Genomic DNA, 57671 nt, shown 5'->3' with positions numbered 1-57671 from the left:
TGAAACTCGATAAGTGTTATCCGCGACAGGCATAGAAATAGCCCTCGCTGTTAAGACAAATACTGGCAGAACGCTCACCTTGCGAGAAGGTAATAAGGCACTCTGATGACGTGCAAAGACGCGCTCCGCCGGCACTGACAGGCCGCCCAAGCAAATCAAAATGGACAGTCTGGGCGGGGTAAATACGCACCTGTGATTCAGACAAATTCACCACATCACTGCGGCTGTCACCGAAACCACAGGCAGGATCGCCACTGCCCCCCATCCGGGAGGCAGCAACGTACAGGGCATAACAGCCAGAAGACGAACTCTCCTGCTGCATGGCCCTGAGCTGGACTTGCCTTGCAACAGACAAGCCCGTATCACGCGCACTGATCACGGAAAAGGCATCAGCCCCCGACAGACGCGGGACGGCAAACACACTCAGAATACCGAGGATCACCAGCACGGTGATCAGCTCGATTAGGGTGAAGCCTTTCATCATGCTCTACTATTATGTTACTCAGAGCATGCTCCTATCGCAGTGTTTGGTTCACCGGTATCTGCAACTGTATAAATAACGCACTCATGACTGGCGTCGATAGTGCCGCCTTTTGTCGTAAATTTTGCTGTTCCTGCAGCGCTTTTGCTATATGACGCAACCCAGTCATTTGATGCTGCATCTTCTTCGCCTAAACCTGTTACCGCTGCACCAATACCATTAGCTGTTGCATCAGGATAACCATCTGATGTGGTACTCACACCATTCACAGAACCTGAAAGCTGATGCTTCGCGTAAACGATACCAGAAGCACTGTCAATGGCACCTTTGAGTCCTTGTAAAGCAGCTTTGTTTGCATCATCCTTGAAATTAAAGAATTTCGGCGCAGCTGTTACTGCCAGAATACCCAGAATTACGATCACCACGATCATTTCAATCAGCGTAAAACCGCCTTGACGTTTCATTATACTTCTCCATTTCTCTCAATATTTCTACGCGGCCTGATGCCGGGTAGTAAGCAAAAACATGACGCGCCGAATCTGGCGTGCCATTATTCCCAAAACCGGTGCGAACCGGCCTTTCAAATCGGCAATAGGGCTGGGCTTTAATACCTTTGTCCCTGACAACTATTGCGCGAATTCTTGACTGCGGGTCTGGTTCAGCCGCAGCAGGTAATCGGTTATCCAGCCAGTAAGACTGGCCGGTAAAGTGCTCCAGCAACTCGCCGCAATCTTTGGCGTGCATATCTGCCAACGTCTCTGCACCGTTTTCCAGCGCAAAAGGAAAACCGTTGTGCTTGTTATTTGTTGGGCTCAACCGGAAACCAACATGGTTAACTATTACGATATCGCTTTGTTTATTCTCGTTTTTTAATGCTGCTCGCAAATGTACATTCTGCGCTGAACCAGCAAACGCCTGCGCGAGATAGCGAAATTCCACCTCATCGGCAAACTGCACAATCCGGCTAAACACCGGGATAGCAGCGAGCAGTAATCCGCACACCATGACCACCAGCAGCGCCCACTGCACCGCGCTGCTTTCCCTGAACCTGAATAGCCAGTGCATTTAGCCGCCGCGGATAAGGTCGAGCATGTTCCACATCGGCAGGAAAATACCCAATGCGAGGATAAGCACCATGCCCGCCACAATAAACAGCAGGATAGGCTCCATGCGTGCGGACAGGGTTTTCAGGTCATAATCCACTTCACGGTCATAAAAGTCGCTCGCCTCAAGCAGCAGGTTATCAATCTGCCCTGTTTCCTCGCCCACCTGGATCATCTGGTGTACCAAGGGCGTAAACAGTTCACTCTCTTCGATTACCGCGCTGAGGTTAACGCCTGATTCAATGGCGGCTTTCATTTTGTCCACCTCCCCTGCCAGGAAGTGGTTGTCCAAGGCCTCACCGGACATATGAAGTGCGGTGTTGAGCGGTACGCCCGCGCGTAACATCAAGGCAAACGTACGGGAAAAACGTGACATCAGGGCACGGTTGACCAGATTCCCGACAAGGGGAATGCGAAGTTTGAACCTGTCCCATTTCACCCGGCCCTGCTCCGTGTTTTTCCACACCTGTAAACCGGCAAATAAGCACACCGTACCGAAAACCAGCAGCCACCAGAAATCGACAAAAAAGCCCGATGTTGCCATCAAAATCTGGGTCGGCAGCGGCAAATCGGCGCCAAACCTGGCAAACATCCCGGCAAATTGTGGGATGACATTCACGTTTAAAAAGGCCATCGCACCGATGATCACCACCATGACAAACATTGGATACCGCAGTGCCGATTTAATCCGGCGACGGGTTTCCATTTCCTGCTCGTAATACTCAGCAAGCTGATACATGGCATCGTCGAGGCGGCCGGTGTTTTCCCCAACTTGCACCAAGGACACAAACAACTCGCTGAACACGTTTGGGTGGTTGCGCATCGCCACGGACATCGGACTGCCGTTGGACAGTTCACTGGCCACATATTCCAGCGCTGTCTTCAATGGCTTATCGGTGGTGCTTTGCGCCAACCCATTGATAGCACGCAACAAAGGCACACCAGCCTTGATCAGGCTATAAGCCTGGCGGCTGAAAATGACCAGCGACGCCAACCTCACTTTAGGCTGGAACAGTGGCACATTGGTGCTTTGCCCCCGGGGTTTGGTAAGTTCAAGCGACAACAGCACGGCGCCAGACGATGACACGCTGGCGATCGCCTCACTCTCGGTAGCGGCTTCTATAATGGCCGACACACGTTTTCCATTCGGCTTACGTGCCGTATAGCGATACGTTGGCATCAGACACCTGTCAGCGACATCGCAGCGGATTCAGACAATTTCATCGCCTCTTCCAACGAGGTTTGCCCCTGTCTGGCAAAATCAAGTGCGCAGTGAACCAACGGTTTGTAGCCCGGTTGCTGCCCTGCGAGGACAGAGAACATCTGTGTGTCATTGGCACGCAGCGCATCCATCAGCTCAGGGGTAATTTCTAACAGTTCAAACACACCGATACGGCCTTTGTAACCGGTAAAGTTACAGCGTTGGCAGCCTCGACCCTGATAAAAGCCATGCCCTGCCATCTCCGGACGTATACTGGTCAGCCAGATTTTTTCCGCATCATCAGTGGCATGCGGCACTTTGCAATCTGGACAGATCTGGCGAATAAGGCGCTGTGCGAGCACGGCACGCACCGCACTTGCTACCAGATAGCCCGGCGCCTCCATGTCCAGAAGACGGAGCGCGCTGTCGATGGCGTTGTTGGTGTGCAGGGTAGACAACACCAGATGGCCGGTTAACGCGGCGCGAAGGCCGATTTCAACAGTTTCAAGATCACGCATCTCCCCCACCAGGATGATGTCCGGATCCTGGCGTAGAAAAGTACGCAGCACGGATGAAAAGGTCAGTCCTATCTTGTTTTGGATCTGCACCTGGCTGACTCGCGGCAGGCGATATTCCACCGGATCTTCGGCGGTCAGGATTTTTTTACCCGGCACATTAAGCTCATTCAGTGCACCGTAAAGGGTGGTGGTTTTTCCTGAGCCCGTCGGCCCTGTCACCAGGATCATTCCGTGTGGGCGGCGTAGCTGGTGACGGAACCGGGCCAGCATCTGGGCATCCATCCCCACCTCTTCCAGTTGCAATACGCCTGCTGACTGGTTCAACAAACGCATTACCACCGATTCGCCGTATTGCACAGGAAGCGTGGAAACACGTACGTCGATGGCATTGCCACGCACCGTCATATGAAAGCGGCCATCCTGTGGCAAACGCTTTTCAGAAATATCCATGCCGCTCATGAGTTTCAAACGCAGCACCAGCGCTGAAGCAATCGAGTGTTCTTTCAACAGGGTTTCATGCAGCACACCGTCGATACGCTGGCGGATACGCAGTGAGGCGGCATCAGGCTCGATATGAATGTCTGACGCATTAACCTGCACCGCGTCTTCGAACAACGAGTTAATCAGCTTCACCACGGTGACTTCTTCGGATTGTTCGTTTGCCATCCCGAAGCTTTGCTCAAGCTTCACACCGTGCTCTGCCTGCAAACGTTCGGCAAACGAGGCAATATCACTGGTTCGGCGATAGTAACGGTCAAACGCATCAATCAGCGGTTGTTCGGCTGTGATAAGCAGCTCAACATGATATTGATCCAGCAAATTCAGCACACTTTCCTGCGAGGCCAGATCGGCAGGATCCGACATCACCACACGCACAATATTCCCGACACGGCCAATCACCAGTGCACGGAGACGCCGGGCATGCACTTCCGGCAACAGGTTGACGGTATTCGGATCGACCGGTGTCAGACTCAGATCGATCAGCGGCACACCGAGCTGGCGCGAGAGGAAATCCAGCATCTGAGCTTCAGTCAGGATGCCCATTTCAATCAAGGTATCACCAAGCTTGCGCCCGGTTTCAGACTGGCGTGCCAACGCCGCTCTCAGGTTTTCGTCAGTAATAATCTGCTCTTCAACCAGCAGGTCGCCAAGGCGTTTTCGAAGCTTAACGGCCATCGTTTGCTTCCTGTTTCAGGTTGTGGAGGTAAGCCAGACGCTGGCGGGCAAAGCTCACCGACGCATTGCTCAAGCCGCCGGATTGCACAGCATTGGCGTAGGCTTTTTCAGCGTCTGCTGTCGCCCCGGTTTTCTCAGCCGAAACGCCAAGTCCCAGCCACCAGCGACCGTCCATCGGTTCTTGTTCTGTCAGCCATTGGTAGCTTTCTCTGGCTTCCAGGTTTTTACCCAGTTTTTGCGCCAGTGCGGCACGCATCGACACCACTCGCACCTGTTCTCGGTCGAACAAATCAACTGGCCCAGCGAGCACGTTCAGTGCCGATTCTTCACGGCCACTTTGCTGGTACATGCGCGCCAATGTCAGTTTCAGCGTCGCTGCGTTGGGGTTGGACTGAATGCCTTTTCGCAGCACATTTTCTGCATCACGCCATTGGTTGCGGCCATACAGCAGTCCTGCCAGTTGGTTGGTGGCAGCAACATGGTTCGGGTTGTATTTCACCGCATCCTGTAACAACGCAACTGCTTTCTGGGTATCACCGCGCTGTGCCTGCTTTTGCGCTTTTTCATACGCGAGCTCTGCCAATTGCGCCCCGGTCAACTCAATGGTTTCCACTGACAGTGAGGCTGCCTGTTTGGCAGTTTGCTGCTCAAATGAAACCTTCTTCTGAGTTGCTGATACATTGACTGGCACGACATTGACTGACTCGGACTCAACGGAAGCAGGCGCCGTGGTGTTCATGGCCACATAATGGATGTCACTTTCCACCACTTTCTGGGTGGGTGAGAACACAGGCGCGGGTGTAACCAACACAGGCTCAGGCTCAACAACAGTGGCAGGTAATGCCATTCTCTCACCGCCAGAAGAAACGGCCCACGCAATGCCGGATGCCCCGGCGAACGTCGCCACCAGCGCTAATGCGACACGCGCAAAGTGAAAACCCCATGCTGAAGGAATGGGCGCAACAGCCACACGTTTTTCACGGTTTTCTGGCGACGACAGGTCGCTCAGCATGCGGTTTAGTTCACTCATGGTTTTTACCCCAAAATGGCCTGCAAGGCGGAATGCTGACGGGCAAGAGGTGTATCTTTTATTGCGAGACGAACAGCATGCGCATTCACACGGCGCTCACCCCAGCCAAAACTTAATAACAGCGATTTGTGGCAAAGCTGGTGGATAAGCCGGGGGATCCCCTTACTTGCCACCCAAATACGGCGCTTTGCCCATGCCGAAAACAAGGGCTCTGCGCCTTGTTCTTTCACTCTATGGTCAATGTATGCCGAGGTTTCAGCAAAGCTCAGTGGCGCCAGTTCCGCACTGAACGTAATGCGCTGAAGCAGCTGGCGCATGTTGTACTGGGCCAGCCGTTCATCAAGCTCTGGCTGGCCGAACATAATGAGTTGGATAAGCTTTCGCTGCTCGGTTTCCAGGTTACCCAGCAAGCGGATTGCTTCCAGTACCGCATCCGGCATTGCTTGTGCCTCGTCACACAGGATCACAACCGGTTTATTTTTACGGGTTGTAAAAATGGCTGCCTGCTGGATTGCCCCTAACAATTTGTCTTCCGATACCCCGGCATCAATACCGAGTTCGTCAGCAATCAAGCGATGTAACCCCGCTACGGTATTGGCCGGATTAGGTAAAAACACCAGTGTGAAGTTATCCTCCAGGGCATTCAGCACTAACCGGCACACCATGGTTTTTCCGGTACCGACTTCCCCCGTGACTTTGACCAGCCCTTCGCCCATCTCCATAGCAGTGAGGCAGGTATTGATCGCATCCACGTGCGAACGCACGCCAAAAAAGCAGCGTGTGTCCGGGGTCAAGCCGAACGGCGCAGCCGTAAAGCCAAAGTGAGCGAGATACATCGGATTGTCTTAGTTTTCAGGGAACCAGTCGTTGAGCAGCTGACGCGAACGGTTAATCTCTTCCTGCCAGGTTTGTTCACCCACCACTGATGGTTGCAGCAAAATCACCAACTCGGTTTTCTGCTTCATACGGTTTACGTTGCGAAACAGGTGACCTAGCCCGGGGATGTCACCCAAAAGCGGGACCTTGGATACCACCTCTTCGTAGCTCGATTTCATCAGCCCGCCAATCACCACCACATCGCCTGAACGTGCGTGAATGACAGAGTCTGATTCACGGATGGCGGTTTTTGCCAGCGGCAATACATACGGCTCTGACGAAGTCCCAAGCTGGATAGTTTTCTCTTCAGTCACCACATCAACCACCGCGGGATGCACATGCAACAGCACGCCATTGTCATCATCAATTTGTGGTGTCACATCCAATAAAATCCCGGAAAAGAAAGGCGTCAGCTCAATGTTCGGACCGGAGTCCGAATTATCCCCTGAGGTGTCGCTGGAAGAGATATCTGTCACGAAGTACTCATCACCGCCGACTTTGATCACCGCTTTCTGGTTGTTGGCTGCTGTCACACGCGGGCTTGACAGCACGTTCACGTCACCCTGGGTATCAAGAAAGTTCATCACCGCCGAAAAATTGCCGTCAGTGATGGTGATATTGGTCTGTCCGCCTATCACGTTGGAGATCATGTCACCGGCAAGCTTGGTTTCAGGACGGCTGATATTGATGCCTCCGCTGCCAATGCTCGAACCAATGTTTGACCAGTTCACTCCCTGCTGGTAACCATCACTCAACGTCACTTCCAGGACTTTGGCTTCCAGGATGACCTGGCGTTTGAGTCGTTTTTGTGACGCATCAAGGAAACGTTTCACTTCGCGCAGTTCATTGGGGTAGGCCTTGACTGTGATAAGGCCAGCCTGCGGAGAAATCACGATGCTACGCCCGTCGCCGGTGCCAATCATGCCCGAAACTGCACGTTCCAACTGTGCCCAGAACTGGCTTTCGGTGAGGGTTTCAATCACGGTGCCCCCCGTTGGTACAGAGGTACGATCAGATTTTTCACCCTCACTACTGCCAGTATTGGCATCCGTCGAAATAGCCCCCGTACTGATAGACGTCAGCGAGACACCTGAACGTTGCAATTGCAGGTAATCAACCGGAAATGTCTCGGTGCGCAACACGGCAGGGAAAATCTGAATCAGACGTCCTTGTATTTCCACGTTATAGCCGTAGATGTCAGACACCACGTTCAGCGCTTCCAACACGGTCACCTCTTTCAACGAGACGGTGATGTTGCCGCTCACATCCGGATGCATCACCAGATTAAAATCGGTGCCCTGCACCAGCGAGCCAAAGAAAACTTTGGCGTCGACATTGTTGGCATTGATGCGCAGGCGTTTCTCGGAGTGCGCGCCACTGCCGGCAGGCTCAGTAATATCCCCCATCAGATCCTGGGTAACCGCCTCCGGTAACTCAGCCAAGGGCTGGGATGCGCTTTGTGCATAAGCCTCATTCAGGGTTTGCTGCACTTCATCCGGTTTTTGATGCCCCAGGCTCTGACACGCCGACAACAGTACTGTGGCGGTAAAGGCCAGTAAAAGGTTACTCAAAAGTGATCTTTTCACTGTACTACCTGCTCATTAAATACGGTCAATGCCCAACGCTTGCCATTACGGGTCAGCGTTACGCGTTCTTCATTAATCTGGGCAACGGTATAGCCATTAATACGTTGTCCTTGAGTTGTACGTTTGCCATTAAACACGGCAGAGCAACGGCCATCTGCCGAGCACAAAACAGCATCCAGTTCCGGTAACCGGTATACCTTTTTTGGGGTAGGCTGACTAGAAGGCGTAACGCCCAGCGGCGCAGTCGGATCGCTGTTTGCTAAAGCGGTTAGCGGTAGCAAAAGCGCAAACATTGCCAGTACACTATTATTGCGCAACTTCATCGATGCCCCCGATAAACACCTGGCTCTCACCCAGTGTGTAAACCCCAATGGTCACTTCCGCGATCGGATAATCCGTCACCCGGTAGTCCACATTGCGCCAGTAATATTTCACTGGCAGCGCCTCCAGCGCACTGAGGTAATCAACGATGTCGAAATAACGCCCTTGCAGCGTGATTTCGATCGGATGCACGTAGTAACCCACGTCATCAGTATCGATCAATTTCTGAGGCAACAGCGAACGCATAGATATCAGGGTCAGGCGATCGGATTGCCGGAGTACGCTTTCCATCAATGCCGACATTTGCGCAGCACTCACCAAGCCATCCACTTTGCGCGCGATTTCATTGTCAAGTGAAGACAGGGTCTGGTTGAGCTTTTCAAGCTCTGCTTCCAGTTCGGCATTTGGCGAAGATTGCAGCTTTTCCTGTTTCAGTCGGTTCAGGGTCTGCAAATCCTGGGTTGTATGTTCAGATTGCATGATCTGTGCATCCAGCTGTGCCAGCGCGTTGCCCAGCGGTTCAATAAACACCGTCACACCAACGCCAAGAATCGCAATCCAACCTGCAATCGCGATCATCCATTGCTCACGGGAACTGAGCGCTTCAAAAGCACCTTTGACACGGAATAACAACGGACTCATTGTTCACCTTCTCCCTTGCCACGTCTGGAGACCAGACTGAAGCTCAGGCGGTTGTCCTCATCGCGGTCCAATATCATCTGCTCAAACATGCGGCTTGCCAGCGGCGACTGGGTACGGAATGACGTCAACCAGGCAGGAACAGACGCAGGTGTTGATGCAATGCCTTTCAGGTCAAGTGCATCCTGGCTGACAGAAATAGCATTCAGAGAAATATCCCGGCGTGACAGTGAAGCCAGCGCCCTGAAGGTATCAGCATGGCCTTGTTGCAAAGCTGCGTCGTGTCGTTTCACCGCATCAAGCGCCCGGCGTTTGGCATTGATCACCGCTTTTTTGTCCGTGATGCCATTCACCAGGCTTAAAGACGGCACATGGCGGACAAGTTGTTCATTGAGCTCATCAGACAGGCTTTGCGCAGTCCGGCGTTCTCGGTCTGCCAGCGAAAAGTGTTGTTTTGCCCGCCCCAGCGCAAACTGTTGGTAAGCGGTCACTGACACGATCAACAATGCGGTTAGCCCCCACACCAGTAACATTTTTTCGAAAGTCAGCAGCGGGGCTTTGGGTGAAAGATCATCGCTGAACAGGTTCACATCCGGCGAGTAACCTGGGTTCAGCGCCGCAATCGCCATGTGCTGATAATATTCACCCGCATTGAAAAGCTGTTGTGGACGTACTGCCACAGACAGGCGGGACGACAATTGAAACGCCAACTCTGTGTCATCCACCCCCTGCACGCTCACCACCAGACCAGTGACCTGATCACCTTTTAGCTGAGAGCGCAGATAATCGAGTGAACGCTGAACTTCCAACGCCAAATCATCGATCACCAGAGGTTGCATTGCCTGACCATCCAGTGTCACACCACGTATTTGGCGCTGAAAACAAAGGCTTCCCCGATGAAAAGCGACCAACTGTAACACCCCCTGCCCATCCCGGGTCAGGACCATTTCGGTCTTATCCAGCGCGGTCCATTGGCGCAGCGTAACATCTTCAAGAGAGACGTGAGTGAGCTGACACTGACGCTTTTCCAGCGTATTGCTGAATTGGATAAGTGGCTGTTTGTGACAAAAAAATGCTTGGAAACGGTTGGCGACCGGCAAACAGAAACCATCTGCGACAATGTCAGACGGCGAGTCAGAAATGAAATCCTTCAACTTGAATGGCAATGCCAATCGCTTGTCTTCATCCGGTAAGCCCGGATCATCAATCAGCAGGGATTGATAAAGGCCATGTCCAAGTACCAGCTGGACGTCAGTTTTATTGACCCCATGCAAGGAGATAAGCTGTGCAGCCACCTTCCAGGGATCAGAGTGTGTAACCGGTCTTGTGTCTGACTGAGGCTTGCCATGGCTGTCATGATAGGCAATCACTACCTGTTCAGCTGATACAACCAAGCTGACAACATCGCGCTGCCTTTCTGATGAGAAGCGTGTAAAGAGGGTGGAAACTGCCATCGGTGAGCGCCCAAACAAAACCCATCAATATCAAAAACATGACTGAAGTACGCCATATTTTATCAGGTTTTTTGACAAAAAATAAGTTTACGTATCGCAGTTTTATGGCCGTGAAAGCGCGCTTTATCAACAAGATTCGAGCGGCGTCATGGTTTACGCCAGCGCTGGCGTTTCCGACTGGCAGGACTGGACGATAACTCTGCCCCAAACAGACGCCCTTGTCCCCCCATCACCCCAAGTTGTACCAGCGTGTTCCATTCATGCTGCGATTCAACACCCACAGCCAGCACCTGGGTAGGTGTTGGTTCACAGGCGCCCAGCATACTGCGCACGTAAAGCTGGTTTTCAGGACGCTGATGAATGTCACGGATCAGACTTCGGTGCAGTTTGATGTATTTCGGTTGAATGTCTTTGACGTAGTGAGTACTGACCACCGAACGGCCAGCCTGATCGACCACCACCGCACAACCGAATGCCCGTATCATACGGAGCGTTGGCCTCGCTGCGTCGAAGTGTTTCACCAGCGGCGCTTCCGAAACTTCAATCTGTAGGCGGTTGAGCACACTGCGCGGTGTCTGTAACAAGGCGTCACGCAACCAGATCTGGAATGCCCGCTGGCCCAGCGATTGGGCACAGACATTGATCGACAACACTTCACGTCCATCACCGGTACTCAGCAGGCGCAAGGCCTTACTCACCACACTCTGGTCCAGTTTACTGTTCATACCGACCAGTTCGACGCCATTGAGGAACCGTGATGCCTTAATGATCAGCCCATTTTCGTCTTTTATCCGTGCCAAAAGCTCAATGTGCAGATCATGCCCATCCACGTCTTTCATCACTTGGCGGTATAAATCCGGCCCGCCCTGTTCAAACACCCGGGTCAGCAGGGTTCGCCAACGCACACTGCCGCGGCCAGCCTCATCAGATACTGTCTCTTTTTTGAAGGCGTACCAACCATTACTGCCTTGTAATACAGCACTGCGCTTGGCCATGTCGGCTTCTTCCATCAGACGCCCCCGACGCTCGCCGGTGGTAAAGAAGGTCATCCCCATGTGCGCCCAGTTTTCCCCATCCAAAGCCTGCGGTGGCGTAAGTCTCGCCAGGGCTTTCATCAGTTGGTTGGCAAATAATCGGGCGTCCTTGGCAGATTGGTGGCTCAGCAGAATCGCAAACTCCGTATCGTAATACCGGGCCAGCACTGCATCAGGAAAACGCAGAATCGCATTGGATAACACATTCCCCACCTCTTTTACCCATTCATTTGCCCCTTCCTTCCCAAGCTCATGATTCAAGGTATCCCAGTCACCCATTTGCAGTATCAACACTGCGCCCTGTGCGCCTTTGTCTTGAAGCAAGGTTTGCAGGCGGTTATCAAACATCACGCGATTTGCCGCCCCTGTGATTTTATCGAGAAAGGTGTTTGAGCGGATGAAAGTATCGAAGCGGCTACGCTCCTGGCGGGCATCACGCAGCTCAGCGATCATTTGGTCAAGGGCCAGACTGGCGGTGCCAGGCCATTCACGCTCATCCCCGGTGTGCACATCTTCCGCACGGCCAGCCAGAATTAACCGGCCCCGGTGTTCGAGCAATTCCGCACCGATAAGCTGGGTACGGAGCCATTTGATGCCCCAATAGAGCGCCAGTACAATCACTAACACTGCCAGTGACAATGACGACATCGCACCAATGGAATAGGCAAAATCGGCATACGGCGGCACCGATTTGATAGTGATATAAAAACCGGGATTATTTGGTAGATCGAAGCGGTTTTCTATCAATTCCAGCGGTTTTGCTGTGGTGTAGATTTGTTCATAGCGATACAGCAGACCGGTTTTACTGCTAATTTCCAACTCGACAATGTCGCTGGCTTTCAACAGTTGCGGCAGCCAAAGGCTGATGTTGTCGTTTGATACCGGATTGGCAATCGCAGTATCGATTTCCGTCACCACTTTGCCCAGATAATGCGAGAGAAAGTCTGTCCCCAGCTTGCGGAAACTGATCGCACCGCCAATGAAAAGTACAAACATGGCACAGACAACGATAAGCGTTACAAAAGCAACTAACCGGTTGGTTAGTTTCATTCCAGCGACTTTTCTCATGTACTATCCAAACAAAAACATGTACGGATCACCGACCAGAAAGACTGGCGCAACTCCGACGCAAAATATTGATCCACTTTATTAAGCGGTCTATTGGGTTATTATCGTCCCTCCACAGGGGAAAGTGAACGCAAAGTCGATACGCAATTGATAAACATCAGAATGGGCCGATAAATGGACTGGATTACCTGCGCAAAAAGTTATGTCACCGTGGTGGAAATGGGGTCACTTGCCCAGGCGGCCACCAAACTCAATACCTCAAGCTCGGCGCTGTCTAAACGCCTGGCCTGGCTGGAAAACCAGCTTGGCGTACAACTTTTAAAGCGCACCACCCGCACCTTGACGATGACCGATGCCGGCCGTCTATTTTACCAGCGGGGAAAATTATTGCTGGACGACTGGACACAATTGGTGTCTGAAACCACCTCTACCTATGGTGAAGTGAGCGGGGTGTTACGGGTGGGAGCACCGCTCGCTACAGGAAGCCGCCTGCTGGTGAACAATATCGGTGAATTCCTGTCCACCTATCCCAATATACAGGTTGAACTGCACACGCTGGCACCGGGGCAATTACCCGATCCATACCTTGATGTAGTGATCACCCGTGAACTGGCGGATTTCAACTCAGCCAGTTTCATTGCCACTAAGCTGTTCGAATTCCAACCCCGTTTTTTTGCGTCCCCGGCCTATTTGGCTCAGCATCCTCCCATTGTTGAACCGGAACAGCTTTTACACCACAACTGCCTACTCTACGGTTCGTCCAGTCACCCACAGGAGCACGAATTTGAACTCGGCCGTAAACTGCGCCTGAGCGGAAACTTTGTTTCGCCAAACCCCGAAGCACTGGTGAATGCAGCCGTGGCCGGGCTTGGGATCATTTTGGTTGGGGATGTCACCGTCAGGAAAGAACTGGATCAAGGATTACTGGTCCCCGTACTTCCTGATGTACGCCAGCCGAAAAGCGCAGCATATGCCTATTACCCCAAACTGGAGTACAACCACACAAAAACCCGCCTGTTTATTGATTTTCTGAAACAGAAAGTGGGTCATTGACCTGCCATCAGGCAACGTTTCTCATGCCAGAAAAAACAAACCCCGCAGAGAGCGGGGTTGCAGAAGTTCGATAGCGCCAGCCTAGAACGGAATGTCGTCGTCAAAATCAGGCAGATCGTTGTACTGCTGCTGGGGTGGCTGCTGCTGAGGTGCAGATTGCTGTTGTTGTGGCTGGTAAGAAGGCTGCTGAGGTTGGCCCCAACCGCCCTGCTGTTGCGGTTGCATCGGTGCGCCTTGGCCCATGCTGCCACCCGCGCCACGGCTGTCTAACATTTGCATCTCGTTGGCAATGATTTCTGTCGTATAACGGTCCTGACCGTCCTGCCCCTGCCATTTGCGGGTTTGCAGACGGCCTTCCAGATACACCTTTGAACCTTTCTTCAGGTACTCACCTGCAATTTCAGCCAGACGACGGTACATCACCACACGGTGCCACTCGGTCATTTCCTTGTTTTCACCGGTGTTCTTATCGCGCCACGTTTCTGAGGTCGCAACGGTCAGATTGGCAACCGCACCGCCATTTGGCAGATAGCGAACTTCAGGATCGGTCCCCAAGTTGCCAATCAAGATAACTTTGTTTACTCCACGGCTGGCCATATTTTGCTCCCAAACCTTTCTTCATTCATCACGTGGGTGACAGGTAAGCAGCGATGATAACAGATGAGAAAAATTTCGTCACAGCCTTTAGCACTGACACTGTGACTGACATGCAACCAGTTGGAACGGGCAATGTAAGAATGAAATCTGTTAATGAGAAATCAGCGATCGAAAACAAATTGTATTAGACTAACAATGAGTTTGGGCACGCTTTACACAGCAGAGTTCAAGTGTCAGTTGTAAAAATGATACGAACCATCATGTGATTGGGCTTTAGAATGCTGCGAATGCGTTTTCATGGTTTCGCTGCTAGACAGGAAACGTGGCAGGAAAAATTAAAGGGCATTTAGGGATACACATGCAAAACATTGAGAGCACTTCAGATAAATACACGATCCTTCTTGTTTCAGAACCAAGCATGACCATCACTGCATTGATCTCTTGTCTGGAGAAAGAAATCAGAAGTGCCGTCTCTTTGGTCGAGAAGCAACAGATCAGTGAAAAGCTCTCTACTTCTTCCGGTCTCGTGTTGATCGATCTCAGTGCGTTTGAGGGGGATACTGTCGGTTTTGTGAAGCAAAGTCTGGCGCCTTTTAGCGAACAACACGTTTTTGCCCTGTTTAATGCCCATGACCTTTCTGCGAAAGAGCTGGCAAGCTGGCCTTTTATCAAAGGGGTCTTCAAAAAAGAAGACGATCTTGAGCATCTGTGCCATGGCATCGAGAAAATGCTGTCGGGTGAGTATTGGCTGCCACGCCAGAAGCTTGCTGAACTTATTCATTATTACCAGCAAAACAACAACAATATCGACTATTCCGAAATTTGCCTGACCAATCGCGAGCAGCAAATCTTGCGCAAATTAGTCACAGGTGCCTCAAACAGTGAAATCGCTGACAGCCTGTTTGTCTCTGAGCACACAGTCAAATCGCACCTCTACAACATCTTCAAAAAGATAAATGTAAAAAACCGTGTTCAGGCTGTTTTCTGGGCCAAAAACAACCTCTCTGTGATCGGGTTAGACTACCAAGTCTGACCTGAACTTCCCTCTCCCTGTTACGACTGTGTCAATATGGCTCTTATTTGAGATGCACTGTGGGAAACCTGACAGTGCATTTGCCTTCCCCGGTGTTTCACATTTCTAAGACAACATTCCTCTGACCTTTTGATGCACTGTATTTAAAGCGACGCGGGGGCTGGCGTTAAAAATAATAGACACGCACGTCCCGCTGTTTTTTCGCACCGATGCGATGACATATCTATTCACTCGTCGACGTACGCATCCCATACCTTTGACAAAGGTAGTTTCAACCAAAAGAGGGTTAGCAATTATGAGCATTATTTTTGGAACGCACGATCCGGACTTGTTGTTTGGTACTAACGAGGAAGATATTCTTTTCGGTTTTTATGAAGATGACGTCATCATAGGATTCGGCGGTAATGATGTTGTTTTCGGTGGTCGTGGTAACGACAGAATTACCGGTGGTGCCGGGGATGACCTCGTCAGGGGCGGCGAAGGCGATGATTACGTTGCCGGTGGTAGCGGAAACGATATTCTGCTGGCGGGGCCAGGGAATGACATTCTCAATGGCGGGATTGGTAATGACCTGCTGTATGCCCGTGAAGGAACAAATATCCTGTTTGGCGGCAAAGGCGATGACGCACTGGTCAGTGGAACCGGTAACGACTTCCTGTTTGGCGGTGAAGGCGAAGACGTTTTCATGTTCGATCAGATCCTTGGCAATGGTACGGGAGATGACCGTGTCGTGGATTTCGAAATCGGTACTGACCTGATTTGGATCCGTGCAACCGGTGATATAGACTTTGACTCCCTGAGCCTGACTCAGGTAGGAAACAATACCCTGATCAGCCTTGCTGATGGCTCTTCGGTCATTCTAAACAATGTGACGGCCAGCGATCTGTCTGACAGTGATTTCCACATTGTTTAATGGTTTAACGCCCTTTCTCGTCCCTTTTTTGGCGGCAGCATCAGCCTGCTGCCTTATCTTCCTCTGTTTTCTCAGTATCGGCGATGATCTCCGCCTAACGAATAATCGACATTTGTTATAAAGTTAAGACAGTAACCTCCTCATCTAACTCACTATTGAGACATTTTTCTCCGTCAATTTGCTGCAAAGTTATCTTCAGCTGACTGTCAATAACGGAGGCAAATGATACCGCTCAGTGTGATGACCATTACAGACATATTAACAGGCGGTTTCATCCTCGTTTTATTCAACCGGGCTATACTCAGAGCAACCAGTATATTTCTATGCTGGTTGCTTTTTTTGGGGTCATCCAGCGCTGTTTGGCCCGATGTTTTCGCTACGTGTTATTCATACGTGTAGCGATGGAACGTTGTCGGATATAACATGTCTTTCACTACAGAAAAACAATTAGAAACCACATTAGGACAATGTAAGAAGGCATTGGTCTTTGTGGTTGCATTCAGCTTTGTGATCAATTTGCTGGTGCTGTGTTTGCCTATCTACATGCTTCAGATCTATGACCGGGTGATCAGTGCCCGATCTGTTGACACCCTGTTACTCCTGTCAGTGATCACTGTTTTTGCCCTGTTCATCATGGCAGTACTGGAAAACGTGCGTACCCGGATAATGGTACGCATCGGCGCCTGGTTCGATGAAAGCCTCTCTCCGGAAGTCTTGAGCGGCAGCATTGCCCTGCAATTACGCCAGGGGTTATCGGCCTCAGTACAAGGCCTTCGAGACATTACAGCCATTCGTGCCTTTATTGGTGGCAATGCGATTATTCCCGTTTTGGATGCACCATGGACACCAGTCTTCCTCGGGTTTGTGTTCCTGCTCCACCCCATGCTTGGCATTATTGCCACCGTGGGTGCCCTGATCCTGTTTTCTATCGCTATCCTGAACGACATCACCACCCGTGCTGCACATAAAAAAGCCAATGAATCCTCTATTCTGGCAATGCAGCAAGCCGAGTCCGCCGCCCGCAACGCCGATGCCATTGAAGCAATGGGCATCATGCCAAACTTCATTAAGCACTGGACGACACTCAATAATGACAGCATTCAGGGGCAAGTGGCTGCCAATTCAAAAGGAGCCCTGTTGACCGCCAGTTCCAAGTTCATCCGTATGCTGTTACAAATCTCTATGCTGGGGGTCGGCGCATACCTGGTCATTCAAAACGAAATGACAGCCGGTGCCATGATTGCAGGCTCTATCCTGATGGCCCGGGCATTGGCACCGGTTGAACAGTCTATCAGCGCATGGGGTACCGCCATTTCTGCACGCCAGAGCTACCGGCGTCTAAAAGAACAAATTCCTGCCTTCCCAGAGCGGGCTAAGTCCATGCCACTGCCCAAGCCGAAAGGACATGTTTCCGTTGAGAAAGTCACCTACTTTCATCCGGGCGGCGCAGAACCGGTACTTCATGGTATTCACTTTAAACTGGAGCCGGGTGAAGCGCTGGGTATTATCGGTCCATCTGGCACAGGAAAATCCACCCTTGCCCGTTTGATCCTCGGTAACCTGACTCCCACCGCCGGTACGGTACGGCTGGATAATATGGATGTTGCCAAATGGGATCCGGACGATCTTGGCCCACATTGCGGCTACCTGCCGCAGGATGTCGAACTGTTCCCGGGGACCATTCGCCAGAATATTGCCCGCATGTCAGATGGGGAGCCGGACAAAGTGATCCATGCCGCTAAATTAGCAGGCTGCCACGAGCTTATCCTTCGTCAGCCCCAAGGTTATGACACGGTCGTTGGAGAACGCGGCCTTGGCCTGTCCGGTGGCGAACGCCAGCGTATCGCGCTCGCCCGGGCACTGTATGGTGATCCCAGCCTGATCGTGCTTGATGAAGCTAATGCCAACCTCGACGGCGTAGGTGAAGCGGCACTGCAACGCGCCATTGTTTACCTCAAATCCCGTAAAGCCACCATTATTTTGGTTGGCCACAGACCCAGTATGATGCAGTCGATGGACAAACTTCTGGTGTTACAGGATGCGCAAATCCGCGCATTCGGAGGGCGGGATGAAGTATTGAAACCGCTCCTTGAACAGAGCGCCGCCATTGCGCAGAAAGGAGGCCAGAAATGAACGAGATCCCTGCAATCCGACGACTGGTCATTATCGGTTTTAGCGCCATTGCCCTGTTTCTTGGCACCTTCGGTGTTTGGTCGGTATTCAGTCCCCTGGAAGGGGCTTCTATCGCCCCAGGTGTTGTCACGGTCGACAGTCAGCGCAAAACCGTCCAACACCTTGAAGGTGGTATCATTGACAAAATCCTGGTGGCTGAAGGGGGGGATGTCACCAAAGGTGACCCGCTTATCTATCTTGATAAAACCCAGGCAAGTACCCAACTGGAACAGCTGACCACCCGACAGCGCAATGCGCTGGCCCGCGAGGCCCGTCTTATCACAGAGCGCGACAACAAACCGGACATCACCTTCCCGGACGCCCTGCTGATGGAAAAAAACAACCCACGTGTAGAAGAACTGTTGGTAAACCAACAACGCATCTTTGAAGCCCGTCGTGACTTCTTTGACTCCCAGACCGAGATCATCAACAAACAGCTGGCACAGAACACTGCTGAGTTGGATGGGCAGAAAAAGCGCCTGGAGATAGAAAAGCGGCGTCTGTCAATCATTGGTGAAGAGATCGCCGGTAACCGGCAACTCGCAGAAAAAGGGTATGTCAGCAAAACCCAAGTGTTACGTCTTGAGCGTGAAGAAGCCCAGATCCTGAGCACCATCAGTCAACTTCAGTCCAATGCCAGCCGCCTGCAGCAGAACGTTGCAGAAAGCCTGGCACAACTCAAAGAACAGGAACTGGAACGTGTCAGGGAGATCGTAGAAGGATTGCGCGAAATCCGTCAGGAACGCTATGAACTGGATGACCAGATTGCTGCTGCCAAAGACATTCTGGATCGCACCACCATCAAAGCCCCCCTTTCCGGCACCGTACTTAATCTTCAGGTTTTCTCTGAGGAAGGGGTGATCACACCGGGCCAGCCCCTGCTTGATATCGTACCCAGTGATGAAAGCCTGGTGATCGAGGCCAAAGTGGATCCGTCCGACATCGATCAGGTCCGCGCCGGTATGAAAGCACAGATCCGCCTGACCGCCCTCAGCATGCGCAGCGTTAGGCCCCTCGAGGGTGAGCTGATGACTGTCTCGGCCGATCGCCTGGTTGACGAACAGTCTGGCCTCGCTTATTACCTGGCACGCGTCAAACTCATTGATAACATCAACGATATTTTAGGGGGTATTGAGCTGTATCCGGGGATGCAGGCAGAAGTGATGTTACTCACCGAACCACGCACGCCTATCGAATATTTGCTGAAACCGCTGACAGAAAGCCTGAACCGGGCATTTCGTGAACAGTGATCGTCATCAAGCATGCCTCATGCCTTCTTCGTACCCAGGTATGAGAATGGATGAATTACGACCATTTTTGCATTAGAAATAGGATGAAAACGTCCTGATGAAAATCTCATTTCAGACACACCATACTGCAATTTTTGTGATAGAAATCACTCATTGTCGGTGTTTTTTAACGCCCATGAGCCGTTGTCAAAACACTATCATGGTGATGTAGCCCCAGTGTCACACACCAAAATCGAACTAAGTTCATCTTCTTTCATTGGTCACATGCTGGTTAACTTACATGTCGGAAATTTAGGTATACGAAACTAGTTGAAAGTCAAATCTGTGCAGGCAAGCTTGGAATGTGTGATTCATTTTTCAACTAGAATGAGTGACATGAGTCCAAGGACTTTCAGCCCGGCCCACAAAAAATGAGCCCAAATCATGGATAGACATCATGGATAGTAGAAAAATACGCACACATGGAACGGAGTTTGCCATCCTATATCGACTGTGTGATTTGGCTGTTATCAGCGGATCCCTGGCAATCGTCAGCCATTTCTACCTTGGTGAGATCAGTAATACCTGGCTACACCTGGCGACGCTAGCCTCCATTTTCTACCTTTTGTTTGCCGAAAGCTCACACCTGTACCGTTCCTGGCGCATCAGTAACTTCCAGGGACAAATGGTTGCAACCCTGATGCCCTGGGTAGTGGCATTTTTACTGCTTGTCACCTACTTTTTCTTCAGTAAAAGCGGCATTCAATTCTCCCGCATTGTGATGACCTTATGGTTCATCGGTGCAGCCGTTGGCCTGGCACTCTGGCGATTCCTGGCAAGGGCTGCGCTCAGCCACCTGCGTAAGCATGGCTTTAATACCCGCCGCGCCGCCATTATCGGAACGACCGCCAACGGCATTGAACTTGCTCAGGAGTTTCAGCGTAACCATACATTGGGCATCACTCTGCTGGGCTTTTATGAAGACCGCAGCAGCGATCGTATTGAAGGTAGCCTGCCCGCCCCAATGCTGGGCAATGTTAATGATGCACTGGAGCTCGCCAAGCAGGGGGACTTGCAGCACATCTATATTGCCATGCCTATGCATGCTAAAGACCGCATTGCCCGCTACCTCAACCAGTTTGCTGACACCACCGCCACTACCTATCTGGTACCGGACTTTTTCACTTATAACTTACTCCATAGCCGTTGGCAGACGATCGGTCATGTTCACACCCTGAGTGTCCATGACACGCCATTCAGTGGTATCGCTGCATGGGCTAAACGGCTGGAAGACATCGTGCTGTCGCTGATGATCCTGGTGCTTATTTCTCCCATCCTGATCGCCGTTTCTATTGGAGTCAAACTCTCTTCACCGGGGCCAGTGATCTTCAAACAATACCGCTACGGACTGGATGGCAGCAAAATCAAGGTATGGAAGTTCCGCTCGATGTCAGTCATGGATAACGGCGACGTCGTCAAGCAGGCGACCAAGAATGACCCCCGCATAACGCCTTTCGGTGCGTTTATCCGCCGCACATCACTGGATGAATTGCCGCAGTTTTTCAACGTACTGCAAGGTGCTATGTCTATCGTTGGGCCACGTCCACATGCAGTAGCACACAACGAACAGTACCGCGCCATCGTGGATCGCTACATGCTGCGCCATAAAGTGAAGCCAGGCATTACCGGTTGGGCTCAGGTCAATGGCTATCGGGGCGAAACCGACACCCTGGACAAAATGGAAAAACGGATCCAGTTCGACTTGGAATATATCCAGAATTGGTCGCTGTGGATGGACATCAAAATTGTTTTTGCCACTGTGTTCAAAGGCTTTGTCGGCAAAACGGCTTACTAAAGGAGAAAGATGTGAAACGTTGTCAGTTGTGGTTTTCTGTCCTGGGTTTCATGCCTTTTACAGCCGTCGCCGTAGAACCGACACCCTACCAAACGGAAAACGGTATCGACCTCACCCCGACGCTGGGCATCACCGCTGGACACGATGACAATGTACGCCGGACAGAAAATGCCCCTGTCGACTCCCCCATGTATGTTGTCTCTCCCAAGGTAATGGCCCAGCTTGAGACGCGCCGTTCTGCCTATCAGTTTGACTATGGCTTCGATGCGGTAAGCTTCACCGACAGCCATGAGGATAACTACATCAATCATCAACTGCACGGCAATGGATTCTGGCTGTTTGATATCCGTCACCGCCTGTATGTTGACTATACCTACCGAATGGCCAATGAAGCGCGAGGGACCGGCTTGACGGAAGGCTCAAGCCTGTCCGTCGCTGAGCCGCTTCGCTATCAGTTCCACGATACCTACGCCCGTTATGTCTATGGCGCCAACGGTGCACCCGGGCGTCTGGTGGGCATTGTTGGTTATGAAAAGAAAACGTACAACGATAAAACGTTCGTGCGCACCAACGGTGCAACCGTGGATACCCGTTTTTTCAACTGGGATCAACCTTACCTCGCTGGTGAGTTTTACTATGCCGTGTCAAGTTACTTCAGCGCAGTCACCGTCCTGCGCCATGAACTACGCAGTTATAACGAAACCTTTACCGGCCCCGGAGGAACCCGGGACAACCAAAATTCTTTTCTTTACGGCGGTCTCGATTGGGATGTCACCGGAAAAACCCAAGGGCGACTGTTGCTGGGCTTTCAAAACAAAGACTTTGACAGCGCCGGACGTGACAATTTCCAGGGCTTCAGCTGGCGGCTGAACCTCGCCTGGCAGCCAACGGATTACAGCGAGCTCCGTCTTGAAGGGCGCGATGTTGCCCGTGACCCCAACCTCAACGCTGACTATGTTGAGGATCAGTCTGTCCAAATGGAATGGGAGCATAAATGGACCCCCTTGGTGAAGACCGTGGCTTCAGCACGTTACGGCACCAATGATTACCCCGGACTTCGCAAAGATGAGGATTCACAGCTTGGTCTAAGTGCCACTTACGGTATGGCGAGGTGGTGGGACATTTCTGCTGGCGTGAACTGGCTTGAGCGCGATTCGACGTTAACAGGTTACAGCTATGACCAGACCCGATTCTTTATTGGCACAGAGGTGAGTTTGTGATGAGGCAACATTGTATCTTACTTTTCGCACTGCTGATGCTTTCCATCATGCCGGTTCACGCAACCGAACAGTATGTGTTGGGTGATGGTGACCGTATCGCTATCAAGGTGTATGGCGAGGAAGATCTTTCCATGGACATCCTCCTCAGCACCCGGGGCCGCTTTGACTACCCCTACCTGGGTCGTCTTGAAGCTGCAGGGAAAAGTGTCGGGCAATTGCAGCGCATCATCGAAAGCGGCTTGCGCGGTGATTATCTGGTTGATCCGAAAGTGACGGTCAACGTGATTCAATTCCGTAAATTTTATGTCAATGGTGAAGTGCACCACCCCGGCGGATACGACTACCAGCCCGGATTGACGATCGGCAAAGCGATTGCCATTGCCGGCGGTTTTACCGACCGCGCTTCACGAAACAAAATTCAACAGACAGAAGCCCAAAACGGAAACACAGAAAAGAATGTTGGCCTGTCAAAAGCGGTTGGCCCTGGCGACATCATCGTGGTTGAACAGAGCTTCTTTTAAAGAAGCCAGCCTGGACTAACCCGCTATTTTTGCGCACGGAAGAATAAAAGGACGACTACACAATGAAACTTATCGAGCCAAATCAGGCCATTGAGCCAGCGCGCCTCGATCTTAAGCGCTACATCAGCGTCATTTGGCGTTATTGGCTCCCTATCGCCTTCTTCGTGACGACGATGACCCTGATTGCCACCGTGATAATCCTGACTATCTCGCCGGTATACCGCGCCACCGCAACCCTGCTGATTGAATCTGAGGCGAACAACGCCATTTCTATCGAAGAGGTCTATACCTTCGACACCAGCCAGAAAGAGTACTACCAGACCCAGTTTGAGATCCTGCGCTCCAACCATATCGCTGAAAAGGTGATTGAAGAGCTCGGTATCGCCAATATCCGGGAGTTTAACAACCAGGTCGGGGAACCTTCCGGTCGCGATAAATTGTTGAGTCTTCTCTACAACATTGCCCCTTTACAACAATTTCTTCCCGAACCTGTGTCCCATGCTGAACTGATGAATGAATCGGCAGCCCGCCAGGCGGTGCTGAAAAAATTCAAATCGCACCTCACCATCAGTCCTATCCGTAACACGCAACTGGTCAACATCCATTTTGGCTCGACCGATCCGGAACTTGCCGCCAGCGTTGCCAACGCATTGGGGCAGGCGTATATCGAATCCAACCTTGAAGCCCGATTGGTGGCGACGCAAACCGCGTCTTTCTGGATCACAGAGCGCCTGAGCGAGTTGAAAGAAAACCTGAATACTGCCGAACAGGCCCTGACAACTTTTCTCAAAGAAGAAGGGCTGATTGAACTCAGCGACATCGATGAGCTGGCGGGCAATGAGCTCACTAACCTGTCTATTCGTGCGGCCAACGCCCGTGAGCGTCGCGTCGCCGCGGAGAGCCTGTTCTCTCAATTGAGAAACAACGCCAATGCCAGCTTGATGGCCGTGCCCGAAATCTCTAACCACCCGCAAGTCAGGGATGTCAAAAATGCCGAAACAGACGCGGAGAGAAGAGTCTCTGAGCTCTCCAAGCGCTATGGCCCCAAACACGATAAGATGATCCAGGCTCAGGCCCAGCTCGATGCCGTGCGCCAACGCATGTATGCCGTGCTTTATAACCTGGCACAAGGCATTGAAAAAGAACTCGACAGCGCCCGCCAGCAAGAACGGGTGCTGGCTGCCGAGCTGGAAAGCAAAAAAAATGACTACCAGTTAATCAGTGCCAAACGCGCACAATATGAATCACTTAAACGCGATGTCGACGCCAATCGGCAGCTCTATGACATCTTCCTGAACCGCCAGAAAGAAACCTCAGCCACCAGTGACTTTGAAGCCGTGCAAGCGCGTTTCACCGACCGCGCCACTGTACCCCAGGAACCATTCAGCCCCCAGACATCGAAATTAATCGTGATCAGCGCCGCATTCACCTTTCTTCTGGCCATTGTGGGCGCGTTTTTGGCAGATGCTTATCGCAACACCATTGAAAAGCCTGACGACATAGAGGAGAAGCTGGGCTTGCAACATCTCGGATTCCTGCCCCGGGTAAAAGGGAAGCGTTTTAAGAATGCACCGCTTGATCACACCGTTTATCTTGATCCGGACGAAACCTTGTTCAGCGAGTCGGTCCGCACCATCCGCACCTCAATCCTGCTGACGTTAACCAACAGTAAACGTAATGTGCTTGCCGTCACCTCATCGTTACCGTCCGAAGGGAAAACCACCGTTGCCCTGAATCTTGCCCAGTCGCTGGCCAAGATGGAGCGCACACTCCTCATCGACTGCGACCTGCGTATGCCCGCGGTTGGACAGCGTTATGCCCTGCCCCGTAACCAGGCAGGGTTGAGTAATGTGTTGGTGATGGGCGCCCCGGTTGCTGACTGCATTTATCACGATGATGATACGAAGCTCGATATCCTCCCGGCAGGATTGCTGCCATCGAACCCACAGGAGTTGCTGGGTTCAACCAAGTTCTCAGCGCTGCTCACCCAACTGACACAGAGCTATGACAGGATCATTCTCGATACGCCACCGATTCAGGTGGTCAGCGACGGCCTGATCCTGGGGCGTTTGGCTGGCGGCATGATCCTGGTCGTAAAAGCAGAATCAACAACCGAAAAACAGGTCAACCGTTCTATCAGCCAACTCGTTCGCCATGACATTGCCATCGATGGCGTGGTTCTCAACCAGCTCTCTGCCAGACACGCGGAGGAAAAATACAAGCTGCACTATGGTTATTACAACAATAACAAACAACATGATGACACCTTAGAAGCGAGCTAATGGCTTCCAGAGCAAGGATCAACAAGAATAATGAAAACCAGTTTTGATATTTTTAATGGCGATGCCGACGGGATTTGCGCCCTGCTCCAGCTCCGCCTTGCCACCCCAAAAGACAGCGTGTTAATCACGGGGGTGAAGCGCGATATTGCCCTGTTAAAGCAAGTGGATCCCGCCGTGGCGCAGGATGTCACCGTGCTGGACGTGGCGATGGAGAAAAACAGGCCAGCCTTGGATAACCTGCTGTCGCAGGGTGTACGGGTGTTCTATGCCGATCACCACAACCCGGGCGATGCGCCGATGCACCCCTCGCTGACCACCCACATCAATACGGCGTCAAACACCTGCACAAGCCTTATTATCGACAAACTGCTCGATGGCCGTTACCGCGAGTGGGCCTTGGTTGGCGCCTATGGTGACAACATGATCGCCACCGCCGATGTACTGGCCAAAAAGGCGGGCCTTTGCGATCAGGACCGGACCAAACTGATGCAGTTTGGCACCTACCTCAACTACAACAGCTACGGCTCTTCTCTGTCAGACCTGCTGTTTGCACCGGCAGAGATCTATCGCCTGATGGCGCCTTATCCGTCACCGTTTAGTTTTATCGCCGAACGCCCGGATGTGTATGCCACGCTGGAAAATGGCTTTCTCAGCGACAGCGAAAAAGCTGCCGCTATCGTGCCTTACTCTGAGCATCAGGGCTCACGGGTATATATGCTGCCGGATGAAGCCTGGGCGCGCCGTATCAGCGGGGTATATTCGAACGATCTCACTAACCGCGATCCAGACGTTGCCAACGCGGTGATCACTGAGAAAGCTGACGGAAATTATCTGGTCAGCATCCGTGCGCCACTGAACAACCGTACCGGTGCCGATGAACTGGCAGCCGCCTTTCCTACCGGGGGAGGCCGTCAGGCCGCTGCAGGGATCAACGCCCTACCCGCCGAATTACTCAACGATTTTATTGATGCGTTCCACCAGCGTTACCAGCTGGCGACGTAAAAAGGACTCAACATGGTGGACATGATTTCGCTAAACCAAACCCATCTCAAACAACTTGAGAATGAATCGATACACATCATCCGTGAGGTGGCTGCCGAGTTTGACAATCCGGTGATGCTGTATTCCATCGGAAAGGACTCCGCTGTCATGCTCCACCTGGCAATGAAGGCCTTTCATCCGGGTAAACCGCCGTTTCCGCTGCTGCACGTGGACACCACATGGAAGTTCAAGGAGATGATCACCTTCCGTGATGCGTTCACTAAGCGTCATGGTCTCGACCTCCTGGTGCACATTAACCAGGAAGGCGTCGACATGGGGATGGGGCCCTTCTCTCATGGCAGTGCCAAGCACACAGATGTGATGAAAACTCAGGCGCTGAAACAGGCGCTGGACAAATATGGCTTTGATGCCGCCTTCGGCGGTGCGCGCCGTGATGAAGAGAAAAGCCGAGCCAAAGAGCGTGTCTATTCCTTCCGTGACAAGCACCACCGCTGGGATCCGAAAAACCAGCGTCCGGAGCTTTGGGACATCTACAACGGCCGCGTCAACAAAGGCGAAAGTATCCGGGTATTCCCGCTGTCGAACTGGACGGAACTCGATATATGGCAATACATCTATCTGGAAAACATCGATATTGTCCCGCTCTACTTCGCGGAAAAACGCCCGGTGGTAGAACGTGACGGTACCCTGATCATGGTCGATGACGATCGCATGCCGCTGGAGCCCGGCGAAAAGCCGGAAATGAAATCGGTCCGCTTCCGCACGCTCGGCTGCTACCCGCTGACCGGTGCGGTGGAATCAACCGCAGCCACGCTGCCAGAAATCATCCAGGAGATGCTGCTGACCAAAACGTCAGAGCGACAAGGCCGCGTGATCGACCACGATCAGGCGGGCTCCATGGAGCAGAAAAAACGCGAAGGCTACTTCTAACTACACCTAAGCCTCGACATTTGAATGAAAGACTATTTGCTTGCCGGCACAAGGAGTGACCCATGAGCCACAGCTCATCGCTGATCGCAACGGACATCGAAGCGTACCTCCATCAGCACGAAAACAAGGATTTACTACGCCTGCTCACCTGCGGCAGCGTGGATGATGGCAAATCAACCCTAATTGGCCGCTTACTGTTTGACACCAAACTGATTTTTGAAGACCACCTGACCAGCCTGCACAAGGACAATGCCCGCGTAGGTAATGCCGGTGAAGCGCTCGACTTGGCTCTGCTGGTTGATGGCCTGCAATCTGAGCGGGAACAGGGCATCACCATTGATGTGGCTTACCGCTATTTTTCGACCGAAAAGCGCAAGTTCATCATTGCCGACTGCCCGGGGCACGAACAATACACCCGCAACATGGCCACCGGGGCATCAAACTGCGAACTGGCGATTGTGATGGTCGATGCCCGTAAAGGCTTGCTGACCCAGACCCGCCGCCATAGCTATATCGTCAGTCAATTGGGTATCCGCCATGTGGTGGTTGCGGTTAACAAAATGGATTTGGTCGACTTTGACCAGGCCGTTTTTGAACGTATCCAGGCAGACTACCAGACGATGGCAAACCAGCTTGGCATTCACGATGTGCGCTATGTGCCCATCTCGGCACTGGCCGGTGACAACGTGGTCAGCAACAGCGAAAACACCCCCTGGTACCAAGGCCCCTCCCTGATGGGCGTGTTGGAAGGTGTCGAAATCACCCGCGACCAAAACCTCGACCAGATGCGCTTTCCGGTGCAATACGTTAACCGTCCCAACCTCGACTTCCGGGGGTATTGCGGCACGCTGGCCTCCGGCATTCTGCGCAAAGGCGATACCGTGATGGCGCTGCCTTCGGGCCAGCAGAGTACGGTGACCTCCATCGTCACCTATGACGGCGAACTCGATGCCGTCGCCCCCAAAAATGCCATCACAGTGACGCTTGCCGATGAAATCGATATCTCGCGCGGCGACATGCTGGTTCACCCAGACACGGCCCCAGCAGTCTCTGACCGCCTGTCTGCCAATATTGTCTGGATGTCACAAGATACGATGAAAACCCAACGTGACTATGACTTCAAGTTCGCGAGTCTCAATGTCACCGGGCGTATCACCGAGATTACACACAAGGTTGATATCAATAATTTTGAGACCCTGCCCGCCACCGAACTCGCATTGAACGAAATCGGCAAGGTAGAACTGCATCTCAACGCCCCGGTTGCGGTGGACAACTATGGCCTGAACCACAAAACCGGCGCTTTTATTGTCATTGACCGCCTGAGCAACATAACGGTCGGTGCCGGTATGGTAGATACCGTGCATGCCCCGCATAAGCAGGCAAACAAACGCAGCTATACCACCGCGGAAATCGCCCTGAACCGGTATATCCGCGAGCACTATCCGGAATGGGGCACACAATCTATTGAATGATCAGGGATTCACATGGACACAGTGACCATCCAAACCAATCAGGAGAGAGCAAGCAACATGCCGGTAAACGTACTGCACATCATCAACGACCTGTCACGTAATGGCGGCGCACAGCGTTTTGTCGTCGATTTGGTGTGCCCGACACCTGCCGGCTATGTGAGCAAAGTCGTCATACTCAATAACATGAACGATTTTTCAGATGAGCTCGACGCGGCGGGGGTGGAATGTCTGGTTTGGGAAAAGCTGACCCTGAAAGAAAAGTGGCAGATCCTGCGCTGGCCCGATGTGGTGCATGGACATCTGTTCCCCTCTATCTACATTGCGCTGGCAGCGTTTGGCAAAAAGCGCATCCAGACGGAACACAACACCCACAACCGGCGCCGCGACCATGGGTGGATGAAGCCATTCGAATGGCTGCTGTACTGGCGCTACCAAAAAACAGTTTGTATCACCAATCAGGTAAAAAACGCCCTGGAAGACTTTCTCCCCCGTTGGAAAAAGCACTACTCCGTGATCTTCAATGGCATCGACCTGAGCAAGTTCTCGATGGAGGAGAAACAACCACCGGCGGGTGATGCAAGCGTACGGATTGGTATGGTGGGTCGCCTGCACCCTTACAAAGACCATCCCACACTGATACGGGCGCTGGCGCAATTGCCCTCACGCTATGAGCTCCATTTTGCCGGTGATGGCGAGCGCCGGGACGAATACGAAACTCTGGTCAGGGAACTGAACCTGGAAAACCGGGTAGTGTTTCATGGTGTCCGTTCGGACATTCCGGCATTTTTAGACAGTCTGGATATCTATGTGCAGAGCACCATCATTGAAGGCTTTGGCCTTGCTGCGGTGGAAGCGATGGCTGCCGGACTGCCGGTACTGGCCTCCAATGTGCAGGGGATTGATGAGGTCATCGGCATTGATGATTACCTGTTCCCGTTAGGCGATGACAAGGCGCTGGCCCACACTGTCTCCGCGATTTGCGAGAGTCCTGAGCAATATACCAGGGCGTCAAAACGTTCACTTTCGCGCTGCCAGCTGTACACACTGGACGCCTTTCGGGACCAGTACTATCAGGCCTATCAGAGGTTAGTGGATGACCAAACCGCTTGAACATGCCGCAGCGCTTGCCGTTGTCCTGTTTTTTGTCCCCATGAAGGTCAATGTCGCAGGCACCGCATTATACCTCGCTGATTTGGTGGGTATCATGGCGTTGGGTTTTCTGGGCCTGATAGCATGCCGCGGCCAGTTGCTGCAATCCACGGTACGGGCCAGCGGTTTTATTCTGGTCTTCGTTGCCTACATTGCACTGGCAGGCGTTGTCAGTAATGTACCGGTCAAACTGGTGCTCATTGAAATGGTGCAGTGGCTTTCTGTGGCCGCCTTTCTTGGCGTCCTTCATCAGGCAGGCCTTTTGGCCTCCCCGCGCTTTCTTACCCTGATCACTGTGTATACTTTTCTCGGGGCGCTGTACACCGCAGGCTGGCACCTGATGTATTCGACAGTGCGTGACTTCAAGCAACTCGAAAACACCAAGTATTTCTTCGGCTTTACCTGTGCCCTGCTCTATATCCTGCGCCGACAGATCCGGTTTGGTCACCTGATGTTAGCCATCGCCATGGTGATGTTGCTGATGTCCGGGGAGCGCAAGGCGCTGATGGGTGTCGCCGCGTTGGTTATCTGTGATTTCCTCTTTTGCCGGGAAATATCCCATCCCCGCTCGCAACAAACGGCTGTCGCGCTGGGCATACTGGGTCTTCTCGGGGGGGGACTGGCTCTTGTTTCTGGCTGGTATCTTGCCGGCACCGACGCACTGCTTGATAAATTTGAATTTACCCAATTCGACATTCTGTTCGCCGATCAGCAGGAGGCACGCTGGGACTCAGAATTATGGCGCAAGCTCCTGCTGGCAAACGGCTTCTCGCTGTTTCTGGAGTACCCCGTATTCGGGGTTGGCCCCAAAATGCTGCCGATGTATATCGCCAATTACTTCCAGAATCAGGAACTGGCCATCTACACCCATAACTTCGCCCTGGACGTAGCGATTGAATATGGTCTGGTAGGGCTTGCCATTTTGATTGGCGGCTTCCTGTTGGGGCTGCGTCGGCTGTTCAGGCAACGCTTTGTTAACCCCGTGGCGTTTCTGCTTGCGGTTTACATTCTCGCCATGGTGCTGTTTGTTGCGGTCAACAGCACCATTATGCTGATGTTTTTATTTCCATTTTTCGTTAACACCCGAGTGGTGGGCAGGCCAGAGCCCAGTGCACCTGCCACGCGATCTTTCTCCCTTATTGCCCACCAAGAGGATAAACAATGAAGTTCAGCCTTGCCCGACAACGCGCATTCGACCAGACCCTGAACGCGCCGGATTTTGTCTTGGTTTATCAAATGGGTAAAGTTGGTTCATCATCGATAGAAGCGTCCCTTGAACACGCAGGCATTCCCAGTTGGCATCTCCATACTTTCGATGACAACGAAGAGTTCCAGATGTACCGCAATACCGGCGATGTGGCCTGCTTTTTTGACTGGCCTATCCGTGCTGCCTACAAGCTGACCCTGTCGCACCGCAGACGCATTCTGCAAAAGCGTGATCACCTGAAGATCATCACCCTGGTGCGCGATCCGGTTGCTACTGTGGTCTCCCGTTTTTTCCAGGATCTGCATATCCAGTTTATTGCCGGCAAGAAAAACGAAGCCATTCATGGGGATATCGATGCAACACTTCGCCATCTCGTCGATGCGTTTGAAACCCAGATGCGTCTGGAGTATTTCACCGATTGGTTCAACAGGGAGCTGAAACGCCGGTTTGGTGTTGATGTGCTCGCCCATATCCAGAATCCGGGCCAGAGCCATTGGCGCATTGAGCAAGGTGGGCGGGATGTGCTGCTGATGAAGTGCGAAGCCATTAACCAGTCTGCCGGTGTACTGGCTGACTTCCTTGCGAAGCCCGGTTTCCAGCTGCAATCCAGCAACGAAGCCGCCAACAAATGGTACTCCGCGCTTTACCAGCGCTTCAAAGAAACCTACCCGTTTGAGCGCTTATTTCACCTCTATGATGCGCCACTGTACCGCGCCATCTACAGTGAAGAAGACATTGCACAATTTAAAATGAAATGGAGTAAGCGATGAAAACTGTCCTCCATATCACAGAAGCCTTTGGCGGTGGCATCCAGACAGCGCTGTGCAGTTACGCCAAGTCGACCAAAGGAGATCCCATTCGCCACCACCTGTTTGCCCGTCTGCGTCCGGACGATGATACCGGAATGGCTATCACCTCCCTGTTTGATCATATCCAGACCGTCGAAGGCAGTCTGCTGGACTTTTTCCGGGCAGCGAGAAAGGCCGTGTTACAGACTCAGCCAGATGTGATCCACCTGCATTCCAGCTTCGCAGGTTTTTTGGGCCGTTTTCTGCCCAAACAAGGGAAAAGCAGGATTGTCTACACGCCTCACTGCTATGCATTCGAGCGCCGTGATATTTCCGGTGCTATGCAGCATGTCTATACACGTCTGGAGACCCTTGGCCTGTCGCGCATTGACATCATTGCCGGTTGTAGCGAAAGGGAATGCGAGCTGGGCTATGCACTTGGTGCCCAAAAAGCGGTGCACCTCAATAACTACGCAGACCTTGATTCGGCAATGGAGCCAGCCAGCACTCCCCGCGTTTCCCCACCTTTTAACGTGGTGGTGGCCGGGCGTATTTCGCCACAGAAAGATCCCCAGTTTCTGCTCGACACCCTTACCTGCCTGAAGGCATACCCAGAGTACAGTCAAATCAGATTTCACTGGCTCGGTGGGGGCTATCCTGAGATGGAAAAGGCACTTCGCGATGCGGGCGTTGACGTAACAGGAATGATCCCTCATTCACAGTTAATGCTCGCCCTGAAAAAGGCGGATTTGTACCTTCACACCGCAGCCTGGGAAGGCATGCCTCTTACTATTCTGGAAGCCGCAAAACTGCATATCCCTATGGTGCTGCGTGTCATCGGTGCCACCCAAAACCTGCAGTACCCATTCATGACAGATTCCCCTGATACCATGGCCGAGCAAATCATCAGATTCTGCAAACACCCGGACAGTCCCGACTACCCGAAAGCTGTCGATGACTTTAACCGCAATTTCAGCGCTGAAAAGCAGCGTAAGGCTCTACACCTTATCTATGGAGCCTGATGCATGAGCATGATTGTGGCACTGATGATTACAGGATTACTGGTAGCATTGCTGACCACCCGTCTGCGTCCTGCATTGGTGTTTGGGGCAGTGTTTACTGTCTTGCTGCTGCTGGATATCGTCCCAGCCGCACAGCTTTTTAATAACTTCACCAATACGGCTCTCGTTACCCTGGTACTCTTGGTGATGGTATCTGTGATCCTTGAACGCACGCCCTACATCAGTGCACTCGGCCGATGGTGTACCCAAGGCAGTCTCAGGAAAGTGACCCTGCAAACAACCCTGTCTGCCGGGCTACTGTCTGCCGTGATTAATAATACTGCGGTGGTTTCCAGCCTGATGCGAAGTATGACCAAAAGCCAGCATCCCTCCAGCAAGCTGCTGATCCCCCTTTCCTATGCCACTATCCTCGGTGGTACCACAACACTGATTGGCACGTCCACCAACCTGCTGGTAAATGGTTTTACCCTCAATGCCGGCTTGCCGGGGATAGGCTTTTTCGACTTCACAGTGATTGGATTACCGGTGTTTATCACCGGAGTACTGGTGATCACTCTGGTATCAGTATCATTACTGCCAAACCGCCTGGGCGAGGAACAGGAAACGTCACAAAACTACCTGTTAGAATCCCAGTTAGTCCCTGCGTCTCCTCTTGTCGGACAACGTGTCGGACAAAGTGGCCTTCGCAATCTTGAACGTCTTTTCTTGGTTGAAATTATCCGCGGTGCACACATCATTTCCCCTGTTACGCCGGATGAGCGCTTGCAGGGTAACGACATTTTAGTGTTCTCCGGTGATTTGGAATCAGCGGCGATACTGGAGAAATTCAAAGGGTTGGAACCCAAAACGCAGGGCGAGAAACTGCCTTCGGATAATCTGATCAGTGTCGTTGTCACTCCTCATGCCGTGATCGCCGGAAAGACCATTAAGTCCGTTCAATTTCGTGCTCTGTTCGACGCTGCCGTCGTGGCAGTAAAACGGGGGGAGCATCACATTTCCGGTGGCCTTGGCCAGGTGACCTTGCAAGGGGGTGACCTCCTGGTGCTGGCCGTTAGCCAGGATTTTTTCAACCGCGGCAACCTGGCACAAAACTTTATTCTGGTGGAAGAAAGGGAAAATAATGCCCTGCTCAGCAGCACACAGTCGTTACTGTTTTGCGGTGGTGCGATTGTCGCATTGCTCGCCAGTTTCCTTGAATGGCTTCCCCTGTACAAAGGGCTGACTCTGTTGCTTGCCGCCTCGGTGGCTGCGCGCCTGGTGTCTATTCATGATTTACGAAGGCGCTTCCCGTTTGAACTGGTACTGGTGATTGGCTCTGCACTGGGGCTCGCACAGGCAATTAGCCTGACCGGCCTTGCCGATCGCCTTGCAGCCTTGATCATGAGCGTCAGCCAGAGCGGAGGACCTTTTGGCGCGATGGTAATTCTTTATCTCGCGACCTGGTTGATGACAGAGCTCATCACCAACAATGCAGCAGCGGCAATCAGTTTCCCGGTAGGACTTGCCATCGCTGCTCAGTATCACATTGATCCGATGCCGTTTATTATGACCGTTGCCTTTGCCGCCAGTGCCAGCTTTCTCTCTCCTTTCGGTTACCAAACCAACCTGATGGTCTTTACCGCAGGTCGCTACATGCCAAAGGATTATCTTCAGGCGGGTCTACCGCTCACCCTGGTTTATGCCACTGGCGTGCTTTCCCTTATTCCCCTGTTTTTCCCCTGGTAAGGCAGATTGATGATGCTCAGACTCTTACGCCGCGTTCAATCCTTGGAACCTGCCCGTCGCCAGTTCCTGTTTCATGCTGCCCTGGCCGCGCTGTTCAGGGTGCTTTCTGCCGCAGCGGCTTTCCTGTTGAGTGTGGTTGCTGCCCGGGTGCTGGGCGCCGAGCAATCCGGATTGTTTTTCCTTGGCATGAGTCTCGCCATTTTGCTCGGTACACTCTGTTTGCTGGGCATGGACAATGCATTACTTCGTTTTATCGGCCATACGAGCAATATAGGGAATACCACCCTGACCAACCAGGTATTCACCAACGCCTATCTCGCAGTATTACCGGTCTCTGCATTGACGGGATTTTTTACCTATCTGGCGGCACCATGGCTTGCCGACGCGGTGTTTGATAAACCCCAGGCGACTGATAGCCTGCGCTATTTCGCCATCGCCATTCCTTTTATCAGTCTGTTCTTTTTACATGGCTATGCCCTGCAGGCCACCCGAAAAGTGATTGCTTCAGTCTGTTCAATGCAGCTTGGGGTAACGGTATTGGCACTGCCTGCCCTGTTGCTTTTCGCACAGTACAGCGAGCAACTCCAGGCAGGTACAGCCTCGTTACTGTATGTCATTGCGGCAGCTGTGGTTGTTTTCAGTGGTTTGTGGTTTTGGTTACGCATGCCCGGCCACCGTTTTGACCGCAGTGATACCAAAATGCCTGCATTTTGGCAGGCAGCACCGAACCTTTGGTTAGTTTCAGCCACCGCACAGGCGATACCCTGGGCCTCGGTGGTGATCGTCGGGCTGTTTGTCAGCGCGCAGGAAGTAGCCTATTTTTCTGCCGCCCAGCGCACTTCGTTGCTGATCAGTTTTATGTTAATGGTGGTGAATTTTGTTGCCGCACCGCGATTCTCGACACTGTTCAATGCAGAAAACTGGAATGAACTGAAAACGTTGGCACAATTTTCAACCCGCCTGATGGTGATTTTTTCCCTGCCTGTATTGGCTGCAGTACTGATCTGGCCTGATAAAATCATGGCGCTGTTTGGCGAGGACTTTACCCCATCAGGGCAACTGCTGGTGATCCTGGCTATCGGGCAAACTATCAATGTGATGACAGGCTCTGTCGGCTTTCTTCTCACCATGTGTGGTTATGAAAGGGACATGCGCAACATCACTCTGTTTGCCGGCATGCTCACTGTAACCTTGATATTCATGTTGACATCCCTATGGGGGATTGTCGGCGCGGCCCTAGCGGTGAGCGCCGGTGTCAGCACCCAGAACTTGCTGGCGGTGCATAAGGTCAAAAAAAGGCTCGGCTTTTGGCCAATTGGTTGAGCATACCTTGTCGTTGAACCTCTATGCTCGCATAATCTAACAATGAGACAAAATTGTAACCGGTGCGTGGTAACATCCTACCTCTCCTGTATTTTTACATCACCACGAGTTCGGTAAATATAATGTATTGTATTAAGGACAACCTATGATCAAGAAGTGTCTATTCCCGGCGGCTGGCTATGGAACCCGTTTCCTGCCAGCCACCAAATCTATGCCGAAAGAAATGATGCCCATTGTCAACAAGCCCCTGATTGAATATGGCGTTGATGAAGCGCTGGAGGCAGGTATTACCGGTATGTGTATTGTGACCGGACGCGGTAAACACAGCCTGATGGATCACTTCGACAAAAACTACGAACTTGAGCACCAAATCAGTGGCACTAACAAAGAAGCACTGCTTGATGACATCCGCACAACCATTGATGCCGCGTCCTTTACCTATATTCGCCAAAAAGAAATGAAAGGTCTGGGCCACGCCATCCTTACCGGTCGCGAACTGGTCGGTGACGATGCATTTGCGGTGGTATTGGCTGATGACCTTTGCGTTAACCGCGAAGAAGGTGTGCTGTCCCAAATGGTTGCCTTGTACAAACAGTTCCGTTGCTCCATTGTTGCCGTGGAAGAAGTGCCGGTGGATGAAACCCACAAATACGGTGTGATCGCCGGTGAGGAAATGAAAGAGAACCTCTACCGCGTCGACAACATGGTTGAAAAACCCGAACCAGGCACCGCACCAAGCAACCTAGCGATCATTGGCCGCTACATTCTGACGCCGGATATTTTCGATATTCTGGAAAATACCGAACCAGGCAAAAACGGCGAAATCCAGATCACCGACGCCCTGCTCAAACAAGCCAAAAGCGGCTGTGTACTGGCCTACAAATTCAAGGGCGAGCGCTTTGACTGCGGCAGCGTAGAAGGCTTCATTGAAGCCACCAACTATTGCTACGAAAACATCTACCTGCAGTCTGATGCGCCTAATCAACCACAAAAAACGGTAAAATGCGGTTGATCGAAAACCACACAAACATCGTTAAAAACTGCGTACTTTGACATCGAAGAAAGCTGTATATTCATACAGCTTTCTTCTTTTTCATTGGCCAATAATGTGGGATACTTCTCTCTTCAATTTTTCACTGGGCTTCGAATGGTAAGGGCAAGGTAGACATGGACACGATTGATGTCAGAGGGGCACGTACCCATAATCTGAAAAACATTAACCTGACAATCCCGCGCGACAAACTGATTGTGATCACCGGTCTGTCAGGCTCCGGAAAATCATCGCTGGCGTTTGACACCCTGTATGCAGAGGGCCAGCGTCGTTATGTCGAATCCCTGTCTGCCTATGCGCGTCAGTTCCTTTCCCTGATGGAAAAACCGGATGTAGACCACATCGAAGGGCTTTCCCCGGCGATTTCCATCGAGCAAAAGTCCACGTCGCACAACCCACGCTCAACCGTAGGGACCATCACAGAAGTCTATGACTACCTGCGTCTGCTCTATGCCCGAGTCGGCGATCCCCGTTGCCCAACCCACAATGTGACACTGGAAGCCCAGACCATCAGCCAGATGGTGGATAAGGTGCTGGCGCTGGAAGAAGGCAGCAAAATGATGCTGCTGGCCCCGATTGTCAAAGAGCGTAAGGGTGAACACGTCAAAACCCTGGAAAACCTGGTCGCCCACGGTTTTATCCGCGCCCGTATCGACGGTGAGGTGTGCGACCTGTCTGATCCCCCGACACTGGAGCTACACAAAAAGCACACCATTGAAGTGGTGGTGGACAGGTTTAAAGTCCGGGACGATCTGCAGCAGCGTCTGGCAGAATCCTTCGAAACCGCGATTGAGCTCACCGGCGGCACAGCCGTGGTCAGTTATATGGACGGTGATGGCGAGGATCTGGTTTTCTCTGCCAATTTTGCCTGCCCGCATTGTGGTTACAGCATGCAGGAACTGGAGCCTCGCCTGTTCTCGTTCAACAACCCCGCCGGCGCCTGCCCCACCTGTGATGGCCTTGGCGTGCAGCAGTATTTCGATGAAAACCGCGTGGTACAGAACGAGGCAGTCAGCCTTGCTGGCGGTGCGATCCGTGGCTGGGATCGCCGCAACTTCTATTACTTCCAGATGCTGAATTCGCTGGCAGACCACTACGGCTTTGACATTGAAACGCCGTGGAAGGATTTGCCGAAAGCAATCAAGGACGTAGTACTGAACGGCTCCGGGTCGACAGACATTGCCTTTAAATACGTCAATGACCGCGGTGATATCACCGTGCGTAAGCACCCTTTTGAAGGCATTCTCAATAACCTTAACCGCCGCTACCGCGATACCGAATCCATGGCAGTACGCGAAGAGCTGGCCAAATACATCGCCAACAAGCCCTGCTCCAGCTGCGGCGGCTCACGCCTTCGAGAAGAAGCGCGCCATGTATTTGTCGGAAACACCAACCTGCCAGCCGTCTGTGAAATGAGTATTCATGAAGCACTGACATTCTTTGCCGGTCTTGAGCTGACAGGCCAGCGCGCCCAGATTGCTGACAAGGTACTGAAAGAGATCCATGACAGGCTGAGCTTTCTGGTCAATGTTGGCCTGAATTACCTCAATCTGTCGCGCAGCGCCGATACCCTGTCCGGCGGTGAAGCCCAGCGTATCCGTCTGGCAAGCCAGATTGGCGCTGGTCTGGTCGGCGTGATGTATGTGCTGGATGAGCCCTCTATCGGCCTTCACCAACGCGATAACGAGCGCCTGCTAGCAACCCTTGAGCACCTTCGCAACCTCGGTAATACCGTACTGGTGGTTGAACACGACGAAGATGCTATCCGTGCGGCCGACCACATTATTGATATCGGCCCGGGGGCCGGCGTTCATGGTGGCTATGTCGTGGCAGAAGGTACCTACGAGGAAATTATCAAAAATGAAGACTCCCTGACCGGTCAGTACCTCAGTGGCAAAAAGCAGATTGCCGTTCCACAGACACGCGTCCCTTACGACAAAAAACGGGTGGTGAAACTGAAAGGGGCCAGCGGCAACAACCTGCAAAACGTGAACCTGACCCTGCCGGTTGGCCTGTTGACCTGTGTGACGGGTGTCTCGGGCTCCGGTAAGTCCACACTGATCAATGACACCTTCTACAGGATTGCCCACCAGCGCCTCAACGGTGCCACGACCGGCGAACCTGCACCATTCAAGGATATCGACGGTCTGGAGCACTTCGACAAGGTGATTGATATCGACCAAAGCCCGATTGGCCGCACCCCCCGCTCTAACCCGGCTACGTACACCGGTATTTTCACGCCTATTCGTGAGCTGTTTGCCGGTACCCAGGAATCACGCTCCCGTGGTTATAAAGTCGGCCGTTTTAGCTTCAACGTGAAGGGCGGACGCTGTGAGGCGTGTCAGGGCGACGGTGTTATCAAAGTCGAAATGCACTTCCTACCAGATGTTTACGTGCCCTGCGACGTGTGTAAAGGTAAACGCTATAACCGTGAAACGCTGGAAATTCGCTACAAAGGCAAAACCATTGATGACGTCCTCGAGATGACAGTGGAAGATGCCCGCGAGTTTTTTGATGCCGTCCCGGCAATAGCACGCAAACTGCAAACCCTGATGGATGTCGGCCTTTCCTACATTCGTCTTGGGCAGGCGGCAACCACCCTTTCCGGCGGTGAAGCGCAGCGAGTTAAACTGGCGCGGGAGCTGTCAAAGCGTGACACAGGCAAAACCCTGTATATTCTGGATGAGCCTACAACCGGGCTACACTTCCATGATATCCAGCAGTTGCTGATTGTGTTGCATCGCTTGCGCGATCATGGCAATACCATTGTGGTGATTGAGCACAACCTCGATGTGATAAAAACGGCAGACTGGATTGTCGATCTGGGGCCAGAGGGTGGCAGCGGCGGTGGCATGATCATTGCTGAAGGTACGCCAGAAGATGTCGCACTGGTCGAAGGCTCTCATACCGCAAGGTTCCTGAAACCTCTGCTCAAACAAAAAGCATCATAAGGCATATTCGCGCGTTATCGACGGTAAAAATGACAGTATGCAAACATCGCGTTTACAACACCTCTGGCCAGACAAAGTAGCCAGTAAACCCCTGGTGAAGCCGGTGCTGATTGTACTGGCTGCACTGTTCTTGTTCTGTCTGCCCTTAAACCAAACTCCATTGGAATTTTCCGGTGTTCAGCATCCCGCAACGGCGTTGACACTTTTACTCACCGTCACCCTGATCTGTTTGGGTGGATGGGAGGCGGCCAGACAGCGCCGCTTCCGTTATACCACCGTCACTGTCTGGCTCGCTATTGCAGCCTTGTTTGCTTTGCTTCCCTCTTTCTACCTTCACGCTGACCTGCATACGGCGATCTGGCAGGGATGCAATGTGTTGCTTGCGCTATTGCTGTTTTGTACCTTGCAACAATTCAGTTTCAACCACATGCAACGCCAAGATCTCCTTTTGCTACCGCTGATCAGTGGCTGGCTGCTGGCCCTTCCCGCACTGTTACCTACGCTGACAGACACCTATGCCACTTATCTTTCAGGCATTACGGTACACGGTGAAGCATTGAGTATCGCTCTGTTGACCGCACTGTCATTATCCGCATACCTCCTGGCGAGAACCAAAGTATACAAACGCAACTGGGTCCCCCTGCATGCCGTGCTTTTACTCACCCCAGTGCTCACTATCCCGGCACTTGCTGCATTGCGATCGCCCTGGCTCATCGCTGCCATGCTGGTCATTACCATACTGATCCAGCCTTTTTTGTTCCGTTTTTGCCCAAAACGCCACCACGGACTTTGGAATCTGGCAGTGCTGGCAGGTTTCATCCTTGCATGGCATTTCAACTGGTTACCCCAGGCCGCATTATCCGCTGTACGGTATTCAGAGCATGAGCAGGCAGTACTGGCCCAGACCTGGGCATTGCTGACGCAATCACAGTTTGAAGGTGTCGGGCTGGGACAACTCATCAAAGCCCAGCTTTTATTTGGGCTTGAGCAACAGCAGGGGCTTTCTCCTATCGTGCCATATCCAAGCTGGCTTCTGGCAAATCTCACCCAGGGAGGGATTGCGTATTGGGCAGGGTTTGGTGTGCTTCTCAGTCTGGTTATACGCCGTTTGATGGAGGCACCGGGAGGAACACGCTTGATGTTGCTGGCGATATTACTGCCTTCCCTGCTCGGCATGGCTCTGACCGCTTATATGGAAATCAATCCGGCATTCGGTGTTCTGTTTGTGATGTTGGTTTACTGGCTGGATAACCTCTCGGCGCACTATCGCCGTGTTCCTCTTCGCCATACCCGTGGCATAAAACTGGCGGCCAATGGGGTACTGGCTGTCACCGCCTTTATGGTGTTGTCATCCATTTACCTTGGTGAACAGGCACTGCGCACCTACCAGATAAAAGATGTGAAGCTGGTGCAGTACCAAACCCACCCATGGTGGCGGGATTACTTCAGTCAGGAGGCCGGGAAGCGGGCATTTCACGATGCCTTGGAAAGCCATGACAAACGTGCTCAGGAGCACTATCTCAGGGCGCAAATCTACCGCCTGGGAACCCACCCCAACCCGGAGGGATACCAGTCATTGATTGAACTTGCCATTCTGACCGGACATGAATCCATTGCGAAGCAACTGAAAGAGGAAGCGGCCCTGTTATTTCCAGCACAGGAATTTAAGCTTGATTTTACAAAAATGCAGCCATCACGTACTGGCGCACACTGAATCCGCTAAAACAAAAGCGCCCTGCATCACCACAGGGCGTTTTTCATTGCTACCGGTTACCCCAGCACATCTTTCAGCGCCTTGGCACACAGGGCGACATTCTCACGCCTGGCTGCATACCCCATCAGACCGATACGCCAGGCCTTACCGGCAAGAGCACCAAGGCCCGCGCCAATTTCCAGGTTGTACTCATTCAAAAGCCTTGCCCTTACCGCAGCATCGTCAACACCTTCAGGAACGGCAACTGCATTGAGCTGTGGCAAACGATGCTTCGCATCCACCAGGAAATGAATGCCCAGAGGCTCAAGTTCTGCTTTCAACAATGCATGCATCTCACGGTGGCGCTGCCACGCATTTTCCAGCCCTTCTTCTTTCAGCATCAGCAGGGATTCATGCAGGGCATACAGGCTGTTAACCGGTGCCGTGTGGTGGTAACTGCGCTTGCCTTCTCCACTCCAATACCCCAGTACCAGACTCTGGTCTAGGAACCAGCTTTGTACTTTTCTGCTACGTTGCTGCATTTTCTCGACCGCCCGCGGGGAGAAGGTGACCGGTGATAATCCCGGCACGCAGGACAGACATTTCTGGCTCCCCGAATAAACAGCATCCAGTTGCCACTCATCCACCAGCAAGGGGACACCTCCCAGTGACGTCACCGCATCCACGATCGTCAGGCAACCGTGCGCTCGTGCCAGTTCAGAAAGGACTTTCGCATCACTCAGTACCCCGGTGGAGGTTTCTGCATGCACAAAGGCAACGGCAGTGGCCTGCGGGTTTGCTTCGAGGGCTGCCGCCACTTTCACCGGATCAACCGGTTTCCCCCATTCATCGTCAACCATGACCGCAGTCGCCCCACAGCGCTCAACGTTCTCACGCATCCTGTCACCAAATACCCCATTGCGGCAGACAATCACTGTGTCGCCCGGTGAGATAAGGTTAACAAAGCAAGTTTCCATGCCCGCACTGCCTGGGGCAGACACCGCAATAGTAAAGGCATTCTCCGTTTGGAATGCGTACTGGAGCAGAGCCTTTACTTCATCCATCATGCCGACAAACAGCGGATCGAGATGACCGATAGTCGGTTGCGCCAGCGCTTGCAATACGCGAGGGGAAACATCAGAGGGACCCGGCCCCATCAGGGTACGTTGGGGGGGAATAAAGCGTGAAATTGTCATTATGTGCTCTCCATATGCCTTTTACTCCTTGGGATTACTACCCTACCACTGCTTCGGCACAGGCCAAAACCTCATCGGCCAATAAACCCAACATGGTCTTAAAATGAAACGGTTTTAATCCAATCAAACATTGACAATACCGTTACAAACAATTATCAATAAAGGGCAATTTTTACACAGCACCATTTGTGCTTTGCAGAGACAGAAGAGGCGCGTCTACCAGGCAGTCAGATTGCGGAGCCCCAACTCCAATGCACTCTGATCAGGGGGTAAGACGCCGAGGCGAGACCAGACCTTGGGGGCTGGCTTGTCGGTCTGGGAGGTTGAATCCTCCGGATTGTCATCTCAATCGAGATGGAGCGCTTCTGGAGAAATGCCCTTTCTTCCAACCCTGCCCTCTGTCTGTCTTTCAACCTATTATTTTTCTGGGATAACTCCACTCGCGGTTATGGGAGGTAAAGGGAAGTGAATGCATTAAATGTCGCAAAATTTGGCGGCACGAGTGTAGCCGACTACACAGCAATGTCTAACTGTGCGGCTGTCATTAAAAGGAATTTGAGTACGCGACTGGTGGTGATCAGCGCCTGCTCTGGCGTGACAAACTTACTGGTTGAACTGGCAAACGGCGTTGCCAATGACAGACAGCAGGACGTGCTGGCAGAACTGCGTGAAATTCATTTCAGCATTTTGAAACAGCTTCCTGACTCATCAGAGGTCGCATCGGCGGTAAATGCCATTATCGATGAGGTCACATCCCTCTCTGCGATGGCAGAAACGTCACCTTCAGATAAAACAACCGACGCGCTGGTTGCGTGTGGCGAAATGATGTCGACCCACATTTTCACCCATCTCCTGAACAGCAAAGGCATCAATGCAGTACGTGTCGACGTGCGCAATGTACTGAAAACAGACAATGTGTATGGCAAGGCTACCCCGGATCTGATTGAAACTGCCCATCATGCAGAAAGCATACTCACACCGCTGTTTGAAGATAGCGTAGTGGTCACGCAGGGGTTTATCGGTTCAGATGCGCAAGGCAATACGACCACGTTGGGCCGTGGTGGCAGCGATTACAGCGCCGCCCTGTTGGCTGAAGCGGTAAAAGCGACGTCGCTGGAAATCTGGACCGATGTGCCAGGTATCTACAGCACCGATCCCCGTGTGGTACCGACAGCCAGCCCTATCGATGAAATCAGCTTCAGTGAAGCGTCTGAGATGGCAAACTTCGGTGCCAAAATCCTGCACCCGGCGACGCTTATCCCGGCAATGCGACAGGACATTCCGGTATTTGTTGGCTCGTCCAAAGCCCCGGAGCAGGGCGGCACCTGGATTCGCCACCAGGCAGAAAAATCCCCTCTTTTCCGCGCGCTGGCCCTGCGCTGCAACCAGACGATGGTCACGCTGACCAGCCTGAATATGTTCCATGCTTATGGTTTTCTGGCCAACGTGTTCAGCATTCTGGCAAAACACAAAGTCTCGGTCGATCTGATCACTACATCAGAAGTGAGTGTGTCGTTAACTCTGGATCAAACCAATACCAAAGGCGGCGCCCCTAAACTGCCAGAGGCAGCAGAAAAGGAGCTGGCTGAGCTTTGCAAGGTAACTGTCGAGCAGGATATGTGTCTGGTGGCGCTTATCGGTAACCACATGAGTGAGTCAAAAGGTGCGGCGGCAAAAATCTTCAGTGCGTTGGAAGACTATAACCTTCGCATGATTTGCTATGGTGCCAGCAACCACAACCTGTGCTTTCTGACCAGCACGGCGGAATCCAAAAACGTGGTTCGTGCACTGCACAAAGAATTGTTTGAAGCTTGATTCAACCCTCCACCGATACAAAAATGGCGCTCAATGTAAGCGCCATTTTTATTTCATCACCAAAGGTCAACAAACCCTAACCATTAAGGTTGGGCCCCAGCCATTTTTCGGCGTCGATCAGATCCCAGCCTTTGCGATCGGCATAACTGTCGCGCTGATCTTTCTGGATCTGTGCTACCGCGAAATAACGCGACTCCGGATGCGAGAAATACCACCCTGATACAGACGCTCCCGGCCACATCGCGTAACTGGAGGTCAGAGACATACCAATGGTTTCCTCTACTTTCAGCATCTCCCACAGAGTGCCTTTCTCGGTATGTTCGGGGCAGGCCGGATAGCCCGGAGCAGGACGGATACCCTGGTATTTTTCCCGGATAAGATCGTCGTTTGACAGGTTCTCATCTGTTGCATAGCCCCAGATCTCTTTACGCACACGTTCATGGAGATATTCAGCAAACGCTTCTGCCAGGCGGTCAGCCACCGCCTGAATCATGATGGCGTTATAGTCATCCCCCTGCGCCTTGTATGCATCTGCCAGTTCACGCTCACCGATACCGCCAGTGACTGCAAATGCACCAATCCAGTCTTTCTTACCGCTCTCTTTCGGCGCAATATAATCTGACAGACAATAGTTGAACCCTTTCGGTTTCTCGGTTTGCTGGCGCAGGTGATACAAGACATGGGCCACCTCAGTGCGGGATTCATCGGTATACACTTCAATATCATCACCGACGCTTGCCGCAGGGAAAAGCGCACACATGCCGCTCGCTTTCATCAGCCCCTCCCGCTCAACGCGATCCAGTAGATCGTTGGCATCCTTAAACAGGCGCTTGGCTTCCTCACCGACTTCTTCATGGTCAAGGATTGCCGGGTACTTGCCGACCAATGACCAGGTCATAAAGAACGGTGTCCAGTCGATGTACTGGCGCAACGTCGCCACATCGAAGTCTTCAAACACATGGACACCCGGCTTTGCTGGCACCGGTGGGGTATAGCTGTCCCAATCAATCGCGACTTTGTTTGCCCGGGCCTTTTCAAGGGTGACAGGCTTGGTACGGGGACGTTTACGGGCATGCTGCTCACGTACTACGTCGTAATCCGCCTGCAGTTTTTCAACAAACGCAGGTTTCAGCGTTTCAGACAGCAGTGACGAGCACACACCTACCGCACGGGAGGCGTTATTTACATACACCACAGGCTGGTTGTAGTTTTGCTCGATTTTTACCGCCGTATGGGCTTTGGATGTCGTTGCACCGCCAATCAACAGTGGCAGGTCAAAGCCAAGGCGCTCCATCTCTTTGGCCACATGGACCATCTCGTCCAGTGATGGCGTAATAAGGCCGGACAATCCGATAATATCGACATTTTCTTCTTTGGCGACTTTGAGGATTTTCTCGCAAGGTACCATCACACCGAGGTCGATAATTTCGTAGTTATTACATTGCAGCACCACGCCGACGATGTTCTTACCGATATCGTGAACATCCCCTTTGACGGTCGCCAGCAAGATCTTGCCGTTGGTGGACCCTGCCTGTTTTTCTGCGTTGATAAAGGGTTCAAGATGCGCTACCGCCTGTTTCATTACCCGGGCTGATTTCACCACCTGCGGCAGGAACATCTTACCTTCACCGAACAGATCACCGACAACGTTCATGCCGTCCATCAGCGGCCCTTCAATGACCTCCAGCGGCTTGGAAGCATTAATGCGCGCTTCTTCTGTATCCTCAACGATAAATTCGGTGATGCCTTTCACCAATGCATGCTCAAGACGCTTCTCTACCGGCCAGGTGCGCCACTCCAGCGCGGAAGCATCGTCTTCCTTGCCCACACCTTTATTTGCATACTCAGCGGCAATATCCAGCAAACGCTCAGTACTGTCATCGCGGCGGTTCAGCACCACATCTTCTACTGCTTCGCGCAGCTTCTCAGGAACGTTGTCATAAATCTCAAGCTGGCCGGCATTCACGATGCCCATGTCCATGCCATTCTTGAAACAGTGATAGAGGAACACAGCATGTATTGCTTCCCGGACATAGTTATTGCCGCGGAATGAGAAGGAGACGTTGGAAACACCCCCAGAAATCATCGCATGGGGCAGATCGCGTTTGATGTCTGCAACCGCTTCGATGAAGTCGACGGCGTAGTTGTTATGCTCTTCAATACCGGTTGCGATTGCGAATATGTTTGGGTCAAAAACAATGTCTTCCGGCGGAAAGCCCACTTCATCCACCAGAATACGGTAAGCATTGGTACAGATTTCAAGCTTACGCTCACGGGTGTCAGCCTGGCCTACTTCATCAAACGCCATGACAATCACTGCCGCACCATAGCGGCGGATGAGTTTCGCCTGCTCGACGAATTTCGCTTTGCCTTCCTTGAGCGAGATAGAGTTAACGATTCCCTTACCCTGAATACATTTCAGGCCCGCCTCGATGACTTCCCACTTCGAAGAGTCAACCATAATAGGTACTTTGGCGATCTCTGGCTCAGTGGCACACAAGTTCAGAAAACGCACCATACAAGCCTTCGCATCGAGCATCCCTTCATCCATGTTGATATCGATGATTTGGGCACCGTTTTCCACCTGTTGGCGGGCCACCTCAAGGGCCTCATCATATTGTTCTTCTTTTATAAGGCGCTTGAAACGGGCAGAGCCTGTCACGTTGGTACGCTCACCCACGTTGACGAATAGGGTCTCTTTGTCGATCGTTAACGGTTCGAGGCCGGACAGGCGACAGGCGACCGGAAGCTCTGGCAAGGTGCGGGGTTTGATCGACTGGGTTGCTTCATGCATCTGGCGGATATGCTCCGGCGTCGTACCGCAGCAACCGCCCACCAGATTAAGAAAACCACTTTCCGCCCACTCTTTAACATGTGCTGCCATGTCTTCCGGTGACAGATCGTATTCCCCAAAGGCATTGGGAAGGCCGGCATTGGGGTGCGTGGAAACATAGACTTCTGAAATTCTTGATAATTCTTCCACATAAGGGCGCAGCTCATCAGGGCCCAATGCACAGTTAAGGCCAAAGGAAATCGGTTTGACGTGACGCAGGGAGTTGTAAAACGCTTCTGTCGTCTGACCAGACAGGGTCCGGCCAGAAGCATCAGTGATGGTACCGGAGATCATCACTGGCAGTGTCACGCCCAACTCATCAAATACGCTTTGCACTGCAAAAGAGCACGCCTTGGCATTCAAAGTATCGAAGATGGTTTCAATCAAGATAAGATCTGAACCACCTTTGATCAGCGCGCGTGTGGATTCGGAATACGCCGTGACCAACTCGTCAAAGCTGACATTACGGTAACCCGGGTCGTTAACATCCGGGGAAATGGAACAGGTACGGTTGGTCGGGCCAAGCACGCCGGCAACAAAACGAGGTTTATCCGGGGTTTTCGCTGTCCACTCATCGGCTGCTTCACGCGCCAGCTTCGCGGCAGCAACGTTGATTTCTTCGCTCAGACTTTCCATATCATAGTCAGCCATCGCGATGGTAGTGGCATTAAAGGTGTTGGTTTCGAGGATATCCGCACCGGCTTCCAGATACTCGGTATGGATATCTTTGATCATATTAGGTTGTGTAAGCACCAAAAGGTCATTGTTGCCCTTGAGGTCACAATGCCAGTCCGCAAAGCGCTCACCACGGTAATCACTCTCCTCGAGCTTATAGCTCTGTATCATGGTCCCCATTCCGCCATCAATGATCAGAATGCGTTCCGCTAACAATTTTTCCAGTGTTTCCCTACTACTCACAACCACAGATCCTTCTAATTTTGCTTGCTATCCGCATAGTATCACAGACCAAATGGAAATCTAGACGTCTAATTGAACAATACTCCTGGATCAAGCATCCATAAGATAGATATTTGTTGTAGTTTTCTGCCGCGCTTGGATTTATATTTCGTTACAACTTTTCTAACCTCAACCTCAGCCTTTACGGGGTCGTCAATGACCATCTATACCACACTCTGTTTTCTCGCTGCCGCAGCCATGCTGATTGCTTTTATCAACAGTAAGATTGGGCAAATGCAAACCACGATTGCCATCACGGCCGGCGCACTTATCCTTTCTCTCGGAATCGTTATCGCAGGTCATAACAACTGGTTTGATTTAAAAGACCTCGCTGCCACGACGCTCAATGAAATTCACTTTGATGATTTTCTGCTAAAGGGCGTGTTGGGATTCCTGCTCTTTGCCGGTGGCCTTGGGGTAAAACTCCCCAACCTTGAAGATCAGAGATGGGAAATAACAACACTGGCGCTTGGGGCCACTCTGATTTCCACCTTCATTATTGGTGGTGCAGCCTGGTTCTTCTTTCAACTAATCGGCATTCCTTTTGACTTTATTTATTGCCTGTTATTTGGTGCGCTTATCTCGCCAACTGACCCTATTGCTGTTCTCGCCATTGTTAAGAAACTCAATGCCCCAAAGCGCATATCAACCCAAATTGAAGGCGAATCGCTATTTAACGACGGGTTTGGCCTGGTGATTTTTATCACCCTGTTTACCATCGCCTTTGGTACAGAAACCCCAACCGCATTGGGTGTCGTTCAACTTTTCCTCCATGAAGCAATTGGTGGCATTATTTACGGCTTCTTCCTTGGATTGATTTTCCATTATCTGATTTGCCATACCGACGACCATTCCATGGAGCTGCTGTTAACTCTTGGTATTCCAACCGCGGGCTATGTCTTTGCTGGCCTGATCGGAGTTTCCGGTCCACTGGCTATGGTCGTAGCTGGCATCATGATTGGAAACTGGACTCGCTACATTGGCTTTTCCAAAGAAAGTGAAGATCACCTAGACCACTTCTGGGAACTGGTTGATGAATTCCTCAATGGCGTGCTGTTCCTCTTGATTGGTCTGAGCATGCTGACATTTTCCTTCCACAAAGAAGACTGGATCATCATGGTATTCTCCGTACCTTTAGTACTCGTAGCACGTTACCTAAGCGTTCGTTTGTGTTATGTCGGTTTTAACCATTACCGCGACTACAACCCTTATTCTGTACGTATCCTCACTTGGGGAGGTTTGCGAGGAGGACTGGCGCTTGCGATGGCCATGGCCGTCCCAGCAGGCTATATAGTAGTCCCGGAGAAGAACATTGATGTCAGGGAAATGATTCTGGTGATGACTTACGCAGTGGTGGTATTTTCCATTCTGGTTCAAGGTTCTACCATCACCAAGATGATTGAAAAATCCAAAGTCGCAGAAAGGGACATGCAAATCAAACCAAGCAGCTACAAAGAGGCAGTTTCTCAACCAGAAACTACCAAGGACTGATAAAACGCAAAGAACGAGAAAGGCCTGCAAATCGCAGGCTTTTTTATTATTCGTCGTCTTTGGTAAACGCAGATTCGGAGAAATGATCCAGATCGTAGGGAGTTTGCTGGTAAACGCAGTAGTTCAGCCAGTTGGCAAACAACATATGACCATGACTACGCCAGCTGACATAAGGTTCTTGCGTTGGATCATCATCAGGATAATAGTTTGTTGGCACCGCAGGCTCCATGCCTTCATCCAAATCGCGCATATACTCATGGTGCAAGGTATGAGAATCATACTCCGGGTGGCCGGTAACAAAGACATTTCGTTTATCCTTGGTCGCCGCCAGATACGTACCGGCGACAGAGGAGGTTGCCAAAATATCCAAATCCGTATGTTCGGCGAGATACTCCGCCGAGAAGTCAGCATAACGGGAATGGGGGGCAAGGAAAGAATCATCAAACCCACGAAGAATAGGGTTGTGGCTGTGCTCTTTGTGGGTTTTGTGCCAGTACACTCCAGAGAGTTTCTCTTTACGGGTCTTCTTAGGCAGATCATAAAGCAACTTCAGGCCCGCCTGGGCAGCCCAGCAAACATAGAGCGTTGACGTCACATGCTCTTTTGCCCACGTCATAATATCTTGCAGGTGCTCCCAGTAAATCACATCCTCAAACTGAACTAACCCAAGGGGCGCGCCAGTGACGATCAATCCATCAAAGTTACGTCCTCGAATCCCTTGGAATTGGCGGTAGAAAGTGTCAAGGTGCTCGGTGGGAGTGTTCTTACTCGGCCTATCGTCAATTCGTAACAGCTCAACATCAACCTGAAGTGGGCTGTTGGAAAGTAAACGCATAAACTGCGTTTCTGTCTCAATTTTCTTGGGCATCAGATTAAGCAGCAACACTTTCAAGGGACGAATGTTCTGGCTTTCTGCACGGGTCGCTGACATCACAAAGATGTTTTCCTGACGCAGGGTACTGGCTGCGGGTAACAGATCAGGGATCTTAATTGGCATCTTAAATCACTCCCTTACTAAGATGTATAGACGTCTAGAATTCTATTAACCCTATAACATCCATTTTAGGGGTTCAAGTAGATTTATGAGATGGAAAGAAACCATAACGAAAAAACCCGCAGCGTCTCCGCTACGGGTTTGAAAAGGTGTCTGGCAGTGTCCTACTCTCACATGGGGAGACCCCACACTACCATCGGCGCTGCAACGTTTCACTACTGAGTTCGGCATGGGATCAGGTGGTACCATCGCGCTATGGCCGCCAGACAAACTTTAAACTCTGGTGCTGATACCCAGATTTGAACTGGGGACCTCACCCTTACCAAGGGTGCGCTCTACCGACTGAGCTATATCAGCAAATTTATTATCCAAACAAAGTCTTACTATTCATTGCTTTGTTTAGAATATCTTGTGTTATGTGATGCAGTTTTTGAACTGATAAGCACAGTGTGCGTTAGCACATGAGCATCGCAAGTATCAAAAGATGCGAGCAATAACCAAGATAGGCAAATAAAGCCTGGCGATGTCCTACTCTCACATGGGGAGACCCCACACTACCATCGGCGCTGTTACGTTTCACTTCTGAGTTCGGCATGGAGTCAGGTGGGTCCATAACGCTATGGTCGCCAAGCAAATTCTTTATTGGGGTTCTCGGTCCTGGGTAACTCGGCTCTGGGAACACCCATTAAAATCTTGGAAAGCTGTCTGTTCTCAACACATTCAATGTTCTGTTTGAGTCCGCCAAAACCCCTTGGGTGTTGTAGGGTTAAGCCTCTCGGGCAATTAGTACAGGTTAGCTCAACGCCTCACAGCGCTTACACACCCTGCCTATCTACGTCGTCGTCTCCAACAACCCTTCAGGATACTTTAAGTATCAGGGAGAACTCATCTCGAGGCTCGCTTCCCGCTTAGATGCTTTCAGCGGTTATCAATTCCGAACTTAGCTACCGGGCAATGCCACTGGCGTGACAACCCGAACACCAGAGGTTCGTCCACTCCGGTCCTCTCGTACTAGGAGCAGCCCCTCTCAATTCTCCAACGCCCACGGCAGATAGGGACCGAACTGTCTCACGACGTTCTAAACCCAGCTCGCGTACCACTTTAAATGGCGAACAGCCATACCCTTGGGACCGACTTCAGCCCCAGGATGTGATGAGCCGACATCGAGGTGCCAAACACCGCCGTCGATATGAACTCTTGGGCGGTATCAGCCTGTTATCCCCGGAGTACCTTTTATCCGTTGAGCGATGGCCCTTCCATTCAGAACCACCGGATCACTATGACCTGCTTTCGCACCTGCTCGAACCGTCATTCTCGCAGTCAAGCGGGCTTTTGCCATTGCACTAACCTCACGATGTCCGACCGTGATTAGCCCACCTTCGTGCTCCTCCGTTACGCTTTGGGAGGAGACCGCCCCAGTCAAACTACCCACCAGACACTGTCCTCACCCCAGATTATGGGGCCAAGTTAGAACATCAAACATACAAGGGTGGTATTTCAAGGATGGCTCCACGGCAACTGGCGTCACCGCTTCTTAGCCTCCCACCTATCCTACACATGTAGGCTCAATGTTCAGTGCCAAGCTGTAGTAAAGGTTCACGGGGTCTTTCCGTCTAGCCGCGGGTACACAGCATCTTCACTGCGATTTCAATTTCACTGAGTCTCGGGTGGAGACAGCGTGGCCATCATTACGCCATTCGTGCAGGTCGGAACTTACCCGACAAGGAATTTCGCTACCTTAGGACCGTTATAGTTACGGCCGCCGTTTACTGGGGCTTCGATCAAGAGCTTCTCCCTAAGGATAACCCCATCAATTAACCTTCCAGCACCGGGCAGGCGTCACACCGTATACGTCCTCTTTCGAGTTTGCACAGTGCTATGTTTTTAATAAACAGTTGCAGCCACCTGGTATCTGCGACTGCCCATAGCTCCATCCGCCAGGGACTTCACCGCGGGCAGCGTACCTTCTCCCGAAGTTACGGTACCATTTTGCCTAGTTCCTTCACCCGAGTTCTCTCAAGCGCCTTGGTATTCTCTACCCGACCACCTGTGTCGGTTTGGGGTACGGTTACTGATAACCTGAAGCTTAGAGGCTTTTCCCGGAAGCAGGGCATCAATGACTTCACTACCGTAGTAGCTCGACATCGTGTCTCAGTGTATAGCAAGCCGGATTTGCCTAACTCGCCCACCTACGCACTTGAACCAGGACAACCGTCGCCTGGCCCACCTAGCCTTCTCCGTCCCCCCATCGCAGTTATCAGCAGTACGGGAATATTAACCCGTTTCCCATCGACTACGCCTTTCGGCCTCGCCTTAGGGGCCGACTTACCCTGCCCCGATTAACGTTGGACAGGAACCCTTGGTCTTCCGGCGAGGAGGTTTTTCACCCCCTTTATCGTTACTCATGTCAGCATTCGCACTTCTGATACGTCCAGCATGCCTTACAGCACACCTTCAACCGCTTACAGAACGCTCCCCTACCCAATGTGCCTAAACACACTGCCGCAGCTTCGGTGTATCGCTTAGCCCCGTTACATCTTCCGCGCAGGCCGACTCGACCAGTGAGCTATTACGCTTTCTTTAAATGATGGCTGCTTCTAAGCCAACATCCTGGCTGTCTGAGCCTTCCCACATCGTTTCCCACTTAGCGATAACTTGGGGACCTTAGCTGGCGGTCTGGGTTGTTTCCCTCTCCACGACGGACGTTAGCACCCGCCGTGTGTCTCCCGGATACTACTTACTGGTATTCGGAGTTTGCAAAGGGTTGGTAAGTCGGGATGACCCCCTAGCCTTAACAGTGCTCTACCCCCAGTAGTATTCGTCCGAGGCGCTACCTAAATAGCTTTCGGGGAGAACCAGCTATCTCCGGGTTTGATTGGCCTTTCACCCCTAGCCACAAGTCATCCGCTAATTTTTCAACATTAGTCGGTTCGGTCCTCCAATTGATGTTACTCAATCTTCAACCTGCCCATGGCTAGATCACCCGGTTTCGGGTCTACGTCATGCAACTGAACGCCCAGTTAAGACTCGGTTTCCCTACGGCTCCCCTATACGGTTAACCTTGCTACATAACGTAAGTCGCTGACCCATTATACAAAAGGTACGCAGTCACCCCATCACTAAGCCACCTCTGCTTGATTGGGGAGGTTGACCAACGCGTCGCGTTGTTAACCGCCTTTCAAGTAAGGTACCTGGACCACTAAGTCTCAGTAACTTAGTGATGGGGCTCCCACTGCTTGTACGTACACGGTTTCAGGTTCTATTTCACTCCCCTCACAGGGGTTCTTTTCGCCTTTCCCTCACGGTACTGGTTCACTATCGGTCAGTCAGGAGTATTTAGCCTTGGAGGATGGTCCCCCCATCTTCAGACAAGATAACACGTGTCCCGTCTTACTCGTTTTCACTCACTGTGCGTTGTCGTGTACGGGGCTATCACCCTGTATCGCGCCACTTTCCAGAGGCTTCCACTAACGCACAATCAGCTTAAGGGCTGGTCCGGGGTCGCTCGCCGCTACTGCCGGAATCTCAATTGATTTCTTTTCCTTCGGGTACTTAGATGTTTCAGTTCCCCGAGTTCGCCTCATTAACCTATGGATTCAGTTAATGATACTGGCTTATGCCAGTGGGTTTCCCCATTCGGAAATCCGAGAGTATCGTGACTCTTACCGTCTTCTCTCGGCTTATCGCAGGTTAGCACGTCCTTCTTCGCCTCTGACTGCCTAGGCATCCACCGTGTACGCTTAGTCACTTAACCCTACAACCCCAAGAGGTTTCGTAGCTTTAAACAACCAAGGTTTGTCATCGTTCGATGACGATTTCGCCGGACTCAAATTCCAAGAACACTTGAATGTGTTTGGTGTTAACTCTTAAGAGTCAACATTTGAGAACTTTTACAAACAAGCTTTATCTCTTTCGAAACAAAGTCTGTTTAGTCAGCTTTCCAGATTGTTAAAGAGCATTTCTCGTAAAGAGAAGGTGGTGTTTCTCTGCTATAGAGACGCCACTTTCTAATGATTTTCGGCGGCAGAAAGTCGCACCCTATAAATAACATTTAAAGGGTATGCGAATCCATTGCAGAAAATGATTAGAGAGTGTGCTTTTTTCTTATTCGAGGCATGACTTGAGGAAGTTTAGGAACCTAAACGACGAGAGTCATAACAAAGAATAAGGAAAAAGTGGTGGGCGATACCGGGCTCGAACCAGTGACCCCCTCCTTGTAAGGGAGGTGCTCTCCCAACTGAGCTAATCGCCCACATTGTTTGTTTTCACCTTTGAAAAGGCAAAACCCAAACTGCGTTTTACATCCTCTGTGGGGAAGATGGTGGGTCGTGCAGGATTCGAACCTGCGACCAATTGATTAAAAGTCAACTGCTCTACCAACTGAGCTAACGACCCAATGGCGTCCCATAGGGGAGTCGAACCCCTGTTACCGCCGTGAAAGGGCGGTGTCCTAGGCCTCTAGACGAATGGGACACAACGTTTGTCAGCGAAACATGTTTCGCTAACGTTGTGTTAGTGGAGTGACGAGCTTGCGAGAAGCGACATCATACCGAAAAACACAATGTCTGGTATTGGGATACCAAACCACTCTTTACTTTTTCAACCTATACAATCTGTGTGAACACTCGCATTCATAGCTTCGTTAAGGAGGTGATCCAGCCCCAGGTTCCCCTAGGGCTACCTTGTTACGACTTCACCCCAGTCATGAACCACACCGTGGTAAACGCCCTCCCGAAGGTTAAGCTATCTACTTCTGGTGCAGCCCACTCCCATGGTGTGACGGGCGGTGTGTACAAGGCCCGGGAACGTATTCACCGTGGCATTCTGATCCACGATTACTAGCGATTCCGACTTCATGGAGTCGAGTTGCAGACTCCAATCCGGACTACGATGCACTTTCTGGGATTCGCTCCACCTCGCGGTCTCGCTGCCCTCTGTATGCACCATTGTAGCACGTGTGTAGCCCTACTCGTAAGGGCCATGATGACTTGACGTCGTCCCCACCTTCCTCCGGTTTATCACCGGCAGTCTCCCTGGAGTTCCCACCCGAAGTGCTGGCAAACAAGGATAAGGGTTGCGCTCGTTGCGGGACTTAACCCAACATTTCACAACACGAGCTGACGACAGCCATGCAGCACCTGTCTCAGAGCTCCCGAAGGCACCAATCCATCTCTGGAAAGTTCTCTGGATGTCAAGAGTAGGTAAGGTTCTTCGCGTTGCATCGAATTAAACCACATGCTCCACCGCTTGTGCGGGCCCCCGTCAATTCATTTGAGTTTTAATCTTGCGACCGTACTCCCCAGGCGGTCTACTTAACGCGTTAGCTCCGAAAGCCACTGTTCTAGACAACAGCCTCCAAGTAGACATCGTTTACGGCGTGGACTACCAGGGTATCTAATCCTGTTTGCTCCCCACGCTTTCGCATCTGAGCGTCAGTCTTTGTCCAGGGGGCCGCCTTCGCCACCGGTATTCCTTCAGATCTCTACGCATTTCACCGCTACACCTGAAATTCTACCCCCCTCTACAAGACTCTAGCCTGCCAGTTCAAAATGCCACTCCCAGGTTAAGCCCGGGGCTTTCACATCTTGCTTAACAGACCGCCTGCATGCGCTTTACGCCCAGTAATTCCGATTAACGCTCGCACCCTCCGTATTACCGCGGCTGCTGGCACGGAGTTAGCCGGTGCTTCTTCTGCCGCTAACGTCAAATTACGCAGCTATTAACTACGTAACCTTCCTCACGGCTGAAAGTGCTTTACAACCCGAAGGCCTTCTTCACACACGCGGCATGGCTGCATCAGGCTTGCGCCCATTGTGCAATATTCCCCACTGCTGCCTCCCGTAGGAGTCTGGACCGTGTCTCAGTTCCAGTGTGGCTGATCATCCTCTCAAACCAGCTAGGGATCGTCGCCTTGGTGAGCCTTTACCTCACCAACCAGCTAATCCCAACTGGGCCCATCCTGACGCGAGAGGCCCGAAGGTCCCCCTCTTTGGTCCGAAGACATTATGCGGTATTAGCCACCGTTTCCAGTGGTTATCCCCCTCGTCAGGGCAGGTTCCCAGCCTTTACTCACCCGTCCGCCGCTCGCCGCCCAATAAATCATCCGAAGAATCTTTATTGTCGCTGCCGCTCGACTTGCATGTGTTAGGCCTGCCGCCAGCGTTCAATCTGAGCCATGATCAAACTCTTCAATTAGAATCTTTTCTGCCCTTCCTCACTTTGAAAAAGTGAACAAAGGCGGCTCGATGAAATACTGTATAAATTGACTGTGCCGATAACCCCGAAGAGCTTTCGTTTTGGTCACTCAGTTTCATCGATAAATCTTTTGTCTATCAATGACGAGTGCCCACACAGATTGCATAGGTCAAATTGTTAAAGAACGTTGACTTTAAGAAGCTGCGCTTCTCACCGTCAGGGCTGCGAATTTTACGCTGCCGGGCGATGAAGTCAAGAAGAAATTTTGAGATTTTTCAGCGTGATTTGCACAAACCTCAAAACACCTTGTTGACTTGCCTCTCAGGGTGATTCCCCCTTCGAAGCGGGCGGCCATTTTACTGTTCTACTTTAACGCGTCAAGCGTTTATTTTCGTCTCAGTTTTTAAGGCCTTCGCCGTACCGGTTTGGATGAACATTTCCGCATTGGGAGCCGCTCTCCGTGTCGGTGAGGCGGCATTATAGGGAGGCGAAAAAATCTGGCAAGGGCTTTTTTG

The 57671-nt window shown here is 51.9% G+C and carries 40 protein-coding genes, 4 tRNA genes, 4 rRNA genes and 1 riboswitch (1 of these 49 running past the window's edge); of the genes, 23 read left to right on the top strand and 25 right to left on the bottom strand.

Annotation, left to right across the window (positions count from 1 at the left end):
• The 13 genes from AC6IB1_RS03665 to csrD all read right to left on the bottom strand — a co-directional run.
• A protein-coding gene (locus AC6IB1_RS03665) for a type IV pilus modification PilV family protein (RefSeq protein ID WP_497567865.1) crosses the window boundary here: on the bottom strand, positions 1 to 33 show its start. It extends 573 nt beyond the left edge of the window; only the first 33 of its 606 coding nucleotides appear in the window; its start codon is at positions 31 to 33; its stop codon lies beyond the left edge, outside the window.
• Positions 17 to 481 carry a type II secretion system protein gene (locus AC6IB1_RS03660; RefSeq protein ID WP_497569076.1) on the bottom strand — a complete coding sequence of 155 codons (465 nt, stop codon included), beginning with the start codon at positions 479 to 481 and terminating at the stop codon, positions 17 to 19. Before AC6IB1_RS03660 ends, AC6IB1_RS03665 begins: the two co-directional genes overlap by 17 nt.
• 17 nt (positions 482 to 498) lie before the next feature.
• The gene (locus tag AC6IB1_RS03655; protein WP_497567864.1) at positions 499 to 945 is read right to left on the bottom strand and encodes a type II secretion system protein; all 447 of its coding nucleotides are present in this window, start codon (positions 943 to 945) and stop codon (positions 499 to 501) included.
• Complete coding sequence (locus AC6IB1_RS03650) at positions 914 to 1546, bottom strand: hypothetical protein (RefSeq protein ID WP_497567863.1); 633 nt, start codon at positions 1544 to 1546, stop codon at positions 914 to 916. Before AC6IB1_RS03650 ends, AC6IB1_RS03655 begins: the two co-directional genes overlap by 32 nt.
• A complete protein-coding gene (locus AC6IB1_RS03645; protein ID WP_497567862.1) occupies positions 1547 to 2764 on the bottom strand; it encodes a type II secretion system F family protein in 1218 nt (405 codons plus the stop codon). It abuts the gene before it with no gap.
• Positions 2764 to 4479, bottom strand: a complete 1716-nt coding sequence (locus AC6IB1_RS03640) for a GspE/PulE family protein (RefSeq protein ID WP_497567861.1) — start codon at positions 4477 to 4479, stop codon at positions 2764 to 2766. The genes AC6IB1_RS03645 and AC6IB1_RS03640 overlap by 1 nt, the downstream gene beginning before the upstream one ends.
• A complete protein-coding gene (locus AC6IB1_RS03635) occupies positions 4469 to 5509 on the bottom strand; it encodes a tetratricopeptide repeat protein (protein WP_497567860.1) in 1041 nt (346 codons plus the stop codon). Before AC6IB1_RS03635 ends, AC6IB1_RS03640 begins: the two co-directional genes overlap by 11 nt.
• Positions 5510 to 5514: 5 nt before the next feature.
• Positions 5515 to 6345: an ExeA family protein gene (locus AC6IB1_RS03630; RefSeq protein ID WP_497567859.1), complete on the bottom strand. Its 831-nt coding sequence runs from the start codon at positions 6343 to 6345 to the stop codon at positions 5515 to 5517.
• Positions 6346 to 6354: 9 nt separating this feature from the next.
• Complete coding sequence (gene mshL / locus AC6IB1_RS03625) at positions 6355 to 7956, bottom strand: pilus (MSHA type) biogenesis protein MshL (protein ID WP_497569075.1); 1602 nt, start codon at positions 7954 to 7956, stop codon at positions 6355 to 6357.
• An 11-nt stretch (positions 7957 to 7967) separates the two neighbouring features.
• Positions 7968 to 8294, bottom strand: coding sequence for an MSHA biogenesis protein MshK (locus AC6IB1_RS03620; protein ID WP_497567858.1), 327 nt, complete (start codon positions 8292 to 8294; stop codon positions 7968 to 7970).
• The gene (locus tag AC6IB1_RS03615) at positions 8278 to 8934 is read right to left on the bottom strand and encodes an MSHA biogenesis protein MshJ (protein WP_497567857.1); all 657 of its coding nucleotides are present in this window, start codon (positions 8932 to 8934) and stop codon (positions 8278 to 8280) included. Before AC6IB1_RS03615 ends, AC6IB1_RS03620 begins: the two co-directional genes overlap by 17 nt.
• Positions 8931 to 10385 carry a type IV pilus biogenesis protein PilM gene (locus tag AC6IB1_RS03610; protein ID WP_497567856.1) on the bottom strand — a complete coding sequence of 485 codons (1455 nt, stop codon included), beginning with the start codon at positions 10383 to 10385 and terminating at the stop codon, positions 8931 to 8933. The genes AC6IB1_RS03615 and AC6IB1_RS03610 overlap by 4 nt, the downstream gene beginning before the upstream one ends.
• A 146-nt stretch (positions 10386 to 10531) precedes the next feature.
• A complete protein-coding gene (gene csrD / locus AC6IB1_RS03605; RefSeq protein WP_497567855.1) occupies positions 10532 to 12487 on the bottom strand; it encodes an RNase E specificity factor CsrD in 1956 nt (651 codons plus the stop codon).
• Positions 12488 to 12661: 174 nt separating this feature from the next.
• On the opposite strand from csrD, the gene AC6IB1_RS03600 reads away from it, so the two are divergent.
• Positions 12662 to 13540: a LysR family transcriptional regulator gene (locus AC6IB1_RS03600; RefSeq protein ID WP_497567854.1), complete on the top strand. Its 879-nt coding sequence runs from the start codon at positions 12662 to 12664 to the stop codon at positions 13538 to 13540.
• Between the two features lie 81 nt (positions 13541 to 13621).
• Here the strand turns inward: AC6IB1_RS03600 and AC6IB1_RS03595 are convergent, their stop codons facing one another.
• Positions 13622 to 14137, bottom strand: a complete 516-nt coding sequence (locus AC6IB1_RS03595; RefSeq protein WP_005502260.1) for a single-stranded DNA-binding protein — start codon at positions 14135 to 14137, stop codon at positions 13622 to 13624.
• Positions 14138 to 14495: 358 nt separating this feature from the next.
• Here AC6IB1_RS03595 and AC6IB1_RS03590 point away from each other — a divergent pair, with 358 nt between their 5' ends.
• The 20 genes from AC6IB1_RS03590 (at position 14496) to AC6IB1_RS03495 (ending at position 41696) form a co-directional block, all read left to right on the top strand.
• A complete protein-coding gene (locus AC6IB1_RS03590) occupies positions 14496 to 15170 on the top strand; it encodes a LuxR C-terminal-related transcriptional regulator (protein WP_005502261.1) in 675 nt (224 codons plus the stop codon).
• A 295-nt stretch (positions 15171 to 15465) separates the two neighbouring features.
• Positions 15466 to 16083, top strand: coding sequence for a calcium-binding protein (locus AC6IB1_RS03585; protein ID WP_497567853.1), 618 nt, complete (start codon positions 15466 to 15468; stop codon positions 16081 to 16083).
• A gap of 423 nt (positions 16084 to 16506) precedes the next feature.
• Positions 16507 to 18216 carry a type I secretion system permease/ATPase gene (locus tag AC6IB1_RS03580; RefSeq protein ID WP_497567852.1) on the top strand — a complete coding sequence of 570 codons (1710 nt, stop codon included), beginning with the start codon at positions 16507 to 16509 and terminating at the stop codon, positions 18214 to 18216.
• Positions 18213 to 19505 carry an HlyD family type I secretion periplasmic adaptor subunit gene (locus AC6IB1_RS03575; RefSeq protein ID WP_497567851.1) on the top strand — a complete coding sequence of 431 codons (1293 nt, stop codon included), beginning with the start codon at positions 18213 to 18215 and terminating at the stop codon, positions 19503 to 19505. Before AC6IB1_RS03580 ends, AC6IB1_RS03575 begins: the two co-directional genes overlap by 4 nt.
• 436 nt (positions 19506 to 19941) lie before the next feature.
• Positions 19942 to 21339 (top strand): undecaprenyl-phosphate glucose phosphotransferase, encoded by a 1398-nt coding sequence (locus AC6IB1_RS03570; RefSeq protein WP_497567850.1) that lies wholly within the window; start codon positions 19942 to 19944, stop codon positions 21337 to 21339.
• A gap of 11 nt (positions 21340 to 21350) precedes the next feature.
• Entirely contained in the window at positions 21351 to 22559 is a 1209-nt protein-coding gene (locus AC6IB1_RS03565; RefSeq protein WP_497567849.1) for an outer membrane beta-barrel protein, read from the top strand.
• Positions 22559 to 23080 (top strand): polysaccharide biosynthesis/export family protein, encoded by a 522-nt coding sequence (locus AC6IB1_RS03560; RefSeq protein ID WP_497569074.1) that lies wholly within the window; start codon positions 22559 to 22561, stop codon positions 23078 to 23080. The genes AC6IB1_RS03565 and AC6IB1_RS03560 overlap by 1 nt, the downstream gene beginning before the upstream one ends.
• Positions 23081 to 23142: 62 nt before the next feature.
• Complete coding sequence (locus tag AC6IB1_RS03555) at positions 23143 to 25362, top strand: GumC family protein (RefSeq protein WP_497567848.1); 2220 nt, start codon at positions 23143 to 23145, stop codon at positions 25360 to 25362.
• A gap of 30 nt (positions 25363 to 25392) precedes the next feature.
• A complete protein-coding gene (locus tag AC6IB1_RS03550) occupies positions 25393 to 26364 on the top strand; it encodes a DHH family phosphoesterase (RefSeq protein WP_497567847.1) in 972 nt (323 codons plus the stop codon).
• Between the two features lie 12 nt (positions 26365 to 26376).
• Positions 26377 to 27294, top strand: coding sequence for a sulfate adenylyltransferase subunit CysD (gene cysD / locus AC6IB1_RS03545; RefSeq protein WP_503693116.1), 918 nt, complete (start codon positions 26377 to 26379; stop codon positions 27292 to 27294).
• Between the two features lie 62 nt (positions 27295 to 27356).
• Positions 27357 to 28766, top strand: coding sequence for a sulfate adenylyltransferase subunit CysN (gene cysN / locus AC6IB1_RS03540; protein ID WP_497567846.1), 1410 nt, complete (start codon positions 27357 to 27359; stop codon positions 28764 to 28766).
• 57 nt (positions 28767 to 28823) lie between these two features.
• Positions 28824 to 29876 carry a glycosyltransferase gene (locus AC6IB1_RS03535; RefSeq protein WP_497569072.1) on the top strand — a complete coding sequence of 351 codons (1053 nt, stop codon included), beginning with the start codon at positions 28824 to 28826 and terminating at the stop codon, positions 29874 to 29876.
• Positions 29860 to 31080: an O-antigen ligase family protein gene (locus tag AC6IB1_RS03530; RefSeq protein WP_497567845.1), complete on the top strand. Its 1221-nt coding sequence runs from the start codon at positions 29860 to 29862 to the stop codon at positions 31078 to 31080. The genes AC6IB1_RS03535 and AC6IB1_RS03530 overlap by 17 nt, the downstream gene beginning before the upstream one ends.
• Complete coding sequence (locus AC6IB1_RS03525) at positions 31077 to 31892, top strand: putative capsular polysaccharide synthesis family protein (protein WP_497567844.1); 816 nt, start codon at positions 31077 to 31079, stop codon at positions 31890 to 31892. Before AC6IB1_RS03530 ends, AC6IB1_RS03525 begins: the two co-directional genes overlap by 4 nt.
• On the top strand, positions 31889 to 32932 hold the full coding sequence (locus AC6IB1_RS03520; protein WP_497567843.1) for a glycosyltransferase family 4 protein: 1044 nt from the start codon (positions 31889 to 31891) through the stop codon (positions 32930 to 32932). Before AC6IB1_RS03525 ends, AC6IB1_RS03520 begins: the two co-directional genes overlap by 4 nt.
• Before the next feature lie 3 nt (positions 32933 to 32935).
• Positions 32936 to 34657, top strand: coding sequence for an SLC13 family permease (locus AC6IB1_RS03515; RefSeq protein WP_497567842.1), 1722 nt, complete (start codon positions 32936 to 32938; stop codon positions 34655 to 34657).
• 9 nt (positions 34658 to 34666) lie between these two features.
• On the top strand, positions 34667 to 35980 hold the full coding sequence (locus AC6IB1_RS03510; protein ID WP_497567841.1) for an oligosaccharide flippase family protein: 1314 nt from the start codon (positions 34667 to 34669) through the stop codon (positions 35978 to 35980).
• 145 nt (positions 35981 to 36125) lie between these two features.
• On the top strand, positions 36126 to 36992 hold the full coding sequence (gene galU / locus AC6IB1_RS03505; RefSeq protein WP_005502285.1) for a UTP--glucose-1-phosphate uridylyltransferase GalU: 867 nt from the start codon (positions 36126 to 36128) through the stop codon (positions 36990 to 36992).
• Positions 36993 to 37147: 155 nt separating this feature from the next.
• Complete coding sequence (gene uvrA / locus AC6IB1_RS03500) at positions 37148 to 39982, top strand: excinuclease ABC subunit UvrA (RefSeq protein ID WP_497567840.1); 2835 nt, start codon at positions 37148 to 37150, stop codon at positions 39980 to 39982.
• A 37-nt stretch (positions 39983 to 40019) separates the two neighbouring features.
• A complete protein-coding gene (locus AC6IB1_RS03495) occupies positions 40020 to 41696 on the top strand; it encodes a Wzy polymerase domain-containing protein (RefSeq protein ID WP_497567839.1) in 1677 nt (558 codons plus the stop codon).
• A 56-nt stretch (positions 41697 to 41752) separates the two neighbouring features.
• Here the strand turns inward: AC6IB1_RS03495 and AC6IB1_RS03490 are convergent, their stop codons facing one another.
• The gene (locus tag AC6IB1_RS03490) at positions 41753 to 42871 is read right to left on the bottom strand and encodes a pyridoxal-phosphate-dependent aminotransferase family protein (protein WP_497567838.1); all 1119 of its coding nucleotides are present in this window, start codon (positions 42869 to 42871) and stop codon (positions 41753 to 41755) included.
• A 197-nt stretch (positions 42872 to 43068) separates the two neighbouring features.
• Positions 43069 to 43244, top strand: a riboswitch (Lysine riboswitch).
• 92 nt (positions 43245 to 43336) lie between these two features.
• On the opposite strand from AC6IB1_RS03490, the gene lysC reads away from it, so the two are divergent.
• Positions 43337 to 44686 carry a lysine-sensitive aspartokinase 3 gene (gene lysC / locus AC6IB1_RS03485; RefSeq protein ID WP_497567837.1) on the top strand — a complete coding sequence of 450 codons (1350 nt, stop codon included), beginning with the start codon at positions 43337 to 43339 and terminating at the stop codon, positions 44684 to 44686.
• A gap of 76 nt (positions 44687 to 44762) precedes the next feature.
• Here lysC and metH read toward each other — a convergent pair whose 3' ends face one another.
• Positions 44763 to 48437 carry a methionine synthase gene (gene metH, locus AC6IB1_RS03480; protein WP_497567836.1) on the bottom strand — a complete coding sequence of 1225 codons (3675 nt, stop codon included), beginning with the start codon at positions 48435 to 48437 and terminating at the stop codon, positions 44763 to 44765.
• A 195-nt stretch (positions 48438 to 48632) separates the two neighbouring features.
• Between metH and AC6IB1_RS03475 the strand changes: the two genes are divergently transcribed.
• Positions 48633 to 49967, top strand: a complete 1335-nt coding sequence (locus tag AC6IB1_RS03475; protein ID WP_497567835.1) for a cation:proton antiporter — start codon at positions 48633 to 48635, stop codon at positions 49965 to 49967.
• A 46-nt stretch (positions 49968 to 50013) separates the two neighbouring features.
• Here the strand turns inward: AC6IB1_RS03475 and metA are convergent, their stop codons facing one another.
• From metA to AC6IB1_RS03430, 9 genes are all read right to left on the bottom strand, one after another.
• Complete coding sequence (gene metA / locus AC6IB1_RS03470; RefSeq protein ID WP_497567834.1) at positions 50014 to 50964, bottom strand: homoserine O-succinyltransferase MetA; 951 nt, start codon at positions 50962 to 50964, stop codon at positions 50014 to 50016.
• A gap of 148 nt (positions 50965 to 51112) precedes the next feature.
• A 5S ribosomal RNA gene (gene rrf, locus AC6IB1_RS03465) occupies positions 51113 to 51228 on the bottom strand.
• Between the two features lie 14 nt (positions 51229 to 51242).
• Positions 51243 to 51318, bottom strand: a tRNA-Thr gene (locus tag AC6IB1_RS03460).
• Positions 51319 to 51476: 158 nt separating this feature from the next.
• Positions 51477 to 51592, bottom strand: a 5S ribosomal RNA gene (gene rrf, locus AC6IB1_RS03455).
• Between the two features lie 131 nt (positions 51593 to 51723).
• A 23S ribosomal RNA gene (locus tag AC6IB1_RS03450) occupies positions 51724 to 54715 on the bottom strand.
• A 422-nt stretch (positions 54716 to 55137) separates the two neighbouring features.
• Positions 55138 to 55213: transfer RNA gene (locus AC6IB1_RS03445), tRNA-Val, on the bottom strand.
• Between the two features lie 67 nt (positions 55214 to 55280).
• Positions 55281 to 55356, bottom strand: a tRNA-Lys gene (locus tag AC6IB1_RS03440).
• A 2-nt stretch (positions 55357 to 55358) separates the two neighbouring features.
• Positions 55359 to 55434: transfer RNA gene (locus tag AC6IB1_RS03435), tRNA-Glu, on the bottom strand.
• Positions 55435 to 55604: 170 nt separating this feature from the next.
• Positions 55605 to 57156: ribosomal RNA gene (locus AC6IB1_RS03430) — 16S ribosomal RNA — on the bottom strand.
• Together the 16S, 23S and 5S rRNA genes with 4 tRNA genes alongside form the textbook arrangement of a ribosomal RNA operon.
• Positions 57157 to 57671: the final 515 nt, after the last annotated feature.

This window comes from Grimontia sp. THUN1695 (assembly GCF_059704325.2).
The sequence above is the reverse complement of the archived record's forward strand: the minus strand, read 5'-3'. Positions and strand labels throughout refer to the sequence as shown.

What these genes read in the sequence shown, in the direction of transcription:
- AC6IB1_RS03525 (WP_497567844.1), top strand. Translation starts at nt 31,077, where the DNA reads ATGAAGTTCAGCCTTGCCCGACAACGCGCATTCGACCAGACCCTGAAC.
- AC6IB1_RS03650 (WP_497567863.1), bottom strand. Translation starts at nt 1,546, where the DNA reads ATGCACTGGCTATTCAGGTTCAGGGAAAGCAGCGCGGTGCAGTGGGCG.
- AC6IB1_RS03520 (WP_497567843.1), top strand. Translation starts at nt 31,889, where the DNA reads ATGAAAACTGTCCTCCATATCACAGAAGCCTTTGGCGGTGGCATCCAG.
- AC6IB1_RS03475 (WP_497567835.1), top strand. Translation starts at nt 48,633, where the DNA reads ATGACCATCTATACCACACTCTGTTTTCTCGCTGCCGCAGCCATGCTG.
- AC6IB1_RS03560 (WP_497569074.1), top strand. Translation starts at nt 22,559, where the DNA reads ATGAGGCAACATTGTATCTTACTTTTCGCACTGCTGATGCTTTCCATC.
- AC6IB1_RS03585 (WP_497567853.1), top strand. Translation starts at nt 15,466, where the DNA reads ATGAGCATTATTTTTGGAACGCACGATCCGGACTTGTTGTTTGGTACT.
- AC6IB1_RS03655 (WP_497567864.1), bottom strand. Translation starts at nt 945, where the DNA reads ATGAAACGTCAAGGCGGTTTTACGCTGATTGAAATGATCGTGGTGATC.
- AC6IB1_RS03580 (WP_497567852.1), top strand. Translation starts at nt 16,507, where the DNA reads ATGTCTTTCACTACAGAAAAACAATTAGAAACCACATTAGGACAATGT.
- AC6IB1_RS03620 (WP_497567858.1), bottom strand. Translation starts at nt 8,294, where the DNA reads ATGAAGTTGCGCAATAATAGTGTACTGGCAATGTTTGCGCTTTTGCTA.
- cysN (WP_497567846.1), top strand. Translation starts at nt 27,357, where the DNA reads ATGAGCCACAGCTCATCGCTGATCGCAACGGACATCGAAGCGTACCTC.
- AC6IB1_RS03595 (WP_005502260.1), bottom strand. Translation starts at nt 14,137, where the DNA reads ATGGCCAGCCGTGGAGTAAACAAAGTTATCTTGATTGGCAACTTGGGG.
- cysD (WP_503693116.1), top strand. Translation starts at nt 26,377, where the DNA reads ATGGTGGACATGATTTCGCTAAACCAAACCCATCTCAAACAACTTGAG.
- AC6IB1_RS03630 (WP_497567859.1), bottom strand. Translation starts at nt 6,345, where the DNA reads ATGTATCTCGCTCACTTTGGCTTTACGGCTGCGCCGTTCGGCTTGACC.
- AC6IB1_RS03510 (WP_497567841.1), top strand. Translation starts at nt 34,667, where the DNA reads ATGATGCTCAGACTCTTACGCCGCGTTCAATCCTTGGAACCTGCCCGT.
- AC6IB1_RS03640 (WP_497567861.1), bottom strand. Translation starts at nt 4,479, where the DNA reads ATGGCCGTTAAGCTTCGAAAACGCCTTGGCGACCTGCTGGTTGAAGAG.
- AC6IB1_RS03535 (WP_497569072.1), top strand. Translation starts at nt 28,824, where the DNA reads ATGCCGGTAAACGTACTGCACATCATCAACGACCTGTCACGTAATGGC.
- AC6IB1_RS03555 (WP_497567848.1), top strand. Translation starts at nt 23,143, where the DNA reads ATGAAACTTATCGAGCCAAATCAGGCCATTGAGCCAGCGCGCCTCGAT.
- AC6IB1_RS03600 (WP_497567854.1), top strand. Translation starts at nt 12,662, where the DNA reads ATGGACTGGATTACCTGCGCAAAAAGTTATGTCACCGTGGTGGAAATG.
- AC6IB1_RS03550 (WP_497567847.1), top strand. Translation starts at nt 25,393, where the DNA reads ATGAAAACCAGTTTTGATATTTTTAATGGCGATGCCGACGGGATTTGC.
- AC6IB1_RS03495 (WP_497567839.1), top strand. Translation starts at nt 40,020, where the DNA reads ATGCAAACATCGCGTTTACAACACCTCTGGCCAGACAAAGTAGCCAGT.
- AC6IB1_RS03645 (WP_497567862.1), bottom strand. Translation starts at nt 2,764, where the DNA reads ATGCCAACGTATCGCTATACGGCACGTAAGCCGAATGGAAAACGTGTG.
- AC6IB1_RS03660 (WP_497569076.1), bottom strand. Translation starts at nt 481, where the DNA reads ATGAAAGGCTTCACCCTAATCGAGCTGATCACCGTGCTGGTGATCCTC.
- AC6IB1_RS03610 (WP_497567856.1), bottom strand. Translation starts at nt 10,385, where the DNA reads ATGGCAGTTTCCACCCTCTTTACACGCTTCTCATCAGAAAGGCAGCGC.
- AC6IB1_RS03570 (WP_497567850.1), top strand. Translation starts at nt 19,942, where the DNA reads ATGGATAGTAGAAAAATACGCACACATGGAACGGAGTTTGCCATCCTA.
- AC6IB1_RS03490 (WP_497567838.1), bottom strand. Translation starts at nt 42,871, where the DNA reads ATGACAATTTCACGCTTTATTCCCCCCCAACGTACCCTGATGGGGCCG.
- AC6IB1_RS03575 (WP_497567851.1), top strand. Translation starts at nt 18,213, where the DNA reads ATGAACGAGATCCCTGCAATCCGACGACTGGTCATTATCGGTTTTAGC.
- csrD (WP_497567855.1), bottom strand. Translation starts at nt 12,487, where the DNA reads ATGAGAAAAGTCGCTGGAATGAAACTAACCAACCGGTTAGTTGCTTTT.
- uvrA (WP_497567840.1), top strand. Translation starts at nt 37,148, where the DNA reads ATGGACACGATTGATGTCAGAGGGGCACGTACCCATAATCTGAAAAAC.
- metA (WP_497567834.1), bottom strand. Translation starts at nt 50,964, where the DNA reads ATGCCAATTAAGATCCCTGATCTGTTACCCGCAGCCAGTACCCTGCGT.
- galU (WP_005502285.1), top strand. Translation starts at nt 36,126, where the DNA reads ATGATCAAGAAGTGTCTATTCCCGGCGGCTGGCTATGGAACCCGTTTC.
- AC6IB1_RS03530 (WP_497567845.1), top strand. Translation starts at nt 29,860, where the DNA reads ATGACCAAACCGCTTGAACATGCCGCAGCGCTTGCCGTTGTCCTGTTT.
- AC6IB1_RS03635 (WP_497567860.1), bottom strand. Translation starts at nt 5,509, where the DNA reads ATGAGTGAACTAAACCGCATGCTGAGCGACCTGTCGTCGCCAGAAAAC.
- AC6IB1_RS03515 (WP_497567842.1), top strand. Translation starts at nt 32,936, where the DNA reads ATGAGCATGATTGTGGCACTGATGATTACAGGATTACTGGTAGCATTG.
- AC6IB1_RS03615 (WP_497567857.1), bottom strand. Translation starts at nt 8,934, where the DNA reads ATGAGTCCGTTGTTATTCCGTGTCAAAGGTGCTTTTGAAGCGCTCAGT.
- AC6IB1_RS03590 (WP_005502261.1), top strand. Translation starts at nt 14,496, where the DNA reads ATGCAAAACATTGAGAGCACTTCAGATAAATACACGATCCTTCTTGTT.